The sequence below is a fragment of the Corynebacterium sp. HMSC074E01 genome (genome assembly GCF_001808885.1).
GTDB lineage: Bacteria > Actinomycetota > Actinomycetes > Mycobacteriales > Mycobacteriaceae > Corynebacterium.
Map to the genome: position 1 here is coordinate 340,363 of NZ_KV794854.1, position 55,364 is coordinate 395,726.

Below are 55,364 nucleotides of genomic sequence, written 5' to 3' on the forward strand. Positions count from 1 at the left end.
GTTGCCTGGCTCATCGGGGTTGCCTGGCTCGTCCGGGTTGTCCGGGTTGTCCGGGTTGTCCGGGTTGCCTGGCTCGCTCGGGCCCTCGCACTTGCACTTGGTGCCAACGCGGATCTTGCGGTCCTGCTTATCCTTCGTCACCGTCTCGGTAGTCTCCGGATCGCCCACAGGCTCACCGTTTACAAGCTTCCAAGTCTTGGAAACTTCCTTCTCACCATTGACACCAGGCTGGTCCTCTTCGACCTTGCCCGCTTCGAGGTTCGGGTCGTACTCAATGATGGTCTCGTACGGAATCTCCTCGGTGTGCTTATCCGTCAGCTCAGTCTGGTTCTCAGCCGGACCAACCTCGATGATGCGCGGGGAAGGCTTGCTGATTTCCTCAGAAGACTCCTCCTTGTTCACCTCGCCGTTATCAACAGTCACCGTGACGGTGTGCTTGATCTCACCAGGCGTGCCTTCTTGGACAACCTTGGTCTCACCCGGCTGCAGGTCCGGGTTCACGCGAATCTCGGTCTCGTACGGGGTCTTCTCAGTCCATTCGACCTTGTCGGAAACAGGGTCAGCCTTGGTGCCCACACGAATGACCGCGTTGCTCGGCTCCTTGGTGCGCTCGGTGGTCACGGTCGGCTCGCCGGAAGGCTTACCGTCCACGATCTTCTGAGTGGAAGTGACGACCTCAGTACCCAGCTCGCCCTGCTTATCGACGACCTGCTCGCCCGCCTTCAGATTCGGATCGAAGACGATTTCAGTCTCGAACGGAACAGACTTCTCCAGCTTGGTCACTACCTCGCTGTCGTCAATCTTCGGACCGTACTCGATGATCTGCTCAACCGGCTGCTTGATTACCTTCTCGGTGGTGTTCACCGTGGAGGTGTTGTCCTTCGCGGTGAAGTCGGCGGTGAATTCCTTCTCGCCGTATTCACCCTTCTGGACAACCTTCATCTCACCCGGCTTCAGCTCCGGGTTCACGCGCACGATCGTGTCGTACGGCAGCGGCGCAACCCAAGTTGCCTTGTTGGTTGCCTCAGCCGACTTGGTGCCGACAGTGACAATCTTCTCAACCGGCTTCTCAATGATCTCTTCAGTAATCTTCGGGTCACCCGGCTTGGAGTTGACGATGTCGCGTTCGATCGTCACCTTCTTCTTGCCCGGCTTGCCTTCCTGAGTGACCTTGGATTCGCCCGGCTTCAGGCTCGGGTCGTAGACGACCTTCACCTCGTACGGAACCTCAGTCTCAATGGACTCAGTGTTCTTGCCTGTGGTCTTGGTACCCACGCGGATGATCTGCTTGGTCGGCTCCTTGGTTCGCTCAGTGCTCACCTCAGGATCACCAGACGGCTTGCCATCCACGATCTTCTGAGTAGAAGTCACAACCTCAGTGCCAAGCTCACCCTGTTGGTCAACCTTCTGCTGCCCTTCTTCAAGAGAATCATCGAAAACGATCTCAGTCTCGAACGGAACCGGCTTCTCAACCTTGGTCACCACAGTGGTGTCCTCAGCGGCCGGACCGTACTCGATGATCTCCTTAACCGGATCCTTGGTCTGCTTCTCCTCCGGGGTCACCGTAGCCTGGTCACCCTTGGCGGTGAAGTCCGCAGTGTAGGTCTTCTCACCCGGAACGCCCTTCTGGACGACCTTGATCTCACCCGGCTTCAACTCCGGATTCGGACGAGTCTCAACCTCGAACGGAACCTGCGAAGTCCACTCAACCTTCGAGGAAGCCTCCGACGGCTTCGTACCGACTTTGATCACCTGATCAACCGGCTCTTCGGTGACCTTCTCCTCAACGGTGGCCTCGCCATCCGGCTGGGAATTAGTGACCTTCTGGGTCACCGTGATGGTCTTCTTGCCCGGCTTACCCTCGGTAACGGTCTCCGACGTACCTGCCGGCAGGTTCGGGTCAAACTCGATCTTGATACCGAACGGAACCTCAGACTCAACCGACTTCTTAACCTCACCGGTGGTCTTGGTACCGACGCGGATCTTGGCGTTCTTCGGTGCCTTCGTCTGCTCGGTGGTCACGGTCGGCTCGCCATCCGGCTTACCGTCCTTGATCTTCTGGGTAGAGGTGACAACCTCGGTACCCAGCTCGCCCTGCTGATCAACGACCTGCTCACCCTCCTTGAGGGAGTCGTCAAAGACAATCTCAGTCTCAAACGGAACAGGCTTCTCAACCTTAGTCACCACAGAGGTGTCCTCAGTCGCCGGACCGTACTCGATGATCTGGTTAACCGGAGCCTTGGTCTGCTTCTCCTCCGGCGTGACCGTTGCCTGATCACCCTTAGCGGTGAAGTCAGCAGTGTAGGTCTTCTCACCAGGCACGCCCTTCTGGACGACCTTGATCTCACCCGGCTTCAACTCCGGATTCGGACGAGTCTCAACCTCAAACGGAACCTGAGCAGTCCAGGTCACCTTCTCAGAAGCCTCAGACGGCTTCGTACCAACCTTGATCACCTGATCAACAGGCTGCTTGGTGATTTCCTCGGTGACCTGCGGATCACCCGGCTTGGAATTGGTGATGTCGCGCTTGACCGTCACCGTCTTCTCACCAGGAACACCCTCCGTCACAACCTCAGACGTGCCGGCAGGCAAGTTCGGATCGAACTCGATCTTCACACCGAACGGAACCTCAGACTTAACAGTCTCAACGTTCTCACCGGTGGTCTTGGTACCGATGCGGATCTTGGCCTTCTTCGGGGCCTTAGTCTGCTCGATGTTGATGCTGGGCTCGCCGTCCGGCTTGCCGTCCTTGATCTTCTGGGTGGAAGTGATGGTCTGCTCACCCGGGACGCCCTCTTCGTCGACAACCTGCTTGCCGGACTCGAGAGTGTCGTCGTAGACGTACTCGATCTCGAACGGAACCACTTGGGTCTTCTTACTGGTCAGCTCTTGATCAGGGATGCCCGGGCCGACCTCAATGATGCGGGTCTGCGGCTCCTTAGTAACCTTCTCCTCAGCCACTGAAGCCTGGTCGCCCTTGGAAGTGAACTTTGCGGAATACTTCCGCTCGCCGTTCTCGCCTTCCTGAATGACCTTCATCTCGCCAGGCTTGAGCTCCGGGTTCTCGCGAACCTCGGTCGGGTACGGGATCGGGAACGTCCATTCGACGTCCTTCGCGCTCTCGGCAGGCTTGGTGCCGACAACGACGACTTCGTTCTTTGGCTCCTGGGTGCGCTCCCAGGTGCCGTCAAGGTTCATCTCTTCCTTGCCTGGCTTACCCTTGGTCTCAACCTTGTAGGTACCGGCAGGGACGGTGTCGTCGTACTTGTACTCGACCTGGAACGGAACCTCGCGCTTCGGAACGTCGATGACGTTGACCGTTGCGGTGGTGTTGTCCTTCGATCCGTCCTCGTAGGTCACGATGACCGGGACATCGATCTTATCGCCCGGCTTCGCGGTCTCCGGCGCGGTCGAGATGACATTGCCCTTGTCATCCAGACCAACGATCCAGTCGCCGTTAGCCGTCTTCATCTTGTACGTCGGGTTGCCGAACTCGTTGTTCTCACCCGTTGCCTCCAGGCCCTTGCCATTCGGATCAATGGTGAACGGCTTGTCCGCATCAAGGTTGATCTCCGCAGGCTTCTCGACGCCAATCGGCGAGGTCGCCGTACCACCCGGGTAGACCGTCTGCGACGGCACAACCGGCTTAGACTCCCAGGCGTTGGTCAGCTTGACCACGGTGGTAACCGGTGCCTGAGTCGTCAGACCACCCGGGGCGTTAACCGTTACCGTGACGGTGTTCTTGTCACCTGGCTTAGCATCGGCCGGCGGGGTGGAGGAAACTTCACCGGTCTTCGGGTCAATGGTGTATTTCCAGCCATTGACTTCCTGGGTAAGAACCGGCTTGCCATTCTTGTTTCCGAAGGAGAAGGTCGAGCCGTCAGGAGTGTCCTCTACCTGGTGCTTGACTTCCTGCCCCGGAGCGGTGACCTGGACGTTGTAGTTCGCCTTCAAGTCTCCCTTAATGACAACGACAGTGCCGACAACCGTCTGCGGCTTCTGCTTGCCTTCATCGCTGTAGTGAGCCTTGACCGGAACATTCAGGATGTCGCCTTCCTGCGCACCCTTCGGAATCGTGGTCGTAATCTCACCAGTTTTCTCGTCCACGAAGACGGTCCACGTCTTACCATCCTTGCTGGTAAGGGTGGTCTGGTTAGTACCATCCTCGAAGGTGTAGCGCGTCGGGGCCTCATCGGTCGTGTTGCCACTCAAACCGCGTTCCGGGATTTCAGGCGTGAGGCTGACACTCGCATTCGGCTGACCAGTCACTGTGTCGTAGGTCGGGATCTTGATGTCCACGATCGCCTGGAACTGGGTCTCGATCTCATCCGTGGTCTGGTCCGGGTAGGTTGCCTTCACCTTCGGGGTAATGATGCTGCCCGGCGTGACTGTGTCATCTGCCTTCGCGGTAACCTTGCCGGTGTCATCGACGGTGACGGTCCATCCCTCAGGGACAGTGGACTGATCAATCTCGAACTTGGCCGGGTGGACCGGCTTGTGGCCCTTCATGATGGACTTGGTGCCCACCTGGGCGGTAATTTCCTCGTTCAGCTTGCCCTTGGATAGGCCAGGGCGCACGAGGTCTGTGACCTGGGTGTTGTTCGGGTCGACAACCACGAGGAGTTGGAGTACGTCTGTGGAGCCGTTCGAGTACTCGACAGTGATTTTGGGCTGCGCAAAGCTACCCGGCTTCGGGTTCTCAGGAGCAGTGACGGTGACGTTGTAGTCCTCGTCCATCTCAACGGACCAGCCATCGAAGACGTACTTCTCGTCCAGAGTGACCTTAGCCTCGAAGCCGCCGTCACCCTTCTTCTTGACCAGGTCCTTGATCAGGTCCGGGGTCTGGGTGAAGGTGACCTTCTGCGGCTCGGTAGCAATCGGACCGGTAGCACTATCAACGCCCGAGATGATCGACGCATCCGTCTTGTCGTACTTCGGGGAGTGGTACTCGGTGTCGTCCAGGGAGAACGCCTTCGAGTCGATGACGTTCGCCTTACTGTAGCGCGTCAGCGAGTTGGAGCTATCGAATACTTGAGTGTTACCCCACTCATTGTTGTTCTCACCAGCAGCCTGGAGCTGGTCGACGGTACGTGGCTTTGCCAGAACGGAGAAGTTTACGTTCTTATCAGTGGCCAGGTCAGTACCGCGGTACTCAGGCCACGTGAAGAAGATCTCGCCAGTGGCTTCGTCGATACGCAGGTTCTGCGTACCCCCAGATGCCGCCGGGTCCGTGGTGCCGATGAACTTGCCATTGCCGTCGTAGGCCTCTACGACCATGCGGGACATCGAATCATCCGTGCCGCCGTTCGCAACAGCAGGAACGTTGATCTTACCGACCTTGGTTTGCTCACCAGGGACGATAACGTGCTTCTCGAAGCTCTCCCACGACACCGTAATCGGGTTACATTCGATGTTCTCGCTCGGCCACGGGTTCACGATGGCCGTAAAGGATGAGTTGGTTCCCTGGGTGGCCCTTGGCCCTTGAGGATTGTCCTGCTTATAGTTGCCCTGCCAGGCATAACGTACCGGGTTCGTGGCAGTGGCCTCAGCGAACTGCTTGACTTTGGCATCGGTCAGCTTCGCATTGAGATTCAGGGGTCGTTGTGGCCCAGAAGCAGTAATACCGAGAATTTCGTCGGCCTTGTGCGTGACCACCTTGTCAACAAGGGTCTGACCAGCATTCAAAGCGGGAATTTGAGCTGCATCAAGGTATGCGCCCATCCTGCCGTTATTGGTAAAGCCCCAATCGGCGAACGTGCGGTCCTTCGAGTTATCAAAGGAGACGCTCAAGCCCCACCGGGTTTTCGAGGGACTGGTCGCAGACGGCTCAGAGGTATACCAACTGAAACCAGCCTGGCTGCCCTCCGTAGTGCTTTCTGAGACAGTACACGAACCGGCCGGCAGGTCGGAGGCCTTCTGGGCGTCCTTCTCCACCGCGCCGGACTTGTCGCGGATGCCGCCGCTGAGGGTGGCGGCATTAGCCTCCGGAACCACCGTGTTAAAAGAGGTGATGCTGAGGCCGCTCAGCGCGAGTGTAATAGCAGAAAGAGCTGCTACCCCTTTACGGGAAGAGGGCCGACGGGCCGAGCCACTTCGTGGTGCATTCATTCCTTAGGTCCTTTCAAATGCGGTACCCTGCCCACCCCACAGTGCGGAAACCCGAAAGCCGCGGCGGCTTCTCAAGACATTTCCTCACAAATTCGTTTAAGGATTGACAGGAAATAGGCAGGTGAACGCTAAAAATTGTACCCTCCTATACATAAAACCGCAAGAAAAACAGGGTTTTACCTGGAATCTTTAAGAATAAGTACACAAGCGCGTGGGAATTATAGATTTCCTGGAATCGACCACTCTGTGAGATACTGATCGGTTTCCACACGTAGGGAGTGGGGCGGTGCGGCGAGACGTCGCCAAGCAGGGCGTGCCCATCGCCGTTATATGCAGTCCCGTATCGCCACCCCCAGACGCCGAGGACTGCGCCCCCTAGCTTGTCTCTTCTAGGACTCCTCGTGGACCAAATCCGAGCCACCGGAAGAGTTGGAGTCGCCTTCCTCATTGAGGTTCTGCATGAGGTTGGCCTCTATCCAGGCGCGTACGGTCGCCTCAAAGTCCTCGGAGTCTTCTACTTCCTGGACAACTTCATCGAGGTCCTGCGCGGTGAGGAACTTGGTAATGGAGGCAACTTCCAGCTTTTCATCGCGGTTGAATAGCCCGTCTTGGTAGACCACGACGTAATTCTGCGGAAGCTCCGGTTTTGAATTGGGGCAGCCTTCGGCACCGGCAGGCTCCACGACGGAGACCTCCGGGGGCAAAGACGCCATGAGCGCGACGTGGGTGCGCTCCAAAAAGTCCACGTCCTTGGTGCCCTCTTCCTTGACAGCCACGTAGTCCTTGGAAATCGCGCGGGCTTCCTCCGGGTTGTAGACGCTTAAGAATTCACCCGTGCAGCCAACGAAGAAGTTGCCGTTGGTGCTTATACCGCTGACGTGCTCCCCTCCCTGGCGCACCAGCATATGTTTCTGGGATACGGTAGCCGCGCGCCCCTCATCGCGCAAGGTCTGGCGATAGATTTCCGCCAGCACGCGCTGCTTATGGGAAGTCGGATCAATCATGATGGTGATCGGCGCCGAGTTCACTGGGTTCGGCACCGGCTTGGGTTCATACCCGGAGCAGGCGCTAAGCGACGCCCCCGCAACCCCCACCAAGGCCACCCCAACAATGCGGGCGAAGGTGCGGGAACGTCCAATAAGGCGGGGCATCAGAATCAGGCGCATTCTTTCTATTCAACCGGACATGCAGCACACATGTCGCTGTTCTTCAGGGTTCTCAGTCAGCAGCGCTGGGCCGCAGTATCTGGCTGAATCTTACACACCCCGCTGGCCAGACGGCGGTGTGGCTCTCCCCGATAGCAAGTGACTAGACTAATGCGCGTTATGACTAGCGCTATTACTGAATCTTCCGTTCGCGACGCGCTCACCCGCGTCGATGACCCAGAAATCGGACGCCCCATCACGGAGCTGGGCATGGTCAAGTCCGTGGCCGTCAATGGTCCGGACGTCGACATCGAGCTTTATCTCACCATCGCCGGCTGCCCGATGAAGGGCACCATCGAGTCCAATACCCGCGCGGCCGTAGCGGAGCTCGACGGTGTCGGCAACATCAGCATCTCCATGACGCCGATGAGCGACGATCAGCGTAAAGAGCTCAAGCAGAAGCTGCGCGGCGGGCAGGCCGAGCCGGAGATCCCCTTTGCCAAGCCCGAGTCCACCACCCGCGTTTTCGCGGTGGCCTCCGGCAAGGGCGGCGTGGGCAAGTCCTCCGTCACGGTGAACCTAGCCGCAGCCTTGGTCAACAAGGGGCTCAAGGTGGGCATCGTGGACGCCGATATCTACGGCCACTCCGTGCCCAGCCTGCTGGGTTCCACGGCGGGCCCCACAGTGCTTGACGACGAAATGCTGCTTCCCCCCATCTCCCACGGCATCAAGCACATTTCCATTGGCCAGTTCGTGGAGGGCAACGCGCCCGTGGTCTGGCGCGGACCGATGCTCCACCGCGCCCTGCAGCAGTTCCTCGCGGACGTCTTCTGGGGCGACTTGGACGTACTCCTGCTGGACCTGCCGCCGGGTACTGGCGACGTAGCCTTGTCGGTGGCCCAGCTCATCCCGAATGCTGAGCTGCTGATTGTGACCACCCCGCAGGCTGCTGCGGCCGAGGTGGCTGAGCGCGCCGGTTCCATCTCCCAGCAAACGCGCCAGCGTGTGGCCGGCGTGATTGAGAACATGGGTGCGATGGTCATGCCGGATGGCTCCACCATGGATATCTTCGGCTCCGGCGGCGGCACAGTGGTGGCCGAGCGCCTCAGCGTCCTGCTGGGCCACGAGGTTCCTTTGCTGTCGAGCATCCCGCTCGATCCGAGCCTGCGTGCGGCTGGCGATGCCGGAACCCCCATCGTCATCTCTGCGCCCGACTCCCCCGCTACCGCAGCCATCAACAAGGTGGCGGATTCCATTGCGGTGCGCTCCGATTCCCTCGTGGGCAAGAAGCTCGGCTTGGGTGTTACCCGCAAGAGCTAAAAGCCCTTAAGTTACGTCCTCCCAGGAGGAGCTGCCCTCGCCGGTGGGTGCATTCCCGCCGCGCGGGGGCTGCGTCGTTTTAGTAGCCTTCTCCCCCACCGGATTCTCCCCCGCCGGCTGCTGAGCGCCCAGGTCCGGATAGACCTGTGAATAGTCAAAGGTCGGCCGGCCTTGATTTTGTGGCTGTGATGGCTGCACTGGCCCTTGCTGGGGGTGAGCGGGCTGGTTGTTTACTTCTGCATCGTGCTCATACGGGCTGGTGCTCTTCTTGATGTCCTCAGCCATTTTTTTCGGGTTGAAATCGTCCCAGGCGGAATCGTCGCCGTCGAAAAGCGCCTTGGTGATAACCCCGCGCGGCCCCATGCGCGTCCACTCTGCCGCCTGGCTGAGAGGTACGCGGAGATCATCGAACTCCGCGCCGAGACCGCTCATTTCACCGTTGAGTTCCGCCTTCGCGTTGGCAATGGCCTTGCGCGCCGCGTAGATAGCCGCGCGCACGTCCATGATCACGCCGGGCAGGCGCTCGGGGCCGATGATGACGAGGCCGAGGAGCACGATGACAAGGATCTCGACCCAACCAATTGAGGAAAACACGAAACTATCTTAACTACTTCGATGAAGGAGACAGGGTGACGGGCGCGCGGGAGGCTTCGGGGTTTGAGTTATCCCCTTTGGTTGTGCCGGATGGCGCGCACGACCATCTCCACCTTGTCCAGAAAGTCCTGGCGTGGCTGGTGCGCGGGCGCTTCCGCATCCGGCCCGGGGCCGACGCCCTGGTGGGCGATGCCCGCGAGCTTCGCCATGAGTGAATCCGGCGCCTTGACGTGGGATTCCACGCTACATTCGCGCACCCACTCGGCGGCATTGCGCTGGTGGTGAATTTCTGCGCGGCATTCCGGGCAGTGCACGAGGTGGATGCGCACGCGGTGGGCATACTTGGGTGGCATCTCGCCGTCGACGAAAGCCACGACTGCCTCGGGCCCCAAGTGGCCAATGGTGTCCGCCCGCTGAGCGCGGGCCTTGGCTTTATCGCGGACCTTTGCTTGGGCCTCGGTGAAGAACCCGGACAGGCTCAGGGAATGGCAATCATTATGCCCTTCTTCTTTCACCTCAACGTCACCTCAACTCAGTGCGAGTTTTCCCTGCCTAGGCATGCTGCCTAAGTCCGAACGTCTCGCGGTCTCAGATTCAAACGCTGCCCAGTCTAGCGCGTACGCAGCAGGCTGCGGGTGTCCGCGTTGGTCTGGGCTTCCTTTTCCAAGGCCGCGCGCAGCTGGGAGCGGCCGCGGTGAATGCGGGAGCGAACGGTACCCATCTTGACGCCGAGAGTTTCAGCGATTTCGTCGTAGCTCATGCCCACGACATCACAGAGAACCACTGCCACGCGGAAGTCCGGCGCCAGGTTATCCAGTGCGGACTGCAACGCCGGATCGAGGTTGGCCACCGTGTAGGCCTGCTCCGGAGTCATGTCCGTGCCGGGGACGCGCTCATAATCCTCCGGCAGGGCCTCCATGCGGATCTTGGAACGGTGGCGGACCATGTCCAAGAAGAGGTTGGTGGTGATGCGGTGCAGCCAGCCCCCAAAGGTTCCCGCTTGGTACTTATCCAAGGAGCGGAAGACGCGCATGAAGGTCTCCTGCGTGAGGTCTTCGGCATCGTGTTGGTTACCGGAAAGGCGGTAAGCCAAGCGATAGACATCATCGGCGTGCTCGGCCACGAGCTCGCCCCACGAAGGCATCTCGGCCTGGCCGGCATCGAAAGCAGCGGTTCCGGTCAACTTCTCAGTTTCAGCACTGGCATCATGGCTGCCAGTGGCGGAGGAATCGGTGGAACGGTGAGCGGGCTCAAACTCGCGCTGCTGTGTGGTCATGGCGAATATCTTTCTATAGTGCGCGCCGAAACTCCAGCCAGCATACTGTGAGCAGGCTGTGAATTCGTCACTCCTCTTACATGCGCTTCTTGAGTCACAGGCAAAGGCAGTTGCGGGCGATTCTCAGCACGCAGGCGTGGGGATTTCACTATGGTTTTCTTTTGTGACTACTACGGCTTATGACGCAATGCGAACCTACATCGAATCCACCAGCGAGGTCTCCGAGGTTCTCGCCGGCGCCCGCGCCCATGCGGAGGAGTATGGCCTGCCGGCCCCCGATGAGGCGACCGGACAGCTGCTGAGCACGCTCGCGGCTGTCTCTTCCGGCACCACCTCCCGCCCGCAAGCGGTGGCGATTACTCCCGCTGCATCCGTCGTGGGCCTCTACCTGCTTGCCGGCATGCCGGAGAATGGAATTCTCACCTGCATCGATCCGGAGGCCGAGCACCAGGCCAGCGCCAAGCAAACCTTCCGCGAGGCCGGCTACTCCCCCAGCCGCGGCCGCTTCCTGCCGTCCCGGCCGCTCGACATCATGGGCCGCCTGGCCAATGACACCTACCAGGTGATCTACGCCGAGGCCCCCGCGCTCGATATGCCCGCGCTGCTCAAGGCTGCTTGGCCCCTGCTGCACCAGCACGGCACCTTGGTGTTGGCCAACGCGCTTCTCGACGGCACCGTAGCCGATCCCTCCCGCACCGACCGCGACACCGCCGCCGCCCGCGAGGCCGATGAATACGCCCGCTCCCTCGAAGGCGCGGCCGTCACGCGCCTGCCCTATGGTGCAGGCTTGACGCTCATCACCAAGCTGTAGTCTCCGCCAAGCACCGCAAAAGCGGGAGTGGAGTGGACTTCAATCCACCCGTACGCCCGCTTAGTGCCCTGCGCTGTCTTGTGGCTTAAACCTTGATGTTCTTGCCTACTACAACCACGCCGCCTTCGGAAACCTTGAAGCGCTCCTCATCGCGCTCGCGGTCCACGCCGATGATGGCACCATCACTGACCACCACGTTCTTGTCCAGAATGGCGTGGCGAACCACCGCGCCGCGGCCAATGCGCACGCCCGGCAGGATGACGGAGCCTTCCACCGTCGCGCCATCCGCCACGTGCACGTCCGAAGCCAAGACGGAGTTGCGCACCGTGCCGCCGGAGACGATGCAGCCCGGAGCCACCATCGAGGACTGCGCAATACCGTTCTGCACAAACTTCGCCGGCGGGAAGTTCGAATCATCCGTGGAGTGGATAGGCCACGAACGGTTGTACAGGTTGAAAATCGGGTGCACAGAAATCATGTCCATGTGCGCCTCATAGAAGGAGTCAATAGTACCGACGTCACGCCAGTAGCCGTGGTCACGCTCCGTAGAACCGGGCACCTCATTGGCCATGAAGTCATAAACATGCGCCTGCTCACGCTCCACGAAATAAGGAATGATGTTTCCGCCCATGTCATGCGCGGAGTCCTCATTCTTTTCGTCTTCCAGCAAAGCGTCGATAAGCGCCTGCGTAGTGAAGACGTAGTTGCCCATGGAGGCATAGGTCATGTTCGGGTCATCCGGGGTCGCCGGAGGATTCGCAGGCTTCTCGACGAACTCCGTAATCGTGCCCATCCCATCCGCCTGGATGCAGCCGAAGGCGGAAGCTTCCGAACGCGGGACGCGGATGCCCGCCACCGAGCAGTCCAGGCCAGTCGCGATGTGTTCCTCCACCATCTGCGCTGGGTCCATGCGGTAGACGTGGTCAGCGCCGAAGACGATGACGTAATCCGGCTTCTCGTCATAGATGAGATTCAGCGACTGCAGAATCGCATCGGCCGAACCGTTGTACCAACGCTTACCGCGGCGCTGCTGGGCGGGCACGGAGGCGATGTACTGCGGGGTCGGTCCAGACAGGTTCCACGCTTGGGAGATGTGGCGGTCCAAAGAGTGGGACTTGTACTGGGTCAGCACCGCAATCTTGAGGAATCCGGCGTTGACAAGGTTCGACAGCACAAAGTCGATCAGGCGATAGGAACCACCGAAAGGTACGGCGGGCTTAGCGCGGTCTTCCGTCAGGGGAAAGAGGCGCTTTCCCTCGCCGCCGGCAAGGACAATGGCAAGGACATTTGGAAGGCTTCTCACACCACCCAATTTATAGACGTTTTCTGCATCGCGCAGAGGAAGTGCGTTTGTTTCTACCCCCTATTGTCGGCCTCCCACCTCCCCCGCTGCTTCTCGACGTCCCACCTCGCTGAACGCTCCGTCAAGGTTTAGCGCGAGCTGTGGATAATCCGTATTCTGGCGGGTATGAGAGCCGGAATATTTTCTAAGGAGTATCCGCCAGAGATTTATGGCGGAGCGGGAGTCCACGTTGCAGAGCTCACACGCTTCATGCGTGAGATCATCGATGTCTCTGTGCACTGCATGGGTTCTGAGCGCGATGAGAAGGACGTCTTTGTGCATGGCGTCGATCCTGCGTTGAAGGAGGCCAATGCCGCCGTGCAGACGCTTTCCACTGGTCTGCGCATGGCCAACGCCGCCTCCGATATCGATGTGGCTCACTCCCACACCTGGTACACGGGCCTGGGTGGCCACCTTGCCGGCCGCCTGTACGGCATCCCCCACGTGGTTACCGCGCACTCCCTCGAGCCGCACCGGCCGTGGAAGCGCGAGCAACTCGGCGGTGGCTATGAGATCTCCTCGTGGTCGGAAAAGAATGCCATGGAATACGCCGATGCCGTCATCGCGGTGTCGGCTGGGATGAAAGATTCCATCCTGGATGCCTACCCCCGCATCGACGCAGACAAGGTGCATGTAGTCCTTAACGGCATTGATACTCAGGTCTGGCAGCCGGGTGAATCCGCGGTGCTGGATAAGTTGGGCGTCGACAAGCAGCGTCCCATCGTTGCCTTCGTCGGCCGGATTACCCGGCAGAAGGGTGTGAAGCACCTGCTGAAGGCTGCCCAGAATTTTGATGCAGACATTCAGCTAGTGCTCTGTGCTGGCGCGCCGGATACGCCGGAGATTGCGGCAGAGACCGAGGCCCTCGTGGAGGAGCTGCGCGCTCAGCGTGACGGCGTGTTCTGGGTCAAGGACATGCTCTCGCGCGAGGAGATCAAGCAGGTCTATTCCGGCTCGGATGTTTTCGTGTGCCCCTCTATTTATGAGCCGCTGGGAATCGTCAATCTTGAGGCGATGGCCTGTGGCACCGCGGTTGTGGCTTCCAATGTGGGCGGCATCCCGGAGGTCGTTGTGGACGGCGAAACCGGCGTTTTGGTCAACTATGACGTAAATGACGAAGCCACCTTTGAAGCTGATCTGGCTGCCGCCGTGAACCGTGTCGCCGCCGATAAAGAGCTGGCACAACGCTTCGGTTCCGCTGGCCGCCAGCGCGCCATCGAGGACTTCTCGTGGGCTACCATCGCGCAGCAGACCGTGGACATTTACCGCTCGTTAATGTAGGAAGGACTGCCGTGACGCATAAAGAAACGCACCATCGCCCAGAACTTCACTTCGTTCCCGATAGCGGGATCCTCGACGCCCCCGCAGGAATCGTCCGGGACGGTCATACCTGGCACCTGTTCCACCAGTACCGTCCTGATGCCGGCCAACCTGCGCGCTGGGGCCATTCCACCTCCGAGGAAACGGCCTTCGCGTGGCTCGACTGCGACGACGTCCTCGCCCCCGTCGGCGGCGAGCTATCGCTGCGTGCAGGGTCCGTGGCGGAAGGAAAGGACGCTCTGAACCTGTACTTCACGTCGGTGACGTCGGTGGGTACGAGTGTGCGCTTGGCGCGCTACACCGACTACGCCGATGAATGCATCGTGTCTGATGATCCTTCGGCTCTCGACCCAGACGTTGTCCGCTTCGGGGAAGCCGTAGGCGCCCATACCAACTACGACCGCTTCCGCTCTCCCTCCGTGGTCCCGGACTGGGCCAAGGAAGACCGCGAAGAGGGCCATGATGGTTGGCTCATGCTGGCGCTGACCGGGCATTCCGACGCCCCGGTACCGGTGATCCTGGACAGCCCCAATGGCGAATCCTGGACGCTCCTCGGACCCTTGAGCTTCGAGGGGGACCCTGGCTTTGAGGAGGGCGAGGTTCCGGCCACCTCCCCCATCCCGCCGGTGGTTTCACCGCGTCTGGTACGCCTGCGCGACGAGGTGGATAGGGAGATTTACGACGTTCTCTTCGTGACCTTGGAACGCGAGGGCCGCGATGTCTCCGGCTATATCGTGGGCCGCCTTGATGGCACCGTGTTCACCGTTGCGAAGGGCTTCCAGCGCGTGGACTTTGGCCATGACTTCTCCCGTCCGCGCAACACCAACACCACGACCGGAACGATTCCGCAGGAACGCCGCTACGACCGCGCAGTCATCCTCGGACTGCTCAACGGCAACGGCCGCGGTGACGACGCCACCAAGCACCCCACATGGGAGGCCGAGGGCTGGGCTAATAGCCTGTCCCTGCCGCGCGCGGTGACGCTGCAGGGTGGCGTGCTGTACCAGACCCCGGCGGAGGGACTGCCGGATGCCGTCAAGCTTTCGGATTATGCACAGTCGTGGACGGGCGTGCTCGAAGTACCTACGGGTTCGAGCGTGACCGTCACGCTGAAGGACGGCTCTGGCGATACCGCTGCCGTCATTCGCCATACTGGTGAGGAAATCAGCCTGGACCGCTCCATGTCCAAGGCCTTCGATAACTACTTCAAGGACTCCGCTCCCGCGGTGGCGCCGCTGGCTGAGGGAGATTCGGATACGCTCACCGTCATTCAGGATGGTGCCAGCGTTGAGGTCTTCGTCGACGGCGGTTTGGTGGCTATGAGCTCCCGCGTCTACTTCGACGGTGGTTGCTCCGCCATCGAGGTCAGCACCGATGGCGAAGCTGTCATTGAACAATCGTGGAGCCGCAAGGGCACCAAGCGTTCCTAAGCGCATCAGGCGAAGTTAATGAGGGAGGTCCGGGTGTCCGGGCCTCTTTTTCTGTGCGGCCTCGACCGCTTTCCCTGTGCCCCCACTGTCCTTTGCCCTACCGCTCTTCGCTCGCTCCGCCCGTCGCGCTCACCGAAAGCCCCGCATGGCTGCTGCGCGCAACGCCAGTGAGCGCGAAGGGAGAATGCGGCGAGGATGCAGCTCGATGCTAACAACATGCCGACGCACCAATACGCAAGCGCACCCCAAACGGCATTGAGCTAAAAGAACCGAAGCGGGCTGTGCCAAACTACGCCCTGTCGCCCTGCCCGCCCTTCGCGCTCACCGAAAGCCCCGCATGGCTGCCGCACGCAACGCCGGTGAGCGCGAAGGGAGAATGCGGCGTAAGTCCACCGCGGTGTAAACACCCGCGCCCTTCGCGCTCACCGCGGACTACAAACTTCCACCACGCCCACTCCCGGTGAGCGCGAAGGGTGACGTGGAGGAAGGTCTTTAGAGGGCCGCTTCGAAGGGAGACTTCGAAGGGAGGCTTCGAAGGGTCTTTGAAGGGAAGGCCGAAAAGCGCTAGGCCGAACGCAGTCGATCCAGGCGGGCGTGGGCCGTCACGGTCAACGTCTGCGGCAAGGAGGCCATGCGCTCTGCCAGCTCCTCCGGGCTAATGTGGCGCGCCGAGGGGCTCATACCCACCTGCGCGGCGATGGAAGCCTTATCCAAGACAATGGGGAAAGAAATATCGACCGGATCAGCTGCCTGCTCAAGGAAACCTTCCGCCTGCGCGTAGAGGCGTTCAACCTTCCCTTCTTCCACGCCGAGAATGCCCAGAGGCTCACGCAGCTCGTCTAGGTGGCCCGCCTGCGGGGTCAGCACGATAACCTCCCCGCCCGGCGCAAGGACGCGCTGAAACTCCGCCGGATTACGCGGCGCGAAGACCACCGAGATGGCATGAATTGAATCATCCTTCAGCGGAAGGCGCTCCCACACATCCGCAACCACGGCGCCGACTCGCTCATGTGACTTGGCCAGGTGCTTAGCCGCGTGCGTAGAGATATCCAGGCCCACGCCGCGCGCACCTTCAATCGAGTCCAGCGTATGCGCAAGGTAGTAGCCAGTGCCCGCGCCGACCTCCAAGAGCGAGGGGGCAGTATCCTCATCGAGACCAGCATGCTGAGCTGCGTCCTGATTCTCCAGAGAATCCTGCACCGCACCGGTGACTGCCTCCACGAAGGGCGCAAAGTGCCCCATAGCCAGGTAGGTTTCGCGGGCGGTGACCATCGCGGCATCATCGCCTTGGTGTTTCAGGCCTGCACCAGCTGCCAGAGTGACGTAGCCCTGCTTGGCCACATCATAGGAATGGCCGGTCTCCGACACGAGGCGGGAAAAATCATCCGCGCCCTCAAGGGCGCTGCCATCGGCGGGATCGGCCAGAATATCGACGATATGTGAAAGCATGCTCCTAGACTAGCTAGAAACTGCTACGAGGAGTGAACCCAGCTCCGCTGCTTCTTCTTTGCTGAGCTCAATAACAATGCGCCCACCCCCGTCAGAAGGAATGCGCATGACGATCTTGCGGGACTCCTCTACCGCTTCCATCTCTCCACCAGTGGTACGGGGCTTCATCGCTGCCATATTGCGTCTCCTTCGACTGAGTTTTATACGTCCTTCTAGTCTAGCCCTTTTTCAGCCGATGGCGGCAGGCCCGCTCCCGCAGGCTTGCCCGTAAGCTCAATCACGGGCTCCAGCAACGGCCCAACCAAGCCTATGCCGAAGGTTTCGCTGAAGCCTCAGACGCCACCTTCGCACGACGCTCCACTTCTGCGAGAAGGGCATCCACCTGATCCTGGCGGTAGCCGCGCGCAACCACGTCAAAGCGCAGGTCATCGAAGCGCCCCTCCTCGAATGCCCGCAGATTCTCCGCGTTAGTATTCACAGCCTTGTCGGGCGCTTCCATGACGGTCCCCCGTCCCACGAGGCTTCCCCACGCCCGGGTGCCAATGATCACGAGAGCGATGAGGACAACGATCAGCAGAATCCAGGACAACATGCGCTAAATCTTACCCAGCAGCGGCGGCCGTTGGGGAACGGGTCCAGCCACGCCCGCGCGGGAGAGAATGGTGCGCGAGACCACATCGGCCATGGGGGCTAGCTCCTCCAGCGGGCGGTTGCGGTGGGTACGGGTACCCAGGTCCACCTCGGCGATAGCAAAGGGGCCATAGCGCTTGGCGACGTCTATCAGCAGCCCCGCTTCCACCCCATAACCCGCAACGAAGGGCAAGTCTAAAGCCGCGTCGCGGCGAATCGCATATTCCCCTCCCAAAGGCTGATCGATGTGCGCGAGCTCAGGGAAGAACATGCGCAGCAGCGGCTTGGCGCTCAGCTCCGTGACCCGCCCGCCACCGGTGGGCTGACCGTTCAGGCTGCGTGCATAGCGCGCCTTGACCAGCTGCACGTGCGGATCTACGAAGGGCTCACTGAGTGCGGTGACCATCCCGGGCGCGGCGGATTCTAGGTCCGCGTCGATGAACACGACGACCTCTCCCCGGGCCGCGGCCACCCCGCGCCATAAGGACTCGCCTTTGCCAGGCTGCGGCGGCTCCTCCACCACGTCGCGCCAATTGCACACCCGGGCGCCGGCCGCGGCGGCCCGCGCCGCAGTCCCATCGCTCGAGTCCGCATCGATGACGATGACTTCTAAAGGTTCATCCGCCAGGCAGGCACACACCACGTGGGCGACGGTGCGCTCCTCATTCAGCGCAGGGATGACTACGGAAACGTTGACTGACATGGCTTAGGCAAGCCCCCGGGTCGTCGCCAAGGGCGCCATGTGCCCCTGGATAGCGGCGGTCATACGGATGACGTCGAGAGTCGGGGCCACCTCATGGACACGAAAAGCCGCCACGCCCCGTGCCGCCGACCATGCCGTCGCCGCCAACGTGCCCGCGACGCGCTGGTCGACGGCTCGGTCGAGGGTCTCGCCCACAAAGTCCTTATTCGACAAGGCCATGAGCACCGGCCAGCCCGTTGCCACGATCTCATCGATGCGCCGCAACAACTCCAAGCCGTGAAAAGTGTTCTTGCCGAAGTCGTGCGTAGGGTCGATGAACGTCAGCTCCTCTGGGCAGCCGAGGTCGGCGGCGCGCTCGGCTAGCCGCGTGGTCTCGGTGATGACGTCGGCGACGACGTCGTCGAAATGCACACGATGTGGTCGGGTGCGCGGAGTCACGCCACCGGTGTGCGAACACACGTAGCCCACCTTGTGGTGGCCAGCCACCTCGATGAGCTCGGGGTTCCAGCCGGCCCACGTGTCGTTGACCAGACCGGCACCAGCGGCGATGGCCGCCTCTGCGACCTCGGCGCGCCACGTGTCCACGGAGATCAGCGCGTCAGGGCGGCGGCGGTGCAGCTCCGCAATGGTGGGCACGACGCGCTCGATTTCCTCGGCGGTGTCGACATGCTGACCCGGGCCGGCCTTGACGCCGCCGATGTCGATGATGGAGGCGCCGTCGTCAAGCGCCTGCTCAGCACGCTGGATTGCGGGGTTGAGCTCGAAGGTGGCGCCCTTGTCGTAGAAGGAGTCCGGCGTGCGGTTGACGATTGCCATGACCCGCGCGAGGTTGTGCGCTTGGGTCACTTGCCCTCCTGCTCCCGCAGGCGCTTGTCCGACATGACCTTGTGCGCGGCCAGAATGTGGGCGATGGCTTCGTCGATATCGTCGGTGACCAGGAAGAGATCAAGGTCCTCGGGGCTGATGAACCCGCCCTCAGCCAAGGTCTTCTTCATCCACTCCACCAGGCCGGACCAGTATTCGGTGCCCATGAGCACGATGGGATAGTTGGTCACCTTGCCGGTTTGGACCATGCACATGACCTCGAAGAACTCATCCATGGTGCCCATGCCGCCGGGCAGGCAGATGAAGGCCTGCGAGTATTTGAGGAACATGGTCTTGCGGGCGAAGAAGTAGCGGAAGTTAAGCCCCAGATCTACGTAGGGGTTCAGGCCCTGCTCGTGCGGAAGCTCGATGCCCAGACCTACAGACAGCCCTCCAGCCTCGTGCGCGCCGCGGTTGGCCGCCTCCATGATGCCGGGGCCACCGCCGGTGATGACGGCGTACTTGGCCTCCACGAGGCGGCGGCCCAAAGCCACGCCCAACTGATAATTCGGGTCATCCTCCGGGGTGCGGGCAGAGCCGAAAACGGTCACGGCCTTGGGCAGCTTGGCCAGGGCGTCGAAGCCGTCCACGAACTCACCCTGGATACGCAGAACGCGCCAGGGATCGGCGTGCTGCCACTCATGATCCGCGCCGGACTGAAGCAGGCGCTGATCAAAAGTGGAGGACTGCTCTCCAGCAGTGCGCACGAGAAGAGGTCCGCGCAGAGTACGCAGTTGCTCAGGCGTCATGGTGGTCTTATCCCTTCAGGTAGTTCAAGAGTGCGGTCGAGACTTCGGTGATCTGGGTGACGGGTACTTGCTCGTCCTTCTTGTGGGCAAAACCCGGATCACCAGCGCCGAAGTTGACGGCTGGGGTACCCATCTCGGAGAAACGGGCCACATCGGTCCAACCATACTTGGCGCGGACGTTGCCGCCGACGGCGTCGACAAGCGCACGTGCCGCTGGCTGGCCCAAACCGGGCAGGGCGGCACCGGCGATGTCATCGACCTCCACGGTGATGTTCTCGTGCTCGCCGAGGACCTCCATCAGGTGCGCCATCGCCTCCTCGGTGCTGCGGTCGGGGGCGAAGCGGAAGTTGACGAACATCCAGGCCTCATCCGGGATGGTATTGGTGGCCACGCCGGATTCGAGGTGGACGATGTTGAGGCCTTCCTTGTAGGTGCAGCCGTCAATCTCGATGTCGCGGGGCTGGTAGTTGGCCACGTTGAGCATCACCGGCGCCAAGGTGTGCGCCGCGTTGGAGCCGAGCCAGGCGCGGGCTGAGTGCGCACGGGTGCCGTGGGCAGTAACGCGCACGCGGATGGTACCTTGGCAGCCTGCCTCGATCATGGCGCCCGAGGGCTCACCCAGCAGAGCAAGGTCTCCCTGCAGCCACTCCGGGTGATCCTTCTGCAGGTGGCCCAGGCCGTTGAATTCGGTGGCGACCTCCTCGCCCTCATAGGCGATGACCGTGAGATCGTGCTTGAGCTCATCGGAGTTGTACAGCTGCGCAAAAGCGTTGAGGTAGACGGCCATACCGGACTTCATGTCCACGGTGCCGCAGCCATACATGATGCTGCCGTCCTCCGACATGGTGTGGGGCACGTTATCGGCCAGGGGCACGGTATCGATATGACCGGCGAGGACCACGCGGCTTTCAAGGCCCCGGTTCGTCCGGGCACACACGGTGTTGCCGTAGCGTTCCACCTCTACTTTGCTCTGGTCCAGACCACGCAGGGCCTCTTCGACCGCATCGGCGATCGCTTGCTCGTGGTGCGAAGGGCTAGGGATATCCACCAGGGCCTTGGTCAGCTCAATGGGATCGGAGAAGAGATTTAAAGTCACAACCCGCCATGCTAGCGCCCCCGGTTGCTTAGTGCATTGCGTAAAGTACTTCCCGTTGCAAACAATCAACAGCGTTGAAGGTGATTTCCCTATGGCTGCGGCCACTCAACTCAAAACCCGCCACCTCACCATGATGGGCCTCGGCTCCGCGGTGGGGGCGGGCCTCTTCCTAGGCGTCGGCCTGGGCATCCAGGTATCCGGCACCTCCGTCCTTATTTCCTATGCGGTGGCTGGTGCGCTCATCGCCTTGGTGATGTGGATGCTCGGCGAGATGGCCGCCGCCCGGCCTTCGTTGGGTGCTTTCTCTACCTATGCGGGCCAGGCCTTCGGGCCCTGGGCCAGGTTTACATTGGGCTGGGTTTACTGGTTCATGCTGGTCATGGTGATGGGCGCGGAGATAACCGGTGCCGCGGCGATTGTCTCCAACTGGTTCGGGGTGGACCCCTGGATTCCCGCGTTAGTCGCCGTGGTCTTTTTCGCCGTGGTCAACTTTGCCGCCGTGGGTGGCTTCGGCGAATTCGAGTTCTGGTTCGCCATCATCAAGGTCGCCACGATTGTGGCCTTCCTGGGCGTCGGCGTGCTCATGGCACTGGGTATCCTGCCGGGCATGGACCTCTCCGTGGCAGGCCACAACTTCACAGAGAACTTCCTCCCCAACGGCGGCCCTGGTTTTGCCGCCGGTTTGCTCGCCGTGGCTTTCGCTTTCGGTGGCATCGAGCTGGTCACCATTGCTGCGGCAGAATCCGAAGACCCAGCCCACAACGTGGCCACTGCCGTGCGCGCCATCATCGTGCGCATCATGGTCTTCTACATCGGCTCCATTTTGGTCATCACCATGGCTTTGCCTTTTAGCTCCATCCAGGACGCCGATGTCGCGGCGGACTCGCCCTTCACGCTGGTCCTCGCCGCCGCGAAGATCCCCTTCGCCGCCGGATTCATGGAAGCCATCATCGCCTTGGCGCTGCTGTCCGCCTTCAATGCGCAGATTTACGCCACCTCCCGCTTGGTCTACGACATGGCCAAGGACCACAGCGCACACCACGTCTTCCTCAAGACCAACGCCTCCGGCTCCCCCATTTACGCGGTGGTGCTCTCCATCATCTTCGCCTTTGCGTCGGTGGTGCTGCAGTACTGGAACCCGCCGGGGCTTCTGGCCTTCCTCTTCAACGCGGTGGGCGGCTGCCTGCTGGTCATCTGGTGTTTCATCGTGGCCTCCTACATCAAGCTGCACCCTCAGATGAAGGCCAACGGCGAACTCACCACGCTGCGTGTTCCGGGCTTCCCGTGGCTGCCTTGGGTCACTGCCCTGGCGCTGGTGGGTCTTACAATTCTCATGCTTTTCGACGCCTCCGCCCGCAACCAAGTCCTCGCCGTCCTCATCCTGACCGTGGCCCTAGTTGTGATCTTCCACCTACTACCGGGTAACTCACGGCGCACGACCGAGGCGTAGCTGCTAGGGTGTGAGCCTATGACTTCAGCATCCGCACGCGGCCTGGCAACCATTACCCACGACGGCACCGTCCTGGACGTCTGGTTCCCCGCAGTTCACACCGATATCTCTGTAGAAGCCAGCGGCACCGAACGCTTGGAGGAGGTTCCGCAGCAGTTCGCTGACCTGGTTGGCCCCGACGAGGAGCGCGGCGTCGCCCGCATTGCGGTGGAGACCTCCATCAAGGACCTTGACGAGGCACCCGCCGACACGTACGACGCGTACCTGCGCCTGCACCTACTCTCCCACCGCGCAGTCAAGCCTCACGGCCTGAATGTGGACGGGATCTTCGGCAAGCTGGCCAACGTAGTGTGGACCAACTACGGCCCCTGCGCGGTTGCTGATTTCCAGATGGTCCGCGGCCGCCTCGCCTCCCGCGGCCCGGTCGTGGTCTACTCCGTCGATAAGTTCCCGCGCATGGTGGACTACGTTGTCCCATCGGGTGTGCGCATTGGCGACGCCGACCGCGTTCGTCTCGGCGCCCACCTCGCGGAGGGCACGACCGTGATGCACGAGGGATTCGTCAACTTCAACGCCGGCACCCTGGGCGCCTCCATGGTCGAAGGCCGCATCTCCGCAGGCGTCGTCGTGGGCGATGGCTCCGATATCGGCGGCGGCGCCTCCATCATGGGCACCCTCTCTGGCGGCGGCAAGGAGGTCATCTCCATCGGTGAGCGCTGCCTGCTCGGCGCAAACTCGGGCGTGGGCATTTCGCTTGGCGACGACTCCGTCGTCGAAGCCGGCCTCTACGTCACCGCCGGCACCAAGATCGCGGTCTTTGGCAAGATTGCTCAGGCACTGGACCTGTCCGAGGGCGAGACCGTCAAAGGCTCTAAGCTCTCCGGTGTCTCCGGCGTGCTGCTGCGCCGCAACTCCGTGACCGGCGCCGTCGAGGCCGTGGAGTGGAAGTCTGAGGCTGTGGCTCTCAACGAGGATCTGCACAAGAACTAAACGCTGCTGCCTGAGGCCCCTGTTTCTGCGGGGGCCTTTTGCGATCGTGGCCTAAGCCTCCGAGGCGCATGCTTCCTGTCCCCGGGCACGCGCCGCTACGGGGCCTCGCCCCGCCCTACCAATTCTCCCCTTATGCCCACTTACCGCTCGCGGCTGCCTACAATGCTAAAGGTGACTGCTCAAAACGATTCCTCACCTAGCTCACTCGGCAGCGGCTTGAAAGTCCGCCACCTGACCATGATGGGGCTGGGCTCCACCATTGGCGCAGGCCTTTTCTTAGGCACCGGCGTTGGCATTTCTGCCGCTGGCCCCGCGGTCCTCTTGGCCTACCTCATCGCGGGTTTCCTTGCCATCTTGGTCATGCAGATGCTCGGTGAGATGGGCACGGTAATCCCCGCATCCGGCTCCTTTTCCGAATACGCCGAGCACGGCATTGGCCGCTGGGCAGGCTTTACGCAGGGCTGGATTTATTGGCTTGCCACCGTCGCCGTCCTCGGCGCGGAAATTACGGGCGCTGCTGGTTTCATCGGCGCATGGTTCGACTGCCCGCCGTGGATCCCCGCGGCCGTCTGCGTGGCACTCTTCGGCACCATCAACCTCCTGCGCGTGCGTTTATTTGGTGAGTTTGAGTACTGGTTCGCCTTCATCAAGGTCGCCGTCATCATTGCTTTCCTTGTCATCGGTGCGCTGCTCATCTTCGGTCTGCTCCCCGGCCACACCTTCATCGGCACGTCAGTCTTCCTTGCCGACGGTTTCATGCCCAACGGCCTTGGCGGCGTGGCCGCCGGCCTGCTCGCCGTGGCCTTCGCCTTCGGCGGCATCGAGGTTGTCGCCATCGCCGCGGCGGAATCCGAGGACCCCGAGAAATCCCTCGTCAACGCGGTACGCACAACCATTACCCGCATTTCGGTGTTCTACCTGGGCTCTGTCCTCGTTATCACCTTCCTCCTGCCCTATTCTTCGCTCGGCTCCGCGCAATCTGCCGCCGAGTCGCCGTTCACCATGGTCTTGGACCGCGCCGGAATCCCAGGCGCTGCGGCCATTATGGAAGTGGTCATCGTCCTCGCGCTGCTCTCTGCTTTCAACGCGCAGATCTATGCTTCCTCCCGCATGATGCACTCGCTGGCTAGCCGCGGTGAAGCCCCCAAGCTCTTCGCGTCGACAGACAGCCGCGGCGTCCCGACTGCGGCCATCGCGTTGTCTGTCATTCTTTCCGCGGTGATGGTTGTTCTCAACTATGCAGATACCGGGTGGCTGCTGTCCTTCATGCTCAACGCCGCTGGAGCCTCGCTGCTCATCGTGTGGGTCTTCATCGCGGTGAGCCAGTTGCGCCTGCGCCCGCAGCTCGAGGCCATCCACCCGCTGCCGGTGCGCATGTGGGCCTACCCTTACCTCACGTGGTTCGCCCTGGCACTCTTTGCAGCTATTGCGGTACTCATGCTTACCGACGCCTCCGCCCGCATCCAGCTCTTCTCCGCCGCCACCATGTTCGCTGTGCTAGCCATCGCCGGCGTCATCAATGCCAAGGCCCGCGGCATCTCCCCTACAGCCCGGCTGCCCTTACCTACCGCAGAGGAACTCAAAACCCGCTAGCCGCTCCTCGCCGCCCTGCTCGCCTCCGCGCCTCTTCTCGCAACCGCGCCCCTTCCTCGCTGTCACTCCACCCCCCCTTCGCGCTCACCAGCACACGATGTAGCGCCGTTTCTCCGCTCTCGGTGGCCGGCAAGGGCATACCGCGTGAGCCGTCACCCCGACAAGCGCCCTTCGCGATCACCAACAATGGGCGGGCAATGACAGGCGCCTGCCACCGTGAGCGCAAAGGTAGGTGGACCCGAGCGGCGCCTCTTCCCCTCCGCCTCTTCCCTTCACGCTCACGGCTGGGACGTGGGGCGTCGGCAATGGGCACTCGGTGAGCGCGAACGGTGCTCGATGCAATTCCCGGCTCCGATGTAGTTTCCAACCCAGCTCCACCCTTCGCGATCACCGCCGAACGCTCTAGCAGCTAATCAGCGATCCCGGTGAGCGCCAGGGGTAGGGTCCAGGCAGCGGTTCTCTCCACCCCGCCACATCACCACCCGCCCTTCGCGCTCACCAGCGAATGCTTTAAGGGCACAGAATCGATTCCGGTGGCCGCGAAGGGTGGGGCCAGCACCCGTACGAAGGGCGTGGGCCGGGTCGAGCAGCCAGGCTGCGCTATTTGCTACTTGGCGGAGTCCCCAATGGGGCTAACCAAGAGATAATGAAGATGAATGCCGCAGGAAAATTAGCGACACGTCAACATAACCCCCGGAAAACTGGACTTCGAACCCGAGTTATCCACAGGTAGGTAGTTGACTATCGACGCGTCGTGAAGCAATGCATACCTTGAGCTTCATGAAGGCATGGACAACCGCGGAGCTCCGTGAGATGGGACTGAGCAAGGAGGCAATCAGGCGGAAGCTCCGCGCGGGAAAACTCTTTCGTGTACACCGGGGAATTTACAGCGATGAGTGGTCGCCGCTGGCCGTGGCACGCGCCCTGGCTCACGGGCTGAGCCGAATACATTTCACGGGTAAGACCGCGCGGGAGATTCACTTGGGACTGAAGTTGACGTTCCCGCTGGAAGCCGAGGGACCGCGCACGCTCAAAGGGAAGAACTTTCGGGTGACACATTCGCGGCTTTCGGCTATAACCAAGGTGAATGACCTGCCTGTGGTCCAGGTGCTGTGGGCTGCACGTCGTTTAGCATCCGCTTGCGGGCAGCTGCTGGAAGAACACTATCGAGGCAAGACTGGGCCTGAGCGCTTGAGCAAAGACCAGCGGAGAATGCGTCGGATTCCCCGGCGTTTGAAGGAGACTATTCGTCACACGCCCATCGGCGCGGACAGCGTGCCGGAGCGCCAGCTGAGCCGAAGGCTACGAGCGGACGGGATCTTTCCCGAGCACAACGCGCTCATTGCGAACTACCGCTTTGACTTGAAGATGGGCAAGCTCATCGTCGAGGTCGACGGCTGGGAGCACCACAAACATAGTCGTGCTTTTCAAGCAGACCGCTCGAAGCAGAACGCCGCAGTGGCTCATGGATATACGGTTTTGCGCTTTACTGCCGACGATATCCGCTACCACCTCGACGATGCCGTACTTCTCATCAAAACCACACTTGAACAGCTCAAAGGGCGTAAACCGAAGCTGCCGGCTGTGGTGATGCAGCCCTTCTGGGAATGGCATGTTTGCATGTAACCCTTGCCTGTATGACAAGTTTGCTTTACACTAGGGCATGTAAGCACGACACACCGTAAAGGAGACCACATGGCCGAGCACCAGAATATGGTCCGCAAATGGCGTCGGTGGCTCGAGATGTCTCAAGCTGACCTCGCTGAACGGGCGGGCGTGTCCCGCCAAACAATTGCCAATATCGAGCGCGGCAACTACTCCCCATCTGTGTACCTAGCTCTCGATATTTGCCGTGAACTAGGAAAGCCCGTCGAAGAAATCTTTGGAGATGAACAACATGATTAACGCCCTTGCCAACTACACGCTCCGCGAAATTGATCGCGCCTCCCACGACGAATTCGAACGCGAAACTTGCTACAAGGCCCTCGCCATCAGTGCTTCCCCGACGATGTTCCTCGAACTCGTCGCAGCAGCCATCCTTGCCTGGGTCCTTCCTGGTCAAATGAGCATGCTCTGCTTCCTCGCCATCGCGCCGTCTGTCATCGGCAATGCCATCGGCACAGCATGGCTACGCAAACGCGTCGCTACCCCACTTGCTGGCCGCAACTGGGCTGCAATGGCCGTTTACTTCATACCGGTAATTGCGATTTTCACGGGAGTCGCTTATAACGCCTATGCGCCAGCCGACGGCCACAACCCCACCGCCTATCTAGCCGGCACCGCAGTTGGCGCTGTCTCTGTCCTAGTCCTCGCCCCATTCATCCGCCGCCTTCAGCACCGCCGCGACCAAGAGCGCCTGGACGCCGAACTCGACGACTAGGCAGCTCTCCCTTCCGTCGCATCCCCCCGCCCTTCGCGCTCACCGCGGACGGCGGGCTTTGCTGTTTGCGGGCGCCAGTGAGCGCGAAGGGTGCAGGGCTTGTCGACGCTCTCCCTTCGCGCTCACCGCATCAGCGAAAAGACCCCACCGGTCGACGCTGGTGAGCGCGAAGGGAGGGGCGGGGCGAAGGTCCGATATTAGGCCGGCTCGGTCTCATGGACCACGACCGGCGCCTTGGGCGTCGAGCGGAAGGTCCACAGCTTGTTGAAGATGAAGTTGATCGGCATCGCCACCACGATCGAAATGGCATTGGCCCAGTAATACATCGTGCGGAAGCCCGTCGAGTCATCGAAAATATCGGGCGGCAGCTGCAGCGGCGAGGTCGGATTCATCAGCAGGTACTGCACCGCGAGGGTCACCAAATACGCGCCAATGCCCGTAATGAGGAACGGGAAGAAACCCCGCAACCACGAGACTTTGCTAACGGATTTAAAAGTCCACATGCGGTTGAGCTGGTAATTCCACGTATTCGCAACGAGGAAGGCGATGGTGGAAAAAAGCATGAACCAGCGCACGTGAAACTGGGTGCCGAAGAGGTTGAACATCGCGTCATGCGGCGTAGCGCCGAACCAGGACAATCCACACTTTGCGGCCAGGATTGAAACTGCAATATTGACCAACGCGCCCGAACCGCCAACCAGACCGAACTTAATGAACTGGCCAAAATTCGAGGCAAAGCGAGCAAAGCTCAGATCCGCCATGGACACGCCCTTCGTACAAAATGCTCAATTATAGTGAATAAAACTTCGTTTGAGTTTAGTCCCTCATTCAACGCAAACTAAAACGCACACCGCAATAGCGCCCAATCTCACAGCTGAAACTCCCGTTTGCGGCCGGCAATTGGATCGCTAAAACTCAAAGCGACATGGGAAAGCAGCAGCGGCGTGGAGAAATCATAAAGATCCAAGCCTCGATCCACGGGATAAGTATCATCCCCCACAATCGGATGTCCCAGGTGGTTGAGCACCACGCGAATCTGGTGGGTATGGCCGGTCAGTGGCCAGACATCGGCCACCGCTCCCCGAGCGCGCACCCGAGTCACCGTAGGCGTGCCGGAAGGATCCACGCGGACCTGACGCTCACCACGCACCCGTCGCATGCCCAGCCGCACCGTGCCGTCGAAGGAGAAGGGCACGACCACCTGAGCCCGGTAGTGCTTCACCACCGCACGCTCCTGAAAGAGTTGCTGATACGCAGCGCGCGTGTGGGGATTGCGCGAGCACAGCACCAAGCCCGAAGTCAACCGGTCCAGCCTGTGCAGCGGCACGATGGAGTCCTCCCCGTAATCCACGCGCAGGCGGGTTTGAAGGGTCTCGCGCACGATGCGCCCGTTCGACGTCGTGGGCAGAAAATGCGGCTTATCGACGACTATCAGGTCCCCATCCTCATACACCACCCGATAGTCAAAGGGAATAGGCTCTTCAGAAGGCACCGAAGGGTGATACCATGCCAGCGTTGGGCCGGGAAGCACAGTGCCCGGTTCCAAGCGAGTGCCAGGAGAAAACGCGGAATCGCCCGCCTCACCTGCCCAATAGGTAGGTGAGGCGGGCACGATGCCAGTGAGCATCACCTTACGCGGGCTAATCCCCTCCCGCGCCGGCGGGCGAAAGGCCACTTACTCAGCCAAGCGCGCCACCGCCGCCGCGATGCGCTCGTCCGTACCGTTGAGACCAATGCGCACGAACTGCTCGCCCGCCGGGCCGTAGAAATCACCCGGCGCAACGAGGATGCCGCGCTCGGCCAGCCAGTCCACGGTCTCACGGCAGTTCTCACCGCGCGTTGCCCACAGGTAGAGCCCAGCCTCGGAGTGCTCGATCCTAAAGCCCGCGCCAGTCAGCGCCCGCATGAGATCCACACGGCGCGCGGCGTAGCGTTGGCGCTGGAGGGCTTCGGAGGGGTCGTCGTCAAGCGCGGCGACCATGGCCGCCTGAATGGGGCCTGGAACGATGAGCCCTGCGTGCTTGCGCAGCTCCAGCAGCTCCGCGATGAGCTGGGCATCGCCCGCGAAGAAACCGGCGCGGTAGGAGGCCATGTTCGCACTCTTGGAGAGCGAATGCATGGCGATGAGCCCGGTGCTGTCGCCATCGGTCACGCGCGGATCCAGAATGGACACCGGCAGGTTCTCATCATCCCAGCCCAAGCCCATGTAGCACTCATCCGAGGCCACGATGGCGTTATTCTCGCGCGCCCAGGCGACGATCTCACGCAGCTTCTCGACGCCCAGCACCCGGCCCGTCGGATTCGACGGCGAGTTGATGAACACCAGCGAGGCATCCTGGAAATCCTCGTCGGCGCGCAAGGGCTTGGCACCGGCCAGGAGCGCACCGACTTCATAGGTGGGATAAGCCACCGTCGGGAAAGCCACGGTTTCCCCGCGCATGCCCAGCAAAGTGGGCAGCCAGGCGATGGCCTCCTTGGTGCCGATGACCGGCAGCACCGCGTCCACGTTCATGTTGTAACGGCGCTCAAGCGCCTTCGCGATGGCCTCACGCAACTCCGGGGTGCCCTGAGTCTGCGGGTAACCGGGAGCCTCGGCCGCTGCGGACAGTGCTAGCTGCACGCCAGGGGCAACCGGATCGACGGGGTTGCCCACCGATAGGTCAACGATCCCGTCCGGGTGCGCCTGTGCTTTCTTCTTGGCGTCAGCAAGCGAGTTCCACGGAAAATCCGGGAGTGTGTGTCCAAGCGGCGTGCGGCTCATGGTCTACTCCTGGTTCTGAGGCGGGAGTGCAGCAATCATCGGGACGTCAAAGTCCTGCGGGCCGAGTGCTGCTGCGCCACCCGGGGAGCCGAGATCATCGAAGAAGGCAGCGTTGGCGTCGTTGTAATCCAACCATTCATCCGGGACATCATCTTCGTAGAAGATGGCCTCCACCGGGCACGCCGGCTCACAGGCGCCGCAGTCCACGCACTCGTCCGGGTGGATGTAGAGCATGCGCTTGCCCTCGTAGATGCAGTCGACCGGGCACTCTTCAACGCAGCCGCGGTCCATCACGTCGACGCAAGGCTGCGCGATGGTGTAAGTCATAAGGTGTTTAAACTCCTGTGTGTCACGGGTTTTCTACGACTAACAGTATGCTACTCCGAGGCGAAAAATGGCCAAACGCTACCCGCGATTCCCGCGGCGAACAGCAGCAGGCTGAGAATATTATTGGCCAGCAGGCTGCTATCCCCCATGGCGGCTCCCAGCATGAACGCGAGAAATCCTCCCACCCAGGCCAGCACTGGCGTACCTGCGATGTAGGGATTCTCACTCCACAGACGCGCTGTGCGGGTCAACACCCCGTTGAACCAGAAGGCGATGAGGATGGTGATGGGAAAGGCCATCCCGGATTCGCCGGGCCACGGCAGGCGCGCGGTGAGATAGACCACCTCGAGCGTCAATGAGCAGAGTGCGCCTAAGACGAGCCACACCAGGCCACCTATTTGCTCGCCACGGGAGAAATCAGTGCGAATGGCGCGCTCGGTCATTTCTCCCCCAGCAATGTTTCCTGCGGCTCCCCCTGGCCAAGCTGGTAGAACTCCTGGCGCAGCAGAGGCATGGTGAGCCAATTCGACAAGGCATAGGCGGCGGGGACTTGGGCGGGGTCCTTAAGACCCGCCTGGGCGGCGTGGGGGTTGACGGTGGTGAGGGAGCCGTCGGCAAGCCAAATCTGCGTGGCGTGGGCCAGCATCGCTGCGCGCTTGGCGCTGAAAGCCACGTCAGTGAGCTCGTAGGTGACATCGCAGCCGGCGTTGGTGAAGTTGTCCAAGTACGCCTTATCCGGCAGGCTCCAGCCCTCCGGAGGCGTGACAGCCTCGAGGCCGCGATAGTGCGCGGCGCGCTCGAAGACGGCCCACCAGATACGCTGCTCCGGCTCGGCAGCCGCATGCACGGCCTTGTGCACCGCGATGTGGTCGGGGTGACCGTAGCCGCCGTCCGGTCCATAGGTCAGCACCGCGTGTGGTCGCAGTTGGGTGAGGTGGCTGCGCAGCAGATCTGCGGCCTCATCCACGCGGTTCACCAGGGCCCGCGGATTCTCGTGAGCGGGCGAGCCTTCCATCCCAGAATCACGGAAATGCCCGAATCCGCCAAGCTGAATGCCATCAACGCCTAAGGCGTCGAGCGCGTGCTTGAGTTCCCAAGCGCGGAACCCTCCCAGCTGATCTGTTTCCGCGAGGCCTTGGTAGGGCTCGCCGATGATCTCGCCTTCCTCACCCAGCGTCGCGGTAACCACGGTGACCTGTGCGCCGCGTGCGGACAAATCCGCCAGCGTGCCACCGGTAAAGAGCACCTCATCATCCGGGTGAGCGTGAACAGCCACGACGCGGTAGCCCGTGAGATCCTTAATCATCGTCTTTCCTCCACTGCGGTGCGCTAATCAGACCGGAATCCCAGTCCTTGATGCTTTGTCCTGGGCCAACAATACCCTTGCCCAAAGCATGGACTCGCACCTCATTGAGCAGCGGGACGAAGAGCACTTCTTCCCTGTTAAGGTGCCCTACCCGTTCTTCGGCAGCCTCGGAATCCAGCTCACCGGAGAGGATGCCAAGGGCGGTTTCCGCGGAATTGTCTGGGCAGAATCCCGACAGCGTTGCCGCTGGGCGCGTCGGCGTTGCGCACACGAAGTAATTGGCCAAGCTCATCGCGTCGTTTCCGTTCTCATCCCACGCCACCACGGCATCCACCTTGCCCGCCGGAAGCAGGTCCGAGGTAATAGTGGTCAGGCGTTCGGTGACGACCTCCGCGTCGATAGCCTTGGCTTGCAGCACGTCCACGATGGTGGTGGCCGCCGCCAAGGCCGTGGGATTTTGAGGATCCACACCGATGCGCACGGGCTTGCGTCCCGCCCGCTCCCGCAGTGGGGCGAGCTCCGCGTTGCTGTCAAAGGGGTTGTGCCCAGGCTCCAGCTCCGAGGCGCGGCCGGTGGCCAAGCGGGCTATCTGGTCGGTATCCAGAAGCGAGGCTAACGCACGGCGCTGGGGCTGCTCGTTGAGAGCGCCCTCCGCGGCAGACATTTCCAAGCGGAGCTGGCGTTGCCGTGTCACCACACCGGTATTGACATTGCTGAGCAGGCTCAAGTTCTCCAGGGTGGTCTGTTGCGGGGTGAAATCAGCAAAACCGATCTGGCGCGAGCGCAGCATATTCACCGCCTGCGCGGTATCGCGAACCGCGCGCAGCTGGATGACGTCAATATTCGCGGGATCCTCTCCCCAGAAACGGTCATTGCGGTTGAGAGTGATGATTCCTCGCCCGCGGTCCATGCTTTCCACGAGGTAGCGCCCAGCGGAGGCGGGGATCCCGTCGGCCAGCACTGAAGCGAAATCCCTGTCTTCTAGAAGGTGGGAGGGCATCAGATGGGCAAAAAGTTTGTGCCAGCCTTCGACGCGGTGGTCGAAGTCCACGGTCACCACCCGCCCATTACCGGAGGTCCGCACAGCCGAGATCGCCCGATAGCCAGAAATATTCTTAGTCCCCGGGGTGCGCATTATCTGGGACCACAAATAGTTAAAGTCGGAACCGCTGATCGGCGTGCCATCAGACCATTGGGCTGGTGCGGCGATGGTATAGCGCACACGCATCGCAACGCCTTCGGGGGCTTCGATCTCCTCGGCAGATTCCAGGACATCCGTGTCCATCTCGGCGCCGTGGAACGCAGAGGGCAGCACTAGCTCCGCAATCTGGTTAACCAGCTCGGAATTGTTTGCCACCAGGTGCGGATTGAGCCCGCCGCGCAGCGGGTCGACCCCGATGGACACGGTGCTGCGCTTCGGCAGAAGGTCTTCTTCGGGTGCTGCTTCAGGTGGCGGGGACGTCGTGCTGGAATTCGTTGGAGTGGCGCTGCGATCATCCTCGTCCACCACCGGCGGCGGGCCAGGGTTAGCCTGGCAGGCCGTCAGCAGAGCGGCTGCGAGGATAACGCTGAGCCGGGGCAGGAAACGGTTCACTCCACACAACCTTTACGTTCTAAAAACTTTCCCCACCACTGTAGCGGCGCGAGGGGCGCCGCTTAGCGAGCTACTTGTTGAGCTGCTTAGCGCGAGCAGCCGCGCGCTTGCGGTCGGTGGCGGACAGCTCGACCTTGCGCACGCGCAGGACCTTCGGGCCCACCTCAACGCACTCATCGGTGCCGCAGAATTCCAACGCCTCATCGAGGGACAGGGTCTTGGCCTTGGCCAAGGTCACGGTGGCATCCGCGGTGGCGGAGCGCATGTTGGTCAGCTTCTTTTCTTTGGTGATGTTGATATCCATATCCTCATCACGGTTGTTGGCGCCGACAACCATGCCCTCGTAGGCCTCCATGCCCGGTTCCACGAAGAAGTCACCGCGGTCCGCCAGCTGCTGCAGAGCGTAGGCGGTGATCTGGCCGGAACGGTCGGCCACGAGCGAGCCGGTCGGGCGGGCCTTGATGTCGCCGGCCCAGACGTCGAGGCCGTCGGAGATGGAGTTCGCGATGCCGGAGCCGCGGGTCTCCGTCAGGAACTGGGTACGGAAACCGATGAGGCCGCGGGCCGGGATGCGGAAGACCATGCGGACCCAGTCGCCCTCGCGGACGTCCATGGACTGCATTTGGCCCTTGCGGGTGGCCAGCAGCTGGGTGATGGCACCCTGGTGCTCAGACGGAGAATCGATGGTGAGCATCTCGTAGGGCTCCATGGTCTTGCCATCGATGACCTGGGTAACCACCTGCGGCTTGCCGACGGTCAACTCGAAGCCCTCGCGGCGCATGTTCTCAATGAGCACAGACAGGGCCATCTCGCCGCGGCCCTGAACCTCCCAAGCATCCGGGCGCTCAGTCGGCAGCACCTTGATGGAGACGTTACCGATGAGCTCCTGGTCCAGGCGGGCCTTGACCATGCGGGCGGTGAGCTTATCGCCGCCGCCCTGGCCTGCCATCGGGGAGGTGTTGACACCAATGGTCATGGAGATGGCTGGCTCATCGACCTTGATGCGCGGCAGCGGCTCTGGGTGCTCGACGTCCGCGATGGTGTCACCAATCATGATGTCGGAGATACCGGAGATGGCAACGATGTCACCGGCGATAGCCTCGGTATCCGGCTGACGCTGGAAGCCGACGGTGCGCAGGAGCTCCGCCACCTTGACGGTCTTGGTGTGCATCTCCCCTTCCTCGTCATAGTGCATCCAGGCCACCTGCTGGCCCTTCTTGATGGTGCCGGAGTAGATGCGCAGCAGAGCGATACGGCCGAGGAAGTCATCGGAGTCGAGGTTGGTCACGTGCGCCTGCAGAGGAGCGTCGACCTTGGCGGAGGGCTCGGGGAGGACGTCATAGATGACGTCAAAAAGCGCCTGCAGGTCATCGGCGTTCGGGACATTACCGTTGCCCGGGTTCTCCGTGGAGGCCTTGCCCTCGCGGCCGGAAGCGTAGAGAACCGGCAGATCCAAGAGCTCCTCGGCGGCAGCGGCTGCTTCCTCATCCTCCAAGCCGGCAGCGATTTCCAGAAGCAGGTCCTGGGCCTCGGTGACGACCTCATCGATGCGGGCGTCGGGGCGGTCGGTCTTATTCACGCAAATGATGACCGGCAGCTTCGCCTCCAGAGCCTTGGTGAGCACGAAGCGGGTCTGCGGGAGGGGGCCTTCGGAGGCGTCGACAAGCAGCACAACGCCGTCAACCATCGAGATACCGCGCTCGACCTCGCCACCGAAGTCGGCGTGGCCCGGGGTGTCGATGACGTTGATGATGAGATCCCCGCCGTCCTTACCCAGGCCCTTGCGGTGGATGGCGGTATTTTTCGCCAGAATGGTGATGCCGCGCTCGCGCTCCTGATCGTTGGAGTCCATGACGCGATCCGAGTGTTCGCCATGGTCGCCGAAAGCGCCGGACTGCTCCAGCATGCCGTTGACGAGGGTGGTTTTACCGTGGTCAACGTGCGCGACGATGGCTACGTTACGGAACTCAGTATTACTCACGTGTGGGGTGCTCCTTAAAGCATGATGCGTTAGCGGTATGAACGGCCCTTAAATATACTCTCTAGCCCTTTCATGTGCAGCATCGCGCGTACCATCCCGCAGAGCGCTGCGGGATGTAACAGAATGGTATCAACAGCCGACATACCGCACAGTAGACCTCTATTTAGAGTTGACTACATCAAAAAAGTGAATATTGTGGCAGCAGATACTATTGTGACGCATGTGAATTAGTTTCTGCCGTCACGTCCCCCACCCACACACAAGGATTTTCCATGGCCTTTTCCGAACAGCACTCTTCCCGCTCCGCCCGTCGTGGCGTCGCCGGACTTACTGCTGCCGTGATGATGGGCCTACTCAGCATCACGCCCGCGCATGCCGGCGCCCCCGACCTCTCCTCGCTGGTGAACATCCCACAGAGCAGTAGCCCGCTGGACAGCCTCGGCCGTCCCACCCCGGAGACACAGGAGCGTGTTCGCGCTTTCGCGGCACAGCCATGGATCCCGCAGGAGGCCCGCAGCGCCATCCTCACCGCACTTAATTTCACCGCCGGTGAAGGCGACGAGGGCGGCGTAGCCATGCCGGAGGGAAATAACCCCGGCTTCCGCCAGTTCTACTGGCCCACGGTCTCCGCGCAGTGCATCGGCGGGCAGGGCGATTCGGTTGGCTCCGCTATCGCCGTGCCCGGCCCGACCGACATGCCGGCCCCAGGTGCAGGCGAAGGCGAAACCGTCTTCCTCTTCACCGCGCTGGGTACCCCGACCGCCGCTGAAGAGCAGGGCGCCATGCACGTCCAGTGGTTCAACTTGGACACCTTCCAGTTCGGCACCACTCCCCTGTTCAACAACGGCATCAACACCGATGGACCCACCACGGTCTCGGGCCGTGCAACGACTGGCAAGGGCACCGTCGTGGCGGTCCTCTCTGGTGCGGTCAACACTGCTGAATCCTCGTGTTCCTTCCCACCTACCGCGGCTTACCTCGAGGTGAACTAATGAGCACTGACCTGCACCCAGTCAAGCAAGAGACCTTCAATACCGCCGACAACATCAATGTCGACCCGAAAGGTTTCCAGCGCGAGGTAGACACCTACCGGGTCACCGACTTTGGCCTCTACATGGCCCGCGGTGCTAACCACCCGCGCTTCGGCTACCTCGAGTCTTGGCTGCTGCCGGACCTTGGCCTGCGCGCCAACATCTTCCACTTCCGCGAGGGCGTGGATGTGCACCAAGACTTCTACATCGACGTTGCCGATATCGACATTGACGGGGACGTGTGGACCACCCGCGATCTCTACGTCGACTTGGTCTCCACCTCCGGCGAGCCGGTCGATGTACTCGACATCGACGAGCTAGCCGCCGCCACCTCCAACGGCCTCATCAGTGCCGAGGAAGCCGAGCGCGCCATGGAGCGGACCCTGACCGCCGTCGAAGGCATTACGCGCTACGGCGATGACGCCATGAATTGGCTGCGTACGCTGGGCATGGACCTTACTTGGGCAGAAAATGTGGAGCTCGTTCCTGCCGAGTAACCTAGGGTGAGTACTTCTCCCCTATCTTAAAAGGATGTGAGCCATGGCCGGTGGCCTCTTTGCCCTGCTTGACGACGTCGCCCTGATCGCCCGCTCCGCTGCCTCCAGCGTCGACGACGTGGCAGCTTTGGCCGGAAAGACTTCGGTGAAAGCCGCCGGAGTCGTTGTCGATGATGCCGCCGTCACGCCCCAATATGTCCAGGGCGTCAAGCCGCAGCGTGAGCTGCCGATGATTTGGCGTATCACCAAGGGCTCGCTGATCAACAAGCTCGTCATCATCCTGCCGATCGCGCTCATCCTGTCGTGGATCGCGCCCTGGGCGCTCACCCCCATCCTCATGTGCGGTGGTGCTTACCTGTGCTTCGAGGGCGCAGAGAAGATCTTCCATGCTGTCCTCCACCGCGGTGAGAAGGACGAACAGACCGTGGAAGAAAAGGGCCCCGATGCCGAGGACTCCCTGGTCAAGTCCGCTATCACCACGGACCTTATCCTCTCAGCCGAAATTATGGTGATTTCCCTTAACGAGGTCATCGACCAACCATTCTGGCTGCGCCTGGGCGCCTTGGTCACCGTTGGTGTCCTCCTCACCTTGGGCGTCTACGGCGCCGTTGGACTGCTAGTCAAAATGGATGACATCGGCGTGGCCCTGCTCAAGCGCCACGATGGTGACTCTGCCCTGGGCACCGCGTTGGTGAAGGGCATGCCCATTGTGCTCAATATCATCGGCATCATCGGTACCGCCGCCATGCTGTGGGTCGGCGGCCACATCGTGGTCAAGGGCCTGAGCGAATTCGGCGCCGAGCAGCCTTATGGCTTTATCCACCACGTGACCGAGAGCATCAACAACGGCGTCCTCGCCTGGTTGGCGGACACCGGTTTGTCCATGTTGTGCGGCTTTATTTTGGGCGCCGTTATCGTCACCATCATCATGGCGGTCAAGGCCACCGCGGAGCGCGTTAAATAAACATCGCGAGCGACACTGCCATGACCGCCATACCGGCGATAAGGCCGTAGATGGCACAGTGGTGTTCGCCGGTCTCCTCCGCCGTGGGCAAGAGCTCATCGAGGGAGATGAACACCATGATGCCGGCGATGACGGCGAAGCTGATGCCGAAAGTCATCGGCCCGATAAACGGCATCAGCAGCGCGAAGCCGATGAGAGCGCCGAGGGGCTCGGCCAAGCCCGATAGCGTGGCCCACCAGAAGGCTTTCTTGCGTGACCCCGTTGCGCTGCGCAGGGGTACCGCCACCGCAATGCCCTCGGGGATGTTGTGGATGGCAATAGCTACGGCAACGGGAATAGCAATCTCTGGGGCTTCCAGGCCCGAGAGGAACGTGGCGAAGCCCTCGGGGAAATTGTGGATGGCCAGCGCGAAGGCAGTGAACATGCCGGTCTTCATCAGCCTCTTGCGGCGTGCTTCTTCCTCAGTGGTGGCCGGCTCGTGCGGGTTGATCTCCTCCGGCACGAGGCGGTCAATGATGGCGATAATCGCAATGCCCGCGAAGAAGGCCCCCATCATCGTTCAGGTGGCGCGCGCCTCGTCCCCGAGAGTGCTCTCTAGCTTCTTCAGGGCCTCCGGCAGGATTTCCATGAAGGAGACGTAGAGCATCACGCCCGCGGACAAACCCAGGGCAGCCGCCATGAACTTCGGGCCGGGCTCGCGCTTGCCGACGGCTAGGGCGCCACCGATAGACGTCGACAAGCCAGACAGCAGCACGAGGCTGAAAGCGAAGGCAATGGTGGCTAAGTCCATAGTGGGAAACTATAGCTTGTCGGAGTTCTCCTCTGGGGGTAGCACCAGTGACTCGCCATCCTTCACGGTTGGATCATCGTCAGTGTATTCGCCGGTTTCATAGTCATAGCCCACCGCGTGGCCTTCTTCATCCGTGCGTGCGTACCATTCGGTGACTTCCGCTGCGGTGGAATCGAACTCCGCACCGGTGGCGTAATCGGAGTCAACCGCAGTCGGCTCAATGGCTAGCGCGAAGTTATCGCCGTGCTCGCGCACGCCATGGATGACGGCGTTGGAAATTGCCTGATCCTCGTAAAAGGTACGGATGGCCGCGGGGTCGTGCCGCAATTCTCGAATCAGCGCGATGCACATGAGCACAATGATGACCGCGAAAGGCAGAGCCGTCACGGTAATAAGGTTCTGCAGGCCTTGCAGGGCATTGCGGCCGCCTGCCAGCAGAATCACGACAGCAATGCCGGCCATGCACACGACCCAGAAAATGGTGACGCCCGGCTTCGGGTTCGGGTTACCGCGCTGCGTGAGCTGCGAGTTCACGATGGACGCGGAATCCGCCGTGGTAATGAAGAAGACGATGAGCATCACCAACACGAGCGGCGCCATGATCTGCGCGCCCGGCAGGTGATCCAGGACGGTGAAGAAGATGTCCTCGGCCGGCGGCATGGAGTCAATCGTCCCATCGGGGGCGATATCGCCGTCGCGGCGCTGCAACCAAATCGTGGTGCCACCCAGAATGGTGAAGGCGCAGACGATGATCGCGGAAGGAATGAGCAAGACGCCCAAAATGTATTGGCGGATGGTGCGGCCGCGGGAAATCTTGGCCACGAATACACCTACGAAGGGTGACCAGGACACCCACCAAGCCCAGTAGAACGTGGTCCACGAGGACAGGAATGACACCATCTCTTCGCCTTGGCCCATATTGGCGGAGAGCATGCTCGGCATCTCATCGAGGTACTCAATGATGACGGCGGGCAGCATGTTGGCCAAGAAGGCGGTGGGCCCCACGACGAAGAAGAAGACCGCGAGCCCCAGCGCTAAGACCAGGTTGATATTGGACAGCCAGCGAATACCCTTCGATACGCCCGAGACCGCGGAGAAGATCGTGCCGATGGAGAGCACGATGATGATGACCAAGGCCGCCGTGTTGCCCGTGGCGGACCAGCCGCTGACAATCTCCACGCCGCGGCCAATCTGCAACGCACCAATGCCGAGCGTTGCCGCCGTGCCAAAGAGCGTGGCGATGATGGCTAGGCCGTCGATGATGCGTGCGGGCGTGGAATCCGTTTCGCGGTTGCCAAAAAGCGGCATGAGAATGGAGCTCATTAGCGGTACTCGCCCGCGCCGGTAAGACACATAGGCCACGCAGAGTCCCACGATGGCATAGATTGCCCAGGCATTGATTCCCCAGTGCATTGCCGCTTGCGCCATCGCGCCCATGACAGCCTCATCGCTGGCTGCCTCATAGGAGCCGGGGCGCGGCGAAAGGTAGTAGCTTAGGGGCTCGAAAGGGCCGAAGAAGATAATGCCGATTCCGATACCGGCGCCAAAGAGCATCGCTGCCCAGCTCACCGTGGAGAATTCTGGCTTCTCACCATCCACGCCCAAGGGGATTTTTCCGTACTTGGAGAAAGCAAGGATGAGGAGCAGGAACATCAGGAAGGTTGCCAGGGCGGTAAAAATCCAGCCCAGGTTGCGCATGACCCAATCCAAAGCCGCCGAGGATGCATTGAAAACCTGATCGGGTGCAAAGACACCCCAGGCCACAAAGGCCACAATGAGTCCGCCCACGACGATCAAGATGGGTTTGTCCACCCCATACTTGACCTTCTGGTCTTCGATGGACACGCCCGGTACCAAGGCCGGGTGAATGTTGTGCGGATAAATTATGTCTTTTAGAATCCGCTTGGCCTCGCGCGTGCGCTTCTTGCTCTTGTCGGTGTTATTCACCGAACTGTGAGAATCAGCCGAGATGGGTCTTCACTCCTTAATCGATATGTTGTTTTTAGTCTCCTATCGACCGTATCCGAGTTCCGGCTCCTGCGTAAGCTTGAGAGAAGTCCATCGCTTCCCATCTGACTCATGAGGTGACTGTCGCAACCATGGCGCTGTATCCGCTAGCTCCTTCTTATTTTGGTGTCGAGCACGTCGCGGTTCTTGAGCACGTGAACTTCTCCACCGCGTTGAGCATCCCGGGTTTGGCACACCAGCCTGCGCTTGTCGGCGTTTCCTTGCTCCCCGATCCCGCTACTGGCGGCTGGCGTGTGCGATCGGATTTCGGTTTTCTCGGTGCGCTCGATGGCGAAGAGTCCGCTGAGTATCCCGCGCTGAATCGTCTGCGCTCTGCGGCAATGACTCCAACGACGCAGGCCACCGTCGAGATTATTGACGGCGAGGTGGAGGTCGCCGTTGCCTTGGGGCTCGACCCGTGGATGATTCCCGCGAACAATCAGCCGGCGGGTACCGCGCTGCTCAACGGCGGACAGGGCGCGCTTGTTCGCGTCGCGGAAGGCGAGCTCACCGCATATCAGCTCCGCACGATGGGCACGGAACAGTTCTTCGTGACGCTCGTGCTTCTCGACGACACCGTCCTCGCCACCCACGACAACCTCGTCCTCGGTCCGTGCGCGGGGCTCTCCGATGCCCCAGCGCTGGCCGCCGCGTTCGCGGCCGCCACCCAATCCGGTGCCTCCCTTGCCGCCCGTGCTTATGCTGCCGCGGGCCGCATCGCAGTGGACCTTCCGATAGACCCCGCCGAGCTCTTCGCCCCCGCAGTCCCGCCGTTGCCGATCGACCCGAACAAGCCTGCTATCCCGCCAGTGCTCAACCCCAATGCCGATTGGGAGTTCACTGCCCCGGCCGATCCCCTTGCCTCACCGCTGCCGGCCGGTCCACGCGCCTTCGCGTCCCCCAAAGACACCTTTTAACTGGCACCTTATGCGCTTAACCTAATACACTGACCTGGGATTTCTCCGAAATCCGGCCACAAATGGTGCCGTTACTTTGGTTCCTTTGCCCCTGCCGCGCGCACGAATCGCTTTCCGTCGACTAGGCGCGTCGCCCCCGTGGCGTCGAGGTGCTCCAGCACCGGGATGGCAACCCGGCGCGTCGTTCCAAGTACCTTGCGCGCCTCCGAGAGGGTGAAGGGCTGTTCCAACTGTGAGACCACGGCGAGTGCCTCGCGCGGAGCTGAAGGCAGAAGCACCACACCGTTGGCCAGCCGGAGCAGGCGACCGGCGCGTTCAGCAGCGGCCAGCTCTTTCGGTCCCAGTCCCAGCTCTTTGAGGTCTTCCGCTTCCGGGGCAGCAAAGGGGTCCTCGCGCAGTCGCCGCTCGAGCTCCGCCACTCCCCTCTCCGCGGGGCCGAGGTCGACGGTCTGCCCGGGCATGCGCAGCACGCCATCAACTGTCTCGAGCTTGGCAGCTGCTACCGCTAGGCCTAACAAGGCCGGCTCGGTCAGTCCCAGTGCATCCATGGCCGCTGCCTTCGTCAGCCCCGGGGAGAGCGGATTCGCCTCGGCATGGGCTTCCACAGCCTGAATCAAAGCCCCTTTCCACGCAGTGACCTGACTGGCGGCGATCCACCAGTCGCGGAACTCAATGACTCCCGCCGGCTTCTCTGCCACAGAAAAGCCGTCGCGCACAAGACCACGCAGCTCCGCGTAGCCACAGCGCTTGAGCCACTGGGCCGGGTTCGTTGCTTCTAAAGCTTCTAGCTCAACAGCGCGCTTCTTGGCATCACCGCGCCTATTTAATTCAGCTGGGTGCACATCCACCACTTCTAAACCGGCCACGACGTGCCGCCCGCCCGGACTGCGCACCACAAACCTATCGAGCAAAGTAAGCGGTAACGGGCTTTCCAGAGTCAACCGCGCGAACTCACCTCTTAAAGGCCGCAGCCGCGCGCCCACTCCCGCGGTGCCGATGTGCACCACGAGGTTCTGCGGAAGCTCGCTCATGTCAGTACCGAACGTTCGCCGCACATCCACGGTGTCGAGCACACGCCAGCACCCAGGGCTAAGCAAAGCATCTCCGCGATGAACCTGGTCCGCAGCCACCCCGCGCAAGTTGAGCGCCACGCGCGTGACGGGTGCAGCGCTGTCCACTGCCTTGTTCTCACTGTGCACCCCACGCACCGTGACGCGTTGCCCACTGAGCTCAAGGCCATCGCCTACCGAAACCGTCCCGGCCGCCAGCGTTCCCGTCACCACGGTTCCAGCGCCCTTCACGCTGAAGGCGCGATCCACCCACAACCGCACGCGCGCCTGCGGATCCGACGTGGGCATACCGGCGAGAACCCGGTCCAGTTCGGCACGCAGCTTCTCCACGCCCTCGCCGGTCTTCGCCGAGACTTCGACTACGGGAGCGTCGGCAAGCGCTGTTCCAGCCAGTTCTGCTTTGACCTGCGCGGCTACCTCTGCCCGGCGGGCAGTATCAGCCCTATCAGCACGAGTCAGCGCCACCACGCCGTGCTCGATTCCCAGGGCACGCAACGCGTCACGATGATCGGTGGACTGCGCCTGCCAGCCTTCATCGGCCGCCACCACAAAGAGAACCACCGATGCCGGCCCCACCCCGGCCAGCATGTTGCCCAAGAACTTCTCGTGCCCCGGCACATCGACAAATGCGACGTCCGCGCCCGAGCCCAGCCTCGTCCACACAAATCCTAAATCGATGGTCAATCCGCGCCGCTTTTCTTCCTCCCAGCGGTCCGGTTCCATCCCCGTCAGCGCCTTGACCAGGCTCGACTTGCCGTGATCCACGTGCCCCGCAGTGGCCACTACATACACCTAGATCACCGCCCGCAATGCCGCGATGAGCTCGGCATCCTGTGCCTCCGGCACACACCGCACATCCACCAGGCAGCGCCCCTGATTCACGCGCGCCACCACAGGAGGCTCACCCAACCGCAACGGCCGTGCCAACTCCTCTGGCAACGCCACGGCCCACCCCGGTAGCGGCACCTCGGGTGCCCCGCCACCGCCGACGCGTCCGGCGTGTTCGACGACCTCACCGCCAACTGCCGCTGCCACCTTCTCCGTGCGCTCGCGGTGGCGCTGCGGATCAATGTGGAGCGCGTCCTGCACGGCGTTGGAGGGCGTGGACAGAGAGGCCTCGAGCGCGTTGAGCCGTAGCTTATCGATGCGCACCGCCCGCGCCAACGGATCTTTCTTGCACGCAGTAATCGCTTCCTTTGCACCGACGAGCACCCCGGCTTGCGGGCCGCCGAGCAGCTTATCCCCTGAAAAGAGGACAACGTCGGCGCCATCGCGAAGAGCCTCGCTGGCGGAGGGTTCTGCCGGCAGCGCGTCATCTGGTCTAAGCAACCCCGAACCGATATCCACGATGAGCGGCAAGTCGGTGAGCGCACGAAGCTCAGCAACCGATACCGAAGAAGTGAACCCACTGATCAGGAAGTTGGAGGGATGCACCTTCAAGATGGCTCCCGTGTCCTCCCCCATCGCCCGCTCATAGTCCGCCAGGTGAGTGCGGTTCGTAGCGCCGACCTCGCGCAAGCGGGTGGCCGTGGACTCGATGAGCTCGGGCAAGCGGAATCCCGCGCCAATCTCGATGAGCTCACCGCGGGAGATGATGACTTCCTTGCCAGGGGCCAAGGCCGCCGTAGCCAACAGCAGCGCGGAGGCACCGTTGTTCACTATCAGCGCATCCTCCGCGCCGGGGCATGCAGCCAATACCGCATCAACGGCCGCGCGGCCCCTATCTCGTGAGCGCAGGCCGCTGTCCAGATCCATCTCAACGTCCGTATACGATGCCGCGGACACTAGCGCATCTACCGCTGCCGGCGGTAAAGGAGCCCTGCCCAAGTTCGTGTGGATGATGACGCCAGTGGCGTTGATGACGTGGCGCAAGGAATATGGCTGCACAGCATCGAGCCTGGTGGCCAGCTCCTCCTCAATCTGGGAGGGGGCGAGGGAGCCGGAGCGGGCGTCGGCAAGCACGGCGTCGATGATCCCGCGCACCGAGTGCGGCGCCAGGCGGTGGTGGGCATCCTGCACCGCCGGGTACTGGAGGATCTCATCCATCTTCGGGATAAAGCGGCGGGGGTCAGTCATCAAAGTTCCTCCTAGCTGCGCACATGGCGGAGACGGACAGGAATCGAACCTGCCAGACCGAGATGCTCGGCCTCACCGGTTTTGAAGACCGGGGCGCCCACCAGGACACGTACGCCTCCGTCTGCTCACCTTACACGGGGCTAAAGTAGGACTTATGACTGACATTAAACTTACGTCCTTTGCCGCCGGTGGCGGTTGCGCCTGCAAGATTCCCCCGGGAGAACTCGAGTCTGCTGTGGAGGGCCTCGTGGGCACCGCGGACCCCAACGTGCTGGTCGGGCTTGACGACGGCGACGATGCCTCCGCCGTGCGCATCCCCAACGGCCTGGCGGTCATCTCTACCGCGGATTTCTTCACGCCGATGCTCAATGACCCTTATGACTGGGGCCGCGTGGCTGCTGCCAATGCGCTTTCCGACGTCTACGCCATGGGCGGCACCCCCATCACCGCCATCAACCTGGTTGGCTGGCCACGCGAGGTGCTTGGTCTCGACATTTTGCGCGAGGTTCTGCGCGGCGGCATGGACGTGGCATCTCAGGCCGGCATCTCCATTACCGGCGGCCACTCCATCACCGCACCGGAACCCACCTATGGTTTGGCAGCCACGGGTATCGTCCACCCGGATAAAATCCTGCGCAACGACGCCGCCGAAGCTGGACTTCCCATCACGCTGACCAAGCCGATTGGCGTGGGCATCCTCAATAACAAGCACAAAACCACCGGTGAGGTCTCCCAGGCCGCGGTGGACTCCATGACCGCGCTTAATCGGGATGCCTCTGCGGCAGCCGTGGCGGCCGGGGTGCGCGCGGCAACCGATGTCACCGGCTTTGGTCTTCTGGGCCATCTCTACAAGATGTGCCGCGCCTCCGGTATAGGCGCAGAGCTGGACTTCTCAGCTGTTCCTGCGATTGAAGGTGCCAAGGATGCCTTGGCGGATGGCTTCATCCCGGGTGGCTCGCGCCGCAATCTGGATTGGGTGCGCCCCCACCTCGACACAGATTTGAGCGAGGAAGACTTGATTTTCCTCGCCGATGCCCAAACATCCGGTGGACTCCTCGTCATCGGCGAGGTTCCCGGCTACCCAGTCATTGGCCGGACTGTGCCGGGCGATGCACGGATTTCTATCCGCTAGTCACCGTCGAATGGCTGAGGCCCTCTGCCCTGCGGCGGGCTTCAGCGCGCCGCTTTTGGGGGCCAATGCTTGTCGACGGATCCTTCACCGCCTCCAGCCCAGCGTTGAGCACGCCAAAGCGCGTGCACGCGGATCCCGCCATGAGCGCCACGCCGGATACCACCGACACCGCGCGCGACTTTGTCGCCGACGCGATTACGGTTCCCACCCCACCCGCGGCGATGAGCGCCTCAGAGGCCTTCATGAGTTTCCCGGGCGTGCCTTCGTGCAGCGGGCGAAGAGGCTCAGGCTCCATGTTCGCTTCCATGACACGGGTCGCGGCCAGATCGGCCGCTGCGGCAGTAATACCGAGCGCTCGTGCCGCGCCCGCATTCTCCACCGGGGTAAAGACCATGACAGCACCCGACGCCGCTGCCGAGGCCGAGGACACGAACACATAGGGCAGGTGCTTCTTCGCGTCATTCCACGTCGGGTTTGATGTGTTGGCCAACAGCACCGCGGTGTAACCCGCCAGCGGTCCGCCAAGCACGCCGGCGACAGCGCCTGCTGGGCCCGCGGCCTTATTGAGGAGGCGGCGAAGCGGCTCCGGCAGCACACCACCGACCAGCTCGTCCGCTTCCACGACCGCGGGCAGGGCCGCGGCGGAAGCGAAGCTGCCCAGGATCCACGAGCCGATGGACATCGGCGAGGTCACCTTGAAGACGCGGAACATGTTGAGCAGGCGCTCTGGGCGGCCGAGGTCCAGCACCAAAAAGACCGAACCTACCGACGCCGCGGAGAAAGCCGTCAACCGCGTCGAGCGTTTCAGCGGTGCGTTCCCAGTGGCCTGGGCACCGGCGGCCAACATCGCAGAACCGCCGGCCACGCCGCCGAGGAAGAAATAGCCGCCGATGGGCCACTCCCACGGCGGGGCCTTGACTACTGGCTTGCCGTAATACGAGGAGAACTCGAAGTCCTCGGCCATGCGCTCTTCTTTGGAACCATCCTGTGCGCCGGCTCCGACTCGTCCACGCCGGCGCTTCTTGCCGCCGCCACGCCTGCGCCTAGGCTCCTGCGGCGGGCGGTACTCATCAAACTCGCTCACTTGCGGCCTCCCAACATGAATGCCCCGGCCACAGCCAGCGCCATTCCTCCGATAGCTTTCGCTGCGGTCTTGTACATCTGCGGCAAATCCGCCGTGGGCACGCGCGGATCCGGCGGCAGCCCATAAACCTCAGGAGAGTCGAGCAACAAGAAGATTGATCCCGTTCCCCCAACACCATCTTGCGAGTTTGCTCCGTAGAGACGAGCCTCCGTCAGCCCTTGCTCGTGGAGGACGCGCACGCGCTCCCGCGCTGCGGCAAGCATCTCCTCGTAGGGGCCGAATTGGATGGAGTCCGTCGGGCAGGTCTTGGCGCAGGCAGGCTGCTCACCAATTTTCAGGCGGTCATAGCACATGGTGCATTTCTGGGCCACGCCCAGATTCTTAATGGGCATGGCCTGTCCCGGTGTATGGTCGGGGCCCTGCGGCTTGAGTTGCTTCAGCTTTGCCAACACGTTTACGCCCGCGTGGTCCGGAACCTGGTAGTCCACGGTGGCCGTTTTATCCGCCTTCAGCGTCACGCCGCCGTCATCGCGGCGCTCAATCACGCCGAACGGACAACCGGCCACGCATGTCCCGCAACCATTGCACACATCATCTTGGACCACGACGGTGCCGAATTCGGAACGGAACAGCGCGCCTGTCGGGCACACGTCCAAGCATCCAGCGTTGGTGCAATGCTTGCACACGTCGGAGGACATCAACCACCGGAAATCATCGGTATCCGGGGTCATGCTTGGGGCGGAAGCTTTGGGCATGCCTAGCGAAACAAGTTTCCGTCCCTCCTCGCGAGCCTGTTGAATACGCTCGTTGCTTTGCTCAATGAAGGCCACGTGGCGCCAAGTATTGGCGCCCAGCGAACCAGTGTTGTCATAAGAGTCACCGGTGACCGCGTACCCCTCAACCGGGTTTCGGTTCCACTCTTTACACGCCACCTCGCAGGCCTTGCAGCCAATGCAAATCGAGGTATCCGTAAAGAAAGCCATGCGCTGATAGGACTCATAGCCGTGCTTATCAGCCTTTTCGGTCAAAAGATTAGCCATTGGTCCTCCTTAGCTTTCTTTGCCTTCATAGTCGGCGACGTTTCCAGCAGTCGCATCATCACCCGTGTTGTCCTCGGTAGCTGCTTTCTCAGTGCTGAAGGCATCGTCAACATCCAGGATCCGGTTGCCGGAGTCCACGGTGAGGTGTGCTCGTTCTTGGTACTCGTGCAAGAGCTGAAGACGTGCCTCGCCACGCGGGCGGCGGCCCGGCTGGATATCGCACGCGCCCACCTTGGAATTCTGGATGAATACGTTTGGTTCCAGGGTCAGGCCCAACAGGTCGTTGGCGCCATCGCCGGCTACCTCGGTGGTCTCCGATTCTCCGTAGTGATACGGCAGACCGATCTGGTGGAAGTCCTCACCATTGATAGTAAGCATCTCCATGCGGTCCGTTACCAGAACCTGTGCCTCGATGACACCGCGTGGGGACACGATGGTGGCCCACTCACCGTTGACCAATCCACGCTTGGCGGCCAGCTCCTTGTCCACCTCGCAGAAGAGTCCCGGCTGCAGCTCCGCCAAATAAGGCAGGCGGCGTGACATCGCACCCGAGGTATACATCTCCGTCAGGCGATAGGTGGAGAAGACGAACGGGAAAACATCAGCACCGCGCTCCCCCGGCTCCGGGCGGGAGAGGTTGTCTTCGCGCTTAATTGTCAGACGCGTCGGCGACTGCTGCTGCTTGTACAGCGCATTGTGTACCGGTGATTCTTGCGGCTCGTAGTGAGTCGGCAGCGGGCCGTCAGACAATCCCTTCGGCGCGAACAGCCAGCCTAGGCCGTCGGCCTGCATGATAAACGGATCGTCGCCATCGAGGGCATCAGGGCCAATGGCGTCGACAGGTGCCACGTAGTCCGGGCGCTTCGTCAACGGGAAGTCGGGCACGTCATCGCCAACCCACTTTCCTTGCTCTTCATCCCACCAGATGTACTTCTTGCGCTCCGACCACGGAGTTCCATCCGGCTTTGCGGAAGCACGGTTGTACAAGATGCGGCGATTGGCCGGCCAGACCCAACCCCAGTCGAGAGCAACCTCGTTTTGCTCCGAACCCGGAACCTTCTTCGCGGCATGGTTGATGCCGTCCTTGTACACACCGGTGTAAATCCAGCAACCGCCGGAGGTGGAGCCATCGGTACGCATTTCTGTAAAGGCAGGCAAGAGCTGCCCCTTCTTCGGGCCGTCGAGATAGTAACCGTTGATCTCCCGCAAAATCTCATCCGAGCTCGGATCGCCGTGCTCATCTTCGGTGTAGTCCCAAGTTACGGACTTGATTGGCAGGTCGCGCGGATCAGTCGAATCCGCGAGGCGCTCCCTAATCTTCTTGCCCAGCTGGTAGAAGAACCACGCCTCACTGCGCGCTTGCCCAGGCGGCGGAACCGCTTGGAAACGCCACTGGACCATGCGCTGAGTCTGGGTAAAAGTTCCGGACTTCTCCACGTGGGTAGCTGCCGGCATGAGGAAGACCTCAGTAGCAATGTCCTCAGTCTTCAGCTCGCCGTTCTTAATCTCCGGCGAATCCTTCCAGAAGCTTGCGGTCTCAATCTCTTGGAAGTCGCGTACCACCAGCCACTTCAGGGAAGCGAGACCGCGGCGCTGCATACCACCGTTGGACTGCGCCACCGCCGGATTCTGACCGAAGACAAAGTAGCCCTCTACCTCATGGCGCAGCATGGCCAGCAAGGTCTCATAGGTCGAGTGTGCTCCAGAGAGGCGCGGCATGAGGTTAAAGCCCCAGTCGTTCTCCTTGGTAGCAGCATCGCCCCAGTAGGACTTCATGAGCGAGACCGCGTAGTTCTCGCCCAATTGCCAGAAGCCCTTCTGGTCCGCCGCGCGGAAAGAATCCAGGTAATCCGCCCAGGTTTCCTGGTCCACATGCGGCATGGGCAGGTAGCCCGGAAGCGAGTTGAACAGGGTCGGGATATCCGTCGAACCCTGAATCGAAGCATGCCCGCGTAGCGCCATGATGCCGGAACCGGGGCGGCCCACGTTACCCATGAGCAGCTGCAGGATTGCCGCGGTGCGGATGAACTGTGCACCCAAAGTGTGCTGGGTAAAGCCCAGCGCGTAGGCGAAGCACGTCGTGCGCTCCGGGTTGGAATTCTGCGCAATGGAATCCGCCAAGTAGTAGAAGTCCTCCGGCGAAATACCGCAGGTCTCCTCCACCATCTCCGGGGTGTAGCGCGAGTAGTGGCGCTTGAGAATCTGGAAGACCGTGTTCGGGTCCTCCAGCGTCATGTCCTTCTCCACGTTCCACGAGGAGCCCTCGGGCTTTTGGACATATTGCCACGAGTCCGTGACATATTTGCCCTTCTCTGCGTCGTATCCAGAGAACAGGCCCTCCAAATCCTCGGTGTCCTTAAAGCCCGGCGAAATTATCGACGCCGCGTTGGTGTAATTCACCACATAATCGTGGAAATACAGGTCATTATCCAGCACGTACTTGATAATCGCGCCGAGCAACACCACGTCGGTGCCACCGCGAATACCGATGTGACGGTTCGCAAAGGCAGACGTACGCGTATAACGCGGATCAACGTGAATAATGCGCGCGCCGCGCTTCTTGGCTTCAACGACCCATTGGAAACCAACTGGGTGGCATTCCGCCATGTTAGAACCCTCGATGACGATGCAGTCCGCATTCGCCATATCCTGCAGCGGTTGGGTTGCGCCGCCGCGGCCAAACGAAGTTCCTAGACTAGGAACGGTGGCGGAGTGTCATATGCGCGCCTGGTTTTCCACCTGAATGGCGCCGGTGGCAGTAAACAGCTTCTTGATGAGGTAGTTCTCCTCATTATCCAGCGTCGCACCGCCCAGCCCAGCGATACCCATCGTGCGGTTAAGGGGACGCCCCTGCTTATCGACGTCCTCCCAGTGCCTTGCGCGCGATTCCACGAAGCGGTCCGCGATCATGTTCATCGCGGTCTCTTCATCGAGCTCCTGCCATTCGGTGGCGTAGGGTGCTCGGTACTTGATCGTGGTGATGCGAGTCGAGGAGTTAATGAGCTGCTCAGAGGCCGAGCCCTTAGGACACAGACGCCCGCGGGAAATTGGGGAGTCCGGATCGCCCTCGATTTGGATGACCTTGTCATCCTTGACATAGACGCGCTGGGAACAGCCCACCGCGCAATAGGGGCACACCGATTGCACCACGCGGTCCGCGTCTACGGTGCGTCCGCGCAGATCTTCGCTCTTAGCCGACTGCGTAGACACATCGCGACCGAAGGCATCCTTGTTCCGGATCTGGCGCACGACGGGCCAGTTCAGTGGGCTAAAACGTGACATACCTTAAACCTACTTGCTTGCCCCAGCGTTTTCCAGCTGCCACTACCCCGCCTCTCCGAACAGCACCGCTGAGTACGCTGACAACTATGAACCACACTAAGCACTTTGAGCTCAAGGTCCCCGGCGGCAAGTTGCTCGTCGTTGACCTCGATTTAGACACCGACAACACCGTCACTGCCGCGAAGGTTTCCGGCGACTTCTTCCTCGAGCCTGAGGAGGCCTATGAGGCACTAGCCCCCGCCTTGGTCGGCACCACCACCGCCACCTCGACAGAAGAGATCCAGTCCCGCCTCGATGCAGCCCTTGCACGAATCGATTCACCCGTAGCTCTCCATGGCTTTGACACCCACCACCTTGCCGTCACCGTTAAGCGCGCGCTGTCTGGTGGCACCGATTTCACCGACCACCACTGGGAGATCCTGCGCCCAGGTGTTCTCCCCACGCCCGTAAATGTCGCACTTGACGAGGTTCTCCTCAACGAAGTTGCTGAAGGAAAGCGTGGGCCCACGCTCCGATTTTGGGAATGGGAAGATCGTGCCGTCGTATTCGGTTCCTACCAGTCCTATGCCAATGAGCTGGATCAGGAGGGCGTCGACAAGCACGGCATTGTTCCGGTGCGCCGAATCTCCGGCGGTGGCGCGATGTTCATGGAGGGTGGCAATTGCGTGACCTATTCCCTGTACGCCCCGGAGTCGCTCGTGGCCGGCTATTCCTACGAGGCCAGCTACGAATACCTGGACCAGTGGGTGCTCGCGGCGCTGAACAAGCTTGGCGTCAATGCATGGTACGTGCCGATTAATGACATCACCTCGGACGGCGGCAAGATTGGCGGCGCCGCCCAGAAGCGCCGTAAGGGCGCGGTACTGCATCACACCACGATGAGCTATGACATCGATGCGGACAAGATGATGGAGGTCTTGCGCATCGGCAAGGTCAAGGTCTCGTCCAAGGGTCTTGCCAGCGCAAAGAAGCGCGTCGACCCGCTCCGCCGCCAGACTGGCGTGCCCCGCGAGGAGATCATCGAGACCATGGCGCGCGAGTTCGCCACCCGCTATGGCGCCATCGACGCCGAGCTTTCCGACGACTCCCTCGCCGCCGCCCGCCACCTCGTCGACACCAAATTCCTCAACGATGAATGGACCAAGCGTATCCCATAATTTGCGGGGGAATTTCTGGGCAGCGTACGGTGTTATAAGTTCAAGTGAACCGATCGGTATGATCGTACCGAACTAAATGGTCCATTTCTATACAACACTGTCTAGAAGGAAAATCTCGTGTCAGACACTTCCTCTCGTGCATCCTCACGCACGCTGCCCTCGTGGGCCACCGGCTTTGGCGCCCAAGTCATCGCCGGTCTCATCATCGGTCTCATTCTCGGTTTCATCGCCTCCGGCATGGAGTCTGAGTGGCTCTCCGACACCCTGTCCGGCGTCGGCGGCGCGTACGTCCAATTGCTCAAGGTGATGGTCCCGCCGCTCATCTTCGCGGCTGTCGTCACCTCGGTTGCCAACCTGCGCAAGGTGGCTAACGCCGCCTCGCTGGCAATCTCTACCCTTGTATGGTTTGCCATCACGGCCTTCTTCTCCGTCTTGGCTGGCATTCTCGTCGCCCTCGTGATGAAGCCTGGAGTAGGCACGACTGTCGACGCCTCCACCGCCTCCGACCCTTCCAACGTTGGCTCCTGGACCGCATTCCTCCAGCAGCTCGTCCCCTCCAACTTCTTTGGACTCAAGGCCTCGCTTAGCGACGGCGAAGTCTCCCTCAGCTTCGGCGCCCTTCAACTCCTTGTCATTTCCTTGGCTCTCGGTATCGCCGCGGTCAAGGCCGGCAAGGCGGCTGATCCTTTCCTGCGCTTTACCGAGTCCTTCCTCAAGGTCATCCAGGTGGTCCTCTGGTGGATCATCCGCCTCGCCCCGATTGGCACCGCCGCCCTCATCGGTAAAGCCGTGTCCACCTATGGTTGGGATGCACTCAGCTCCTTGGGCAAGTTCGTCCTCGCTATGTATGTGGGCCTTGCACTCGTCATCTTCGTGGTTTACCCCGCCGTGCTCGTCTTCAACCGGATCCCGGTTGTTGGCTTCTACAAGCGCGTGTGGCCCGTCTTCTCCCTCGGCTTCGTCACCCGTTCCTCCATGGGCGTCATGCCAGTTACCCAACGCTTTACGGAAAAGGCCATGGGCGTGCCCCGCGAATACGCCTCTTTCGCCATCCCACTAGGCGCAACCACCAAGATGGACGGCTGCGCCTCCGTCTACCCGGCCATCGCCGCTATCTTCATTGCACAGTTCTATGGAATTGACCTTTCCCCGACCCAGTACCTTCTCATCATCTTCGTTTCCGTCATTGGTTCCGCAGCTACAGCCGGCACGACAGGCGCCACTGTCATGCTAACCTTGACGCTCTCCACGCTGGGCCTTCCACTCGCTGGTGTGGGTCTCTTGCTGGCCATCGAACCCATCATTGACATGGGCCGCACCGCCGTTAATGTCACGGGTCAGTCGCTGTGTGCCACCATCGTGGCCAAGCGCGCCGGCATTCAAGACGAAGCCGTCTGGGACGCTGCTGGTAACGGAGCCTCACACATAATGAACGAGGACCAAGACGCAGACGAGCTCGAGAGCCAGCCGGTCAACACGACTGCATAACTCTTCCCGCCCCTCCCAAGCCTTCCTGACACGCACGAATCGTGAAGGAAGGCTTTGGCATTTCTGCGCCAATCGAAGGACCTTCCTCGTCGTTCTTTTCGACGGTGTCAGTTTAGAGCTCGATACTTGGTGCTTTGGGGTCGTCGTCTGTGGCGACGGTGGGTGTGTTCTTGGGGTTTACCTTTCTTTCTGGTTCTTCCTGGACTGTGGGGGGTGCCGTCGTTTGAGACGACGAGTCTGGGTTGAATCCTTGTAAGGGGTGTGTTTTGAGTTTTTCGTCGTTTGAAACGACGGGGCCCTTCGGCTCTTTTGTCGTCGTTTGAGGCGACGGGGTTTAGAAAGGGATGTCCTCGCTGCTGTCGGTGTCGGTCTGGGCTTCGGTCTTGGCTTTGGCTTGTTGTTGTGCGTAGTCGTCGAGTTCTTGTTTGAGCTGTTGGGCTTCTTCGCGGATGCGTTTTCTGGTGGTGGTGATGTGTTGGGCGACTGTTTGTGCCCATCGTTTCTGCTTAGGCGCTAGTGGCCCGTCAGCTTCGGTGATTGTCCAGGTGCCGTCAGCGAAAAGCCAGATGACATCCCCACTGTAGGGATCTAGCAGGTAGTTCAAGGTGCCATCAGTTTTCATATTGTGATGGCCTTGGCATAGGCATGCCAGGTTCTTCGGGTGGGTTGGCCCACCATCGGCCCAGTTATGCCGGTGGTCGAGTTGGGTAAGAAAGGCGGGTTCTTCACAGCCGCCGACTCGGCAGGTCCCGTCGCGTCCTTCCACATGCTTGCGCATGATGATTCCTGGTTGGTAGCCGTCTGCTTCAGGAATATCACCGGTTAAATCCCGGGTTTTATCATGCGGCATGGCCTCTTGCCGCCACCCGAAACCTTCAACATAGGTTGGAGCATTCTCGATATCGCAGGCTTGGTAGGTGTGTAGCACTACGGTAGCTGGTGGTTGTATTTCACCGCTTAAGAGTTTGATGACTGCTTCAGGGATCGTCAGGTCGTGCTGAGTTGCCGTCTTACGGATAAAGGCATCGAGTTTAATGCCAGTGCCTTCTTTTACTTGGAGTTCTAGCCACGCAGACGTACCGTTGGAAGAAAAGTGGTAGGTGTCTTTCGGGCGGGTGTCGCGAAAGGCTATGGAGTCATCCAGGGTTTTACAGAGATCGCGGACCTTGCGTCTAATTTGGCTGCGTGAGGGAAAGGCCTGATTCGCCTTGGTTGGGGTGAAGAAATCGGCCAGGATGGTGTCGATGAAATCCAGGGTTTCATCCGTTAGGGCTGTTAGTGCTGACATGGGCTGATCAATGGCAATCAAGGACTCGATGTCGAGCAGACACAAGGTGTCTTGTATGGCTTTGACTTTCGGCAGGCTGTTAAGGCGGTGGATGGCGCGCAGGCCGGATTTGATGTGGCCTTCCGGAAGTGACCAGGCAGCTACTAGGGATAGTGCGGTGGTGTTGATGTCTGCGTCAAGGCTGGGCATGGCTGCCTGCCAGGTGTCATAGATGGCACGGCGGGCTTTAGCGCGAGCAACCGCGTGTGGATTATCCGGGTTGGTGATGGAAAAGTAAGCGGTTGAAGAACGTGTGGCGGTGGTGGTCATGGAAATCTCCCCC

45 protein-coding genes, 1 tRNA gene and 1 pseudogene are annotated in these 55,364 nt (G+C 61.3%); 17 read left to right on the top strand and 30 right to left on the bottom strand.

Translation table 11 applies throughout. The features are described from left to right. Positions 1-6,108: G5 domain-containing protein (locus HMPREF2537_RS10975; protein WP_083299019.1), on the bottom strand; the 6,108-nt coding region annotated here is incomplete at its 3' end. A 389-nt stretch (positions 6,109-6,497) separates the two neighbouring features. Further along, positions 6,498-7,274, bottom strand: coding sequence for a hypothetical protein (locus HMPREF2537_RS10980; protein WP_070528927.1), 777 nt, complete (start codon positions 7,272-7,274; stop codon positions 6,498-6,500). A gap of 159 nt (positions 7,275-7,433) precedes the next feature. On the opposite strand from HMPREF2537_RS10980, the gene HMPREF2537_RS10985 reads away from it, so the two are divergent. Beyond that, positions 7,434-8,573, top strand: a complete 1,140-nt coding sequence (locus HMPREF2537_RS10985) for an Mrp/NBP35 family ATP-binding protein (RefSeq protein ID WP_210383652.1) — start codon at positions 7,434-7,436, stop codon at positions 8,571-8,573. Positions 8,574-8,579: 6 nt separating this feature from the next. On the opposite strand, the gene HMPREF2537_RS10990 is transcribed toward HMPREF2537_RS10985, so the two are convergent. The 3 genes from HMPREF2537_RS10990 to sigE all read right to left on the bottom strand — a co-directional run bounded on the left by HMPREF2537_RS10990 (position 8,580) and on the right by sigE (position 10,443). Beyond that, positions 8,580-9,167, bottom strand: a complete 588-nt coding sequence (locus HMPREF2537_RS10990) for a twin-arginine translocase TatA/TatE family subunit (RefSeq protein WP_070528931.1) — start codon at positions 9,165-9,167, stop codon at positions 8,580-8,582. 68 nt (positions 9,168-9,235) lie between these two features. Then, positions 9,236-9,682: an anti-sigma factor family protein gene (locus tag HMPREF2537_RS10995; protein ID WP_070528935.1), complete on the bottom strand. Its 447-nt coding sequence runs from the start codon at positions 9,680-9,682 to the stop codon at positions 9,236-9,238. Between the two features lie 95 nt (positions 9,683-9,777). After that, positions 9,778-10,443 (bottom strand): RNA polymerase sigma factor SigE, encoded by a 666-nt coding sequence (gene sigE, locus HMPREF2537_RS11000; RefSeq protein WP_070528939.1) that lies wholly within the window; start codon positions 10,441-10,443, stop codon positions 9,778-9,780. A gap of 163 nt (positions 10,444-10,606) precedes the next feature. On the opposite strand from sigE, the gene HMPREF2537_RS11005 reads away from it, so the two are divergent. Next, complete coding sequence (locus HMPREF2537_RS11005; RefSeq protein WP_070528941.1) at positions 10,607-11,254, top strand: O-methyltransferase; 648 nt, start codon at positions 10,607-10,609, stop codon at positions 11,252-11,254. 85 nt (positions 11,255-11,339) lie between these two features. Here the strand turns inward: HMPREF2537_RS11005 and glgC are convergent, their stop codons facing one another. Continuing rightward, positions 11,340-12,557, bottom strand: coding sequence for a glucose-1-phosphate adenylyltransferase (gene glgC, locus HMPREF2537_RS11010; protein ID WP_070528943.1), 1,218 nt, complete (start codon positions 12,555-12,557; stop codon positions 11,340-11,342). Positions 12,558-12,722: 165 nt separating this feature from the next. Here glgC and glgA point away from each other — a divergent pair, with 165 nt between their 5' ends. Next, a complete protein-coding gene (glgA, locus tag HMPREF2537_RS11015; RefSeq protein WP_070528948.1) occupies positions 12,723-13,877 on the top strand; it encodes a glycogen synthase in 1,155 nt (384 codons plus the stop codon). An 11-nt stretch (positions 13,878-13,888) separates the two neighbouring features. Further along, entirely contained in the window at positions 13,889-15,346 is a 1,458-nt protein-coding gene (locus tag HMPREF2537_RS11020; protein ID WP_070528951.1) for a GH32 C-terminal domain-containing protein, read from the top strand. A gap of 564 nt (positions 15,347-15,910) precedes the next feature. On the opposite strand, the gene HMPREF2537_RS11025 is transcribed toward HMPREF2537_RS11020, so the two are convergent. The 7 genes from HMPREF2537_RS11025 to dapE all read right to left on the bottom strand — a co-directional run bounded on the left by HMPREF2537_RS11025 (position 15,911) and on the right by dapE (position 20,837). Beyond that, positions 15,911-16,795 (bottom strand): methyltransferase domain-containing protein, encoded by an 885-nt coding sequence (locus tag HMPREF2537_RS11025; protein ID WP_070528954.1) that lies wholly within the window; start codon positions 16,793-16,795, stop codon positions 15,911-15,913. A 9-nt stretch (positions 16,796-16,804) separates the two neighbouring features. Further along, on the bottom strand, positions 16,805-16,972 hold the full coding sequence (locus HMPREF2537_RS11030) for a DUF3117 domain-containing protein (protein ID WP_010187237.1): 168 nt from the start codon (positions 16,970-16,972) through the stop codon (positions 16,805-16,807). A 130-nt stretch (positions 16,973-17,102) separates the two neighbouring features. Further along, the gene (locus tag HMPREF2537_RS11035) at positions 17,103-17,387 is read right to left on the bottom strand and encodes a DivIVA domain-containing protein (RefSeq protein ID WP_070528958.1); all 285 of its coding nucleotides are present in this window, start codon (positions 17,385-17,387) and stop codon (positions 17,103-17,105) included. A 3-nt stretch (positions 17,388-17,390) separates the two neighbouring features. Beyond that, complete coding sequence (locus HMPREF2537_RS11040; protein ID WP_070528964.1) at positions 17,391-18,128, bottom strand: glucosyl-3-phosphoglycerate synthase; 738 nt, start codon at positions 18,126-18,128, stop codon at positions 17,391-17,393. A gap of 3 nt (positions 18,129-18,131) precedes the next feature. Then, positions 18,132-18,944, bottom strand: coding sequence for a dihydropteroate synthase (gene folP, locus HMPREF2537_RS11045; RefSeq protein WP_210383659.1), 813 nt, complete (start codon positions 18,942-18,944; stop codon positions 18,132-18,134). Between the two features lie 26 nt (positions 18,945-18,970). Continuing rightward, entirely contained in the window at positions 18,971-19,741 is a 771-nt protein-coding gene (locus HMPREF2537_RS11050; protein WP_070528970.1) for an LOG family protein, read from the bottom strand. A 7-nt stretch (positions 19,742-19,748) separates the two neighbouring features. Then, positions 19,749-20,837 (bottom strand): succinyl-diaminopimelate desuccinylase, encoded by a 1,089-nt coding sequence (dapE, locus tag HMPREF2537_RS11055; RefSeq protein ID WP_070528975.1) that lies wholly within the window; start codon positions 20,835-20,837, stop codon positions 19,749-19,751. Between the two features lie 91 nt (positions 20,838-20,928). On the opposite strand from dapE, the gene HMPREF2537_RS11060 reads away from it, so the two are divergent. The 6 genes from HMPREF2537_RS11060 to HMPREF2537_RS11085 all read left to right on the top strand — a co-directional run bounded on the left by HMPREF2537_RS11060 (position 20,929) and on the right by HMPREF2537_RS11085 (position 27,250). Further along, the gene (locus HMPREF2537_RS11060) at positions 20,929-22,287 is read left to right on the top strand and encodes an amino acid permease (protein ID WP_070528978.1); all 1,359 of its coding nucleotides are present in this window, start codon (positions 20,929-20,931) and stop codon (positions 22,285-22,287) included. Positions 22,288-22,305: 18 nt separating this feature from the next. Next, the gene (dapD, locus tag HMPREF2537_RS11065) at positions 22,306-23,277 is read left to right on the top strand and encodes a 2,3,4,5-tetrahydropyridine-2,6-dicarboxylate N-succinyltransferase (RefSeq protein ID WP_070528981.1); all 972 of its coding nucleotides are present in this window, start codon (positions 22,306-22,308) and stop codon (positions 23,275-23,277) included. 162 nt (positions 23,278-23,439) lie between these two features. Then, complete coding sequence (locus tag HMPREF2537_RS11070) at positions 23,440-24,870, top strand: amino acid permease (RefSeq protein ID WP_070528984.1); 1,431 nt, start codon at positions 23,440-23,442, stop codon at positions 24,868-24,870. A gap of 780 nt (positions 24,871-25,650) precedes the next feature. Further along, positions 25,651-26,496, top strand: coding sequence for a type IV toxin-antitoxin system AbiEi family antitoxin domain-containing protein (locus HMPREF2537_RS11075; RefSeq protein ID WP_070529505.1), 846 nt, complete (start codon positions 25,651-25,653; stop codon positions 26,494-26,496). A 69-nt stretch (positions 26,497-26,565) separates the two neighbouring features. Further along, positions 26,566-26,775, top strand: coding sequence for a helix-turn-helix transcriptional regulator (locus HMPREF2537_RS12915; protein ID WP_070528987.1), 210 nt, complete (start codon positions 26,566-26,568; stop codon positions 26,773-26,775). Then, complete coding sequence (locus tag HMPREF2537_RS11085; protein WP_070528992.1) at positions 26,768-27,250, top strand: hypothetical protein; 483 nt, start codon at positions 26,768-26,770, stop codon at positions 27,248-27,250. The genes HMPREF2537_RS12915 and HMPREF2537_RS11085 overlap by 8 nt, the downstream gene beginning before the upstream one ends. Positions 27,251-27,447: 197 nt before the next feature. Here the strand turns inward: HMPREF2537_RS11085 and HMPREF2537_RS11090 are convergent, their stop codons facing one another. The 8 genes from HMPREF2537_RS11090 to typA form a co-directional block, all read right to left on the bottom strand. Continuing rightward, on the bottom strand, positions 27,448-28,011 hold the full coding sequence (locus HMPREF2537_RS11090) for a GtrA family protein (protein ID WP_070528995.1): 564 nt from the start codon (positions 28,009-28,011) through the stop codon (positions 27,448-27,450). A gap of 107 nt (positions 28,012-28,118) precedes the next feature. Then, a complete protein-coding gene (locus tag HMPREF2537_RS11095) occupies positions 28,119-28,925 on the bottom strand; it encodes a pseudouridine synthase (RefSeq protein WP_070529000.1) in 807 nt (268 codons plus the stop codon). Beyond that, complete coding sequence (gene dapC, locus HMPREF2537_RS11100; protein ID WP_070529002.1) at positions 28,926-30,011, bottom strand: succinyldiaminopimelate transaminase; 1,086 nt, start codon at positions 30,009-30,011, stop codon at positions 28,926-28,928. Positions 30,012-30,014: 3 nt separating this feature from the next. Beyond that, positions 30,015-30,338 carry a ferredoxin gene (gene fdxA, locus HMPREF2537_RS11105; protein WP_005327491.1) on the bottom strand — a complete coding sequence of 108 codons (324 nt, stop codon included), beginning with the start codon at positions 30,336-30,338 and terminating at the stop codon, positions 30,015-30,017. 50 nt (positions 30,339-30,388) lie between these two features. Further along, complete coding sequence (locus HMPREF2537_RS11110) at positions 30,389-30,781, bottom strand: hypothetical protein (RefSeq protein WP_070529010.1); 393 nt, start codon at positions 30,779-30,781, stop codon at positions 30,389-30,391. After that, on the bottom strand, positions 30,778-31,644 hold the full coding sequence (locus HMPREF2537_RS11115; protein WP_070529011.1) for a PIG-L family deacetylase: 867 nt from the start codon (positions 31,642-31,644) through the stop codon (positions 30,778-30,780). The genes HMPREF2537_RS11110 and HMPREF2537_RS11115 overlap by 4 nt, the downstream gene beginning before the upstream one ends. Beyond that, entirely contained in the window at positions 31,637-33,238 is a 1,602-nt protein-coding gene (locus tag HMPREF2537_RS11120) for an ABC transporter family substrate-binding protein (RefSeq protein ID WP_070529018.1), read from the bottom strand. The genes HMPREF2537_RS11115 and HMPREF2537_RS11120 overlap by 8 nt, the downstream gene beginning before the upstream one ends. A 70-nt stretch (positions 33,239-33,308) precedes the next feature. Beyond that, positions 33,309-35,219, bottom strand: coding sequence for a translational GTPase TypA (gene typA, locus HMPREF2537_RS11125; RefSeq protein ID WP_070529025.1), 1,911 nt, complete (start codon positions 35,217-35,219; stop codon positions 33,309-33,311). 272 nt (positions 35,220-35,491) lie between these two features. Here typA and HMPREF2537_RS11130 point away from each other — a divergent pair, with 272 nt between their 5' ends. From HMPREF2537_RS11130 to HMPREF2537_RS11140, 3 genes are read left to right on the top strand one after another with little or no spacing between them, the layout of a single operon-like run. After that, positions 35,492-36,211: an Rv1157c family protein gene (locus tag HMPREF2537_RS11130; protein ID WP_070529030.1), complete on the top strand. Its 720-nt coding sequence runs from the start codon at positions 35,492-35,494 to the stop codon at positions 36,209-36,211. Then, complete coding sequence (locus HMPREF2537_RS11135; protein ID WP_070529033.1) at positions 36,211-36,747, top strand: ribonuclease FAU-1 family protein; 537 nt, start codon at positions 36,211-36,213, stop codon at positions 36,745-36,747. The genes HMPREF2537_RS11130 and HMPREF2537_RS11135 overlap by 1 nt, the downstream gene beginning before the upstream one ends. Positions 36,748-36,790: 43 nt before the next feature. Continuing rightward, entirely contained in the window at positions 36,791-37,711 is a 921-nt protein-coding gene (locus HMPREF2537_RS11140; protein WP_070529036.1) for a DUF808 domain-containing protein, read from the top strand. On the opposite strand, the pseudogene zupT reads toward HMPREF2537_RS11140, so the two are convergent. Together zupT and HMPREF2537_RS11150 are read right to left on the bottom strand one after the other, a co-directional pair. After that, positions 37,704-38,501 (bottom strand): annotated as a pseudogene (gene zupT, locus HMPREF2537_RS11145) (zinc transporter ZupT). The gene HMPREF2537_RS11140 and the pseudogene zupT sit on opposite strands and share 8 nt — an antisense overlap. 9 nt (positions 38,502-38,510) lie before the next feature. Then, on the bottom strand, positions 38,511-40,448 hold the full coding sequence (locus tag HMPREF2537_RS11150) for a BCCT family transporter (RefSeq protein WP_070529043.1): 1,938 nt from the start codon (positions 40,446-40,448) through the stop codon (positions 38,511-38,513). Between the two features lie 137 nt (positions 40,449-40,585). Between HMPREF2537_RS11150 and HMPREF2537_RS11155 the strand changes: the two genes are divergently transcribed. Next, complete coding sequence (locus HMPREF2537_RS11155) at positions 40,586-41,425, top strand: hypothetical protein (protein ID WP_246820316.1); 840 nt, start codon at positions 40,586-40,588, stop codon at positions 41,423-41,425. Positions 41,426-41,496: 71 nt separating this feature from the next. Here the strand turns inward: HMPREF2537_RS11155 and selB are convergent, their stop codons facing one another. From selB to HMPREF2537_RS11170, 3 genes are all read right to left on the bottom strand, one after another. After that, positions 41,497-43,287, bottom strand: a complete 1,791-nt coding sequence (gene selB, locus HMPREF2537_RS11160; protein WP_070529050.1) for a selenocysteine-specific translation elongation factor — start codon at positions 43,285-43,287, stop codon at positions 41,497-41,499. Beyond that, the gene (gene selA, locus HMPREF2537_RS11165; RefSeq protein WP_198531058.1) at positions 43,288-44,571 is read right to left on the bottom strand and encodes an L-seryl-tRNA(Sec) selenium transferase; all 1,284 of its coding nucleotides are present in this window, start codon (positions 44,569-44,571) and stop codon (positions 43,288-43,290) included. A 24-nt stretch (positions 44,572-44,595) separates the two neighbouring features. Next, positions 44,596-44,690 (bottom strand) — tRNA-Sec (locus tag HMPREF2537_RS11170). A gap of 35 nt (positions 44,691-44,725) precedes the next feature. Between HMPREF2537_RS11170 and selD the strand changes: the two genes are divergently transcribed. Continuing rightward, positions 44,726-45,703, top strand: coding sequence for a selenide, water dikinase SelD (selD, locus tag HMPREF2537_RS11175; protein ID WP_070524877.1), 978 nt, complete (start codon positions 44,726-44,728; stop codon positions 45,701-45,703). Here the strand turns inward: selD and nrfD are convergent. Genes nrfD through fdnG form a run of 3 tightly spaced genes read right to left on the bottom strand, consistent with a single transcriptional unit; the run spans position 45,693 to position 51,109 of the window. Beyond that, positions 45,693-46,787, bottom strand: a complete 1,095-nt coding sequence (gene nrfD / locus HMPREF2537_RS11180; protein WP_070524875.1) for an NrfD/PsrC family molybdoenzyme membrane anchor subunit — start codon at positions 46,785-46,787, stop codon at positions 45,693-45,695. The genes selD and nrfD overlap by 11 nt on opposite strands. Then, the gene (locus HMPREF2537_RS11185; RefSeq protein ID WP_070524873.1) at positions 46,784-47,827 is read right to left on the bottom strand and encodes a 4Fe-4S dicluster domain-containing protein; all 1,044 of its coding nucleotides are present in this window, start codon (positions 47,825-47,827) and stop codon (positions 46,784-46,786) included. Before HMPREF2537_RS11185 ends, nrfD begins: the two co-directional genes overlap by 4 nt. A gap of 9 nt (positions 47,828-47,836) precedes the next feature. Next, positions 47,837-51,109: a formate dehydrogenase-N subunit alpha gene (gene fdnG / locus HMPREF2537_RS11190; RefSeq protein WP_232770869.1), complete on the bottom strand. Its 3,273-nt coding sequence runs from the start codon at positions 51,107-51,109 to the stop codon at positions 47,837-47,839. Positions 51,110-51,195: 86 nt separating this feature from the next. On the opposite strand from fdnG, the gene HMPREF2537_RS11200 reads away from it, so the two are divergent. Together HMPREF2537_RS11200 and HMPREF2537_RS11205 are read left to right on the top strand one after the other, a co-directional pair. Beyond that, a complete protein-coding gene (locus HMPREF2537_RS11200; RefSeq protein WP_070529063.1) occupies positions 51,196-52,266 on the top strand; it encodes a lipoate--protein ligase family protein in 1,071 nt (356 codons plus the stop codon). 117 nt (positions 52,267-52,383) lie between these two features. After that, positions 52,384-53,754 carry a dicarboxylate/amino acid:cation symporter gene (locus tag HMPREF2537_RS11205; RefSeq protein WP_070529065.1) on the top strand — a complete coding sequence of 457 codons (1,371 nt, stop codon included), beginning with the start codon at positions 52,384-52,386 and terminating at the stop codon, positions 53,752-53,754. A gap of 334 nt (positions 53,755-54,088) precedes the next feature. On the opposite strand, the gene HMPREF2537_RS11210 is transcribed toward HMPREF2537_RS11205, so the two are convergent. Continuing rightward, complete coding sequence (locus tag HMPREF2537_RS11210) at positions 54,089-55,351, bottom strand: HNH endonuclease signature motif containing protein (RefSeq protein ID WP_070529069.1); 1,263 nt, start codon at positions 55,349-55,351, stop codon at positions 54,089-54,091. Positions 55,352-55,364: the final 13 nt, after the last annotated feature.

Excerpts from the sequence above, each read along its gene's own strand:
- HMPREF2537_RS11115 (WP_070529011.1), bottom strand. The coding sequence starts at position 31,644 with ATGATTAAGGATCTCACGGGCTACCGCGTCGTGGCTGTTCACGCTCAC.
- HMPREF2537_RS11185 (WP_070524873.1), bottom strand. The coding sequence starts at position 47,827 with ATGGCTAATCTTTTGACCGAAAAGGCTGATAAGCACGGCTATGAGTCC.
- HMPREF2537_RS11070 (WP_070528984.1), top strand. The coding sequence starts at position 23,440 with ATGCTAAAGGTGACTGCTCAAAACGATTCCTCACCTAGCTCACTCGGC.
- HMPREF2537_RS11090 (WP_070528995.1), bottom strand. The coding sequence starts at position 28,011 with ATGGCGGATCTGAGCTTTGCTCGCTTTGCCTCGAATTTTGGCCAGTTC.
- HMPREF2537_RS11130 (WP_070529030.1), top strand. The coding sequence starts at position 35,492 with ATGGCCTTTTCCGAACAGCACTCTTCCCGCTCCGCCCGTCGTGGCGTC.
- HMPREF2537_RS11140 (WP_070529036.1), top strand. The coding sequence starts at position 36,791 with ATGGCCGGTGGCCTCTTTGCCCTGCTTGACGACGTCGCCCTGATCGCC.
- fdxA (WP_005327491.1), bottom strand. The coding sequence starts at position 30,338 with ATGACTTACACCATCGCGCAGCCTTGCGTCGACGTGATGGACCGCGGC.
- dapC (WP_070529002.1), bottom strand. The coding sequence starts at position 30,011 with ATGAGCCGCACGCCGCTTGGACACACACTCCCGGATTTTCCGTGGAAC.
- HMPREF2537_RS11110 (WP_070529010.1), bottom strand. The coding sequence starts at position 30,781 with ATGACCGAGCGCGCCATTCGCACTGATTTCTCCCGTGGCGAGCAAATA.
- HMPREF2537_RS11075 (WP_070529505.1), top strand. The coding sequence starts at position 25,651 with ATGAAGGCATGGACAACCGCGGAGCTCCGTGAGATGGGACTGAGCAAG.
- HMPREF2537_RS11135 (WP_070529033.1), top strand. The coding sequence starts at position 36,211 with ATGAGCACTGACCTGCACCCAGTCAAGCAAGAGACCTTCAATACCGCC.
- HMPREF2537_RS11025 (WP_070528954.1), bottom strand. The coding sequence starts at position 16,795 with ATGCTTTCACATATCGTCGATATTCTGGCCGATCCCGCCGATGGCAGC.
- HMPREF2537_RS11035 (WP_070528958.1), bottom strand. The coding sequence starts at position 17,387 with ATGTTGTCCTGGATTCTGCTGATCGTTGTCCTCATCGCTCTCGTGATC.
- HMPREF2537_RS11040 (WP_070528964.1), bottom strand. The coding sequence starts at position 18,128 with ATGTCAGTCAACGTTTCCGTAGTCATCCCTGCGCTGAATGAGGAGCGC.
- HMPREF2537_RS10985 (WP_210383652.1), top strand. The coding sequence starts at position 7,434 with ATGACTAGCGCTATTACTGAATCTTCCGTTCGCGACGCGCTCACCCGC.
- HMPREF2537_RS12915 (WP_070528987.1), top strand. The coding sequence starts at position 26,566 with ATGGCCGAGCACCAGAATATGGTCCGCAAATGGCGTCGGTGGCTCGAG.
- dapD (WP_070528981.1), top strand. The coding sequence starts at position 22,306 with ATGACTTCAGCATCCGCACGCGGCCTGGCAACCATTACCCACGACGGC.
- HMPREF2537_RS11200 (WP_070529063.1), top strand. The coding sequence starts at position 51,196 with ATGAACCACACTAAGCACTTTGAGCTCAAGGTCCCCGGCGGCAAGTTG.
- HMPREF2537_RS11030 (WP_010187237.1), bottom strand. The coding sequence starts at position 16,972 with ATGGCAGCGATGAAGCCCCGTACCACTGGTGGAGAGATGGAAGCGGTA.
- folP (WP_210383659.1), bottom strand. The coding sequence starts at position 18,944 with ATGGCAATCGTCAACCGCACGCCGGACTCCTTCTACGACAAGGGCGCC.
- selD (WP_070524877.1), top strand. The coding sequence starts at position 44,726 with ATGACTGACATTAAACTTACGTCCTTTGCCGCCGGTGGCGGTTGCGCC.
- HMPREF2537_RS11085 (WP_070528992.1), top strand. The coding sequence starts at position 26,768 with ATGATTAACGCCCTTGCCAACTACACGCTCCGCGAAATTGATCGCGCC.
- selA (WP_198531058.1), bottom strand. The coding sequence starts at position 44,571 with ATGACTGACCCCCGCCGCTTTATCCCGAAGATGGATGAGATCCTCCAG.
- sigE (WP_070528939.1), bottom strand. The coding sequence starts at position 10,443 with ATGACCACACAGCAGCGCGAGTTTGAGCCCGCTCACCGTTCCACCGAT.
- HMPREF2537_RS11060 (WP_070528978.1), top strand. The coding sequence starts at position 20,929 with ATGGCTGCGGCCACTCAACTCAAAACCCGCCACCTCACCATGATGGGC.
- glgA (WP_070528948.1), top strand. The coding sequence starts at position 12,723 with ATGAGAGCCGGAATATTTTCTAAGGAGTATCCGCCAGAGATTTATGGC.
- HMPREF2537_RS11210 (WP_070529069.1), bottom strand. The coding sequence starts at position 55,351 with ATGACCACCACCGCCACACGTTCTTCAACCGCTTACTTTTCCATCACC.
- HMPREF2537_RS11050 (WP_070528970.1), bottom strand. The coding sequence starts at position 19,741 with ATGACGCCTGAGCAACTGCGTACTCTGCGCGGACCTCTTCTCGTGCGC.
- HMPREF2537_RS10980 (WP_070528927.1), bottom strand. The coding sequence starts at position 7,274 with ATGCGCCTGATTCTGATGCCCCGCCTTATTGGACGTTCCCGCACCTTC.